The organism is Pelagovum pacificum (assembly GCF_016134045.1).
Lineage (GTDB): Bacteria > Pseudomonadota > Alphaproteobacteria > Rhodobacterales > Rhodobacteraceae > Oceanicola > Oceanicola pacificus_A.
On the sequence record NZ_CP065915.1, the window covers coordinates 1,447,058 to 1,502,982 of the forward strand.

55 protein-coding genes and 1 tRNA gene (2 of these 56 running past the window's edge) are annotated in these 55,925 nt (G+C 66.9%); 24 read left to right on the top strand and 32 right to left on the bottom strand.

What is annotated here, in order from left to right; genetic code table 11:
• A protein-coding gene (locus I8N54_RS07165) for a xanthine dehydrogenase family protein molybdopterin-binding subunit (RefSeq protein WP_140193216.1) crosses the window boundary here: on the top strand, positions 1-329 show its 3' end. The gene continues 1,855 nt to the left of window position 1, outside the view; the window shows 329 of its 2,184 coding nt (coding positions 1,856-2,184); its start codon lies off the left edge, out of view; the stop codon is at positions 327-329.
• A 233-nt stretch (positions 330-562) separates the two neighbouring features.
• Positions 563-1,888: a trigger factor gene (tig, locus tag I8N54_RS07170; protein WP_140193215.1), complete on the top strand. Its 1,326-nt coding sequence runs from the start codon at positions 563-565 to the stop codon at positions 1,886-1,888.
• A gap of 109 nt (positions 1,889-1,997) precedes the next feature.
• On the opposite strand, the gene I8N54_RS07175 is transcribed toward tig, so the two are convergent.
• From I8N54_RS07175 to I8N54_RS07210, 8 genes are all read right to left on the bottom strand, one after another.
• The gene (locus I8N54_RS07175; RefSeq protein WP_140193214.1) at positions 1,998-3,074 is read right to left on the bottom strand and encodes a 2'-deoxycytidine 5'-triphosphate deaminase; all 1,077 of its coding nucleotides are present in this window, start codon (positions 3,072-3,074) and stop codon (positions 1,998-2,000) included.
• Positions 3,075-3,218: 144 nt separating this feature from the next.
• Positions 3,219-3,295: transfer RNA gene (locus I8N54_RS07180), tRNA-Pro, on the bottom strand.
• Positions 3,296-3,410: 115 nt separating this feature from the next.
• On the bottom strand, positions 3,411-4,301 hold the full coding sequence (locus tag I8N54_RS07185) for a MerR family transcriptional regulator (protein WP_140193213.1): 891 nt from the start codon (positions 4,299-4,301) through the stop codon (positions 3,411-3,413).
• 7 nt (positions 4,302-4,308) lie between these two features.
• Positions 4,309-4,611: an integration host factor subunit alpha gene (gene ihfA / locus I8N54_RS07190; RefSeq protein ID WP_140193212.1), complete on the bottom strand. Its 303-nt coding sequence runs from the start codon at positions 4,609-4,611 to the stop codon at positions 4,309-4,311.
• A 93-nt stretch (positions 4,612-4,704) separates the two neighbouring features.
• The gene (locus I8N54_RS07195; protein WP_140193211.1) at positions 4,705-5,673 is read right to left on the bottom strand and encodes a beta-ketoacyl-ACP synthase III; all 969 of its coding nucleotides are present in this window, start codon (positions 5,671-5,673) and stop codon (positions 4,705-4,707) included.
• 1 nt (position 5,674) lies between these two features.
• The gene (gene plsX / locus I8N54_RS07200; RefSeq protein WP_140193210.1) at positions 5,675-6,790 is read right to left on the bottom strand and encodes a phosphate acyltransferase PlsX; all 1,116 of its coding nucleotides are present in this window, start codon (positions 6,788-6,790) and stop codon (positions 5,675-5,677) included.
• 20 nt (positions 6,791-6,810) lie between these two features.
• Positions 6,811-7,017, bottom strand: a complete 207-nt coding sequence (gene rpmF / locus I8N54_RS07205) for a 50S ribosomal protein L32 (protein WP_140193209.1) — start codon at positions 7,015-7,017, stop codon at positions 6,811-6,813.
• Positions 7,018-7,176: 159 nt separating this feature from the next.
• Positions 7,177-7,743, bottom strand: a complete 567-nt coding sequence (locus tag I8N54_RS07210) for a YceD family protein (RefSeq protein ID WP_140193208.1) — start codon at positions 7,741-7,743, stop codon at positions 7,177-7,179.
• A gap of 85 nt (positions 7,744-7,828) precedes the next feature.
• On the opposite strand from I8N54_RS07210, the gene I8N54_RS07215 reads away from it, so the two are divergent.
• Positions 7,829-8,287 (top strand): outer membrane protein assembly factor BamE, encoded by a 459-nt coding sequence (locus tag I8N54_RS07215; protein ID WP_140193207.1) that lies wholly within the window; start codon positions 7,829-7,831, stop codon positions 8,285-8,287.
• On the opposite strand, the gene msrB is transcribed toward I8N54_RS07215, so the two are convergent.
• Positions 8,284-8,676 (bottom strand): peptide-methionine (R)-S-oxide reductase MsrB, encoded by a 393-nt coding sequence (msrB, locus tag I8N54_RS07220; protein ID WP_140193206.1) that lies wholly within the window; start codon positions 8,674-8,676, stop codon positions 8,284-8,286. The two genes, I8N54_RS07215 and msrB, sit on opposite strands and share 4 nt — an antisense overlap.
• A gap of 72 nt (positions 8,677-8,748) precedes the next feature.
• Between msrB and I8N54_RS07225 the strand changes: the two genes are divergently transcribed.
• Complete coding sequence (locus I8N54_RS07225; protein ID WP_140193205.1) at positions 8,749-9,480, top strand: GNAT family N-acetyltransferase; 732 nt, start codon at positions 8,749-8,751, stop codon at positions 9,478-9,480.
• A 7-nt stretch (positions 9,481-9,487) separates the two neighbouring features.
• Here the strand turns inward: I8N54_RS07225 and I8N54_RS07230 are convergent, their stop codons facing one another.
• Positions 9,488-10,042: a 5-formyltetrahydrofolate cyclo-ligase gene (locus I8N54_RS07230; RefSeq protein WP_140193204.1), complete on the bottom strand. Its 555-nt coding sequence runs from the start codon at positions 10,040-10,042 to the stop codon at positions 9,488-9,490.
• Positions 10,039-11,415 carry a magnesium transporter gene (mgtE, locus tag I8N54_RS07235; RefSeq protein ID WP_140193203.1) on the bottom strand — a complete coding sequence of 459 codons (1,377 nt, stop codon included), beginning with the start codon at positions 11,413-11,415 and terminating at the stop codon, positions 10,039-10,041. Before mgtE ends, I8N54_RS07230 begins: the two co-directional genes overlap by 4 nt.
• Positions 11,416-11,529: 114 nt before the next feature.
• On the opposite strand from mgtE, the gene guaD reads away from it, so the two are divergent.
• Entirely contained in the window at positions 11,530-12,822 is a 1,293-nt protein-coding gene (gene guaD / locus I8N54_RS07240) for a guanine deaminase (RefSeq protein WP_140193202.1), read from the top strand.
• 8 nt (positions 12,823-12,830) lie between these two features.
• Positions 12,831-13,274, top strand: a complete 444-nt coding sequence (locus I8N54_RS07245; protein WP_140193201.1) for a hypothetical protein — start codon at positions 12,831-12,833, stop codon at positions 13,272-13,274.
• Here the strand turns inward: I8N54_RS07245 and I8N54_RS07250 are convergent.
• From I8N54_RS07250 to I8N54_RS07285, 8 genes are all read right to left on the bottom strand, one after another.
• The gene (locus I8N54_RS07250; protein WP_140193200.1) at positions 13,271-13,747 is read right to left on the bottom strand and encodes a CAP domain-containing protein; all 477 of its coding nucleotides are present in this window, start codon (positions 13,745-13,747) and stop codon (positions 13,271-13,273) included. The two genes, I8N54_RS07245 and I8N54_RS07250, sit on opposite strands and share 4 nt — an antisense overlap.
• Positions 13,748-13,822: 75 nt before the next feature.
• Positions 13,823-14,224, bottom strand: coding sequence for a CAP domain-containing protein (locus I8N54_RS07255; protein WP_198571758.1), 402 nt, complete (start codon positions 14,222-14,224; stop codon positions 13,823-13,825).
• Positions 14,225-14,415: 191 nt separating this feature from the next.
• Positions 14,416-15,753, bottom strand: a complete 1,338-nt coding sequence (locus I8N54_RS07260; protein ID WP_140193198.1) for an 8-oxoguanine deaminase — start codon at positions 15,751-15,753, stop codon at positions 14,416-14,418.
• Positions 15,754-15,823: 70 nt separating this feature from the next.
• On the bottom strand, positions 15,824-16,645 hold the full coding sequence (gene hisN, locus I8N54_RS07265; protein WP_140193197.1) for a histidinol-phosphatase: 822 nt from the start codon (positions 16,643-16,645) through the stop codon (positions 15,824-15,826).
• An 80-nt stretch (positions 16,646-16,725) separates the two neighbouring features.
• Positions 16,726-17,094: a helix-turn-helix domain-containing protein gene (locus I8N54_RS07270; protein WP_140193196.1), complete on the bottom strand. Its 369-nt coding sequence runs from the start codon at positions 17,092-17,094 to the stop codon at positions 16,726-16,728.
• Positions 17,095-17,399: 305 nt separating this feature from the next.
• Positions 17,400-20,717, bottom strand: a complete 3,318-nt coding sequence (locus I8N54_RS07275) for an error-prone DNA polymerase (protein WP_140193195.1) — start codon at positions 20,715-20,717, stop codon at positions 17,400-17,402.
• Positions 20,718-20,792: 75 nt separating this feature from the next.
• A complete protein-coding gene (locus tag I8N54_RS07280) occupies positions 20,793-22,640 on the bottom strand; it encodes a Y-family DNA polymerase (protein ID WP_140193194.1) in 1,848 nt (615 codons plus the stop codon).
• Positions 22,641-22,787: 147 nt separating this feature from the next.
• A complete protein-coding gene (locus I8N54_RS07285; protein ID WP_231592427.1) occupies positions 22,788-23,471 on the bottom strand; it encodes an ImuA family protein in 684 nt (227 codons plus the stop codon).
• A 102-nt stretch (positions 23,472-23,573) separates the two neighbouring features.
• Between I8N54_RS07285 and I8N54_RS07290 the strand changes: the two genes are divergently transcribed.
• Positions 23,574-24,890, top strand: coding sequence for a cytochrome-c peroxidase (locus I8N54_RS07290; RefSeq protein WP_140193193.1), 1,317 nt, complete (start codon positions 23,574-23,576; stop codon positions 24,888-24,890).
• Positions 24,891-25,245: 355 nt separating this feature from the next.
• Here the strand turns inward: I8N54_RS07290 and I8N54_RS07295 are convergent, their stop codons facing one another.
• Together I8N54_RS07295 and I8N54_RS07300 are read right to left on the bottom strand one after the other, a co-directional pair.
• Complete coding sequence (locus tag I8N54_RS07295) at positions 25,246-26,706, bottom strand: CRTAC1 family protein (protein ID WP_140193192.1); 1,461 nt, start codon at positions 26,704-26,706, stop codon at positions 25,246-25,248.
• The gene (locus I8N54_RS07300; protein WP_231592423.1) at positions 26,703-28,007 is read right to left on the bottom strand and encodes an ROK family protein; all 1,305 of its coding nucleotides are present in this window, start codon (positions 28,005-28,007) and stop codon (positions 26,703-26,705) included. Before I8N54_RS07300 ends, I8N54_RS07295 begins: the two co-directional genes overlap by 4 nt.
• Before the next feature lie 154 nt (positions 28,008-28,161).
• Between I8N54_RS07300 and xylF the strand changes: the two genes are divergently transcribed.
• The 6 genes from xylF to I8N54_RS07330 all read left to right on the top strand — a co-directional run bounded on the left by xylF (position 28,162) and on the right by I8N54_RS07330 (position 35,282).
• Positions 28,162-29,187, top strand: a complete 1,026-nt coding sequence (gene xylF, locus I8N54_RS07305) for a D-xylose ABC transporter substrate-binding protein (RefSeq protein ID WP_140193191.1) — start codon at positions 28,162-28,164, stop codon at positions 29,185-29,187.
• A 90-nt stretch (positions 29,188-29,277) separates the two neighbouring features.
• On the top strand, positions 29,278-30,570 hold the full coding sequence (locus I8N54_RS07310; RefSeq protein ID WP_140193190.1) for a sugar ABC transporter permease: 1,293 nt from the start codon (positions 29,278-29,280) through the stop codon (positions 30,568-30,570).
• Between the two features lie 3 nt (positions 30,571-30,573).
• Positions 30,574-31,326, top strand: coding sequence for an ATP-binding cassette domain-containing protein (locus I8N54_RS07315; RefSeq protein WP_140193189.1), 753 nt, complete (start codon positions 30,574-30,576; stop codon positions 31,324-31,326).
• Positions 31,326-32,762, top strand: coding sequence for a xylulokinase (xylB, locus tag I8N54_RS07320; RefSeq protein ID WP_140193188.1), 1,437 nt, complete (start codon positions 31,326-31,328; stop codon positions 32,760-32,762). Before I8N54_RS07315 ends, xylB begins: the two co-directional genes overlap by 1 nt.
• Before the next feature lie 5 nt (positions 32,763-32,767).
• The gene (xylA, locus tag I8N54_RS07325) at positions 32,768-34,072 is read left to right on the top strand and encodes a xylose isomerase (protein WP_140193187.1); all 1,305 of its coding nucleotides are present in this window, start codon (positions 32,768-32,770) and stop codon (positions 34,070-34,072) included.
• A 28-nt stretch (positions 34,073-34,100) separates the two neighbouring features.
• Positions 34,101-35,282, top strand: a complete 1,182-nt coding sequence (locus tag I8N54_RS07330) for a glycerate kinase type-2 family protein (protein WP_232790446.1) — start codon at positions 34,101-34,103, stop codon at positions 35,280-35,282.
• On the opposite strand, the gene I8N54_RS07335 is transcribed toward I8N54_RS07330, so the two are convergent.
• Both I8N54_RS07335 and I8N54_RS07340 read right to left on the bottom strand, forming a co-directional pair.
• Entirely contained in the window at positions 35,279-35,614 is a 336-nt protein-coding gene (locus I8N54_RS07335; protein WP_140193185.1) for a peptidoglycan-binding domain-containing protein, read from the bottom strand. The genes I8N54_RS07330 and I8N54_RS07335 overlap by 4 nt on opposite strands.
• 106 nt (positions 35,615-35,720) lie before the next feature.
• Positions 35,721-36,206, bottom strand: a complete 486-nt coding sequence (locus I8N54_RS07340) for a flavin reductase family protein (RefSeq protein ID WP_140195559.1) — start codon at positions 36,204-36,206, stop codon at positions 35,721-35,723.
• Between the two features lie 366 nt (positions 36,207-36,572).
• Here I8N54_RS07340 and I8N54_RS07345 point away from each other — a divergent pair, with 366 nt between their 5' ends.
• The 3 genes from I8N54_RS07345 (at position 36,573) to I8N54_RS07355 (ending at position 38,975) form a co-directional block, all read left to right on the top strand.
• Positions 36,573-37,307 (top strand): GntR family transcriptional regulator, encoded by a 735-nt coding sequence (locus tag I8N54_RS07345; RefSeq protein ID WP_140193184.1) that lies wholly within the window; start codon positions 36,573-36,575, stop codon positions 37,305-37,307.
• Positions 37,308-37,419: 112 nt separating this feature from the next.
• Positions 37,420-38,118 carry a fumarylacetoacetate hydrolase family protein gene (locus I8N54_RS07350; protein ID WP_140193183.1) on the top strand — a complete coding sequence of 233 codons (699 nt, stop codon included), beginning with the start codon at positions 37,420-37,422 and terminating at the stop codon, positions 38,116-38,118.
• On the top strand, positions 38,115-38,975 hold the full coding sequence (locus tag I8N54_RS07355; RefSeq protein ID WP_140193182.1) for an inositol monophosphatase family protein: 861 nt from the start codon (positions 38,115-38,117) through the stop codon (positions 38,973-38,975). Before I8N54_RS07350 ends, I8N54_RS07355 begins: the two co-directional genes overlap by 4 nt.
• Here I8N54_RS07355 and I8N54_RS07360 read toward each other — a convergent pair.
• From I8N54_RS07360 to parE, 3 genes are all read right to left on the bottom strand, one after another.
• Complete coding sequence (locus I8N54_RS07360) at positions 38,939-39,610, bottom strand: hypothetical protein (protein ID WP_140193181.1); 672 nt, start codon at positions 39,608-39,610, stop codon at positions 38,939-38,941. The two genes, I8N54_RS07355 and I8N54_RS07360, sit on opposite strands and share 37 nt — an antisense overlap.
• A 110-nt stretch (positions 39,611-39,720) precedes the next feature.
• A complete protein-coding gene (locus I8N54_RS07365) occupies positions 39,721-40,158 on the bottom strand; it encodes a nuclear transport factor 2 family protein (RefSeq protein ID WP_140193180.1) in 438 nt (145 codons plus the stop codon).
• Positions 40,159-40,440: 282 nt separating this feature from the next.
• Positions 40,441-42,399, bottom strand: coding sequence for a DNA topoisomerase IV subunit B (gene parE / locus I8N54_RS07370; protein ID WP_140193179.1), 1,959 nt, complete (start codon positions 42,397-42,399; stop codon positions 40,441-40,443).
• 279 nt (positions 42,400-42,678) lie between these two features.
• On the opposite strand from parE, the gene I8N54_RS07375 reads away from it, so the two are divergent.
• Positions 42,679-43,632 carry an isopenicillin N synthase family dioxygenase gene (locus tag I8N54_RS07375; RefSeq protein ID WP_140193178.1) on the top strand — a complete coding sequence of 318 codons (954 nt, stop codon included), beginning with the start codon at positions 42,679-42,681 and terminating at the stop codon, positions 43,630-43,632.
• Positions 43,633-43,723: 91 nt separating this feature from the next.
• Positions 43,724-44,623 (top strand): NAD-dependent epimerase/dehydratase family protein, encoded by a 900-nt coding sequence (locus tag I8N54_RS07380; protein WP_140193177.1) that lies wholly within the window; start codon positions 43,724-43,726, stop codon positions 44,621-44,623.
• A gap of 56 nt (positions 44,624-44,679) precedes the next feature.
• Here the strand turns inward: I8N54_RS07380 and I8N54_RS07385 are convergent, their stop codons facing one another.
• Positions 44,680-45,933 carry a lytic murein transglycosylase gene (locus I8N54_RS07385; RefSeq protein WP_140193176.1) on the bottom strand — a complete coding sequence of 418 codons (1,254 nt, stop codon included), beginning with the start codon at positions 45,931-45,933 and terminating at the stop codon, positions 44,680-44,682.
• A gap of 158 nt (positions 45,934-46,091) precedes the next feature.
• On the opposite strand from I8N54_RS07385, the gene I8N54_RS07390 reads away from it, so the two are divergent.
• Positions 46,092-47,489 (top strand): MATE family efflux transporter, encoded by a 1,398-nt coding sequence (locus I8N54_RS07390; protein ID WP_232790447.1) that lies wholly within the window; start codon positions 46,092-46,094, stop codon positions 47,487-47,489.
• Here I8N54_RS07390 and I8N54_RS07395 read toward each other — a convergent pair.
• Entirely contained in the window at positions 47,486-48,184 is a 699-nt protein-coding gene (locus I8N54_RS07395; protein ID WP_197097467.1) for a fused DSP-PTPase phosphatase/NAD kinase-like protein, read from the bottom strand. The two genes, I8N54_RS07390 and I8N54_RS07395, sit on opposite strands and share 4 nt — an antisense overlap.
• Positions 48,185-48,246: 62 nt before the next feature.
• Positions 48,247-48,666: a hypothetical protein gene (locus I8N54_RS07400; protein WP_140193173.1), complete on the bottom strand. Its 420-nt coding sequence runs from the start codon at positions 48,664-48,666 to the stop codon at positions 48,247-48,249.
• 174 nt (positions 48,667-48,840) lie between these two features.
• On the opposite strand from I8N54_RS07400, the gene I8N54_RS07405 reads away from it, so the two are divergent.
• The gene (locus I8N54_RS07405; protein WP_140193172.1) at positions 48,841-49,146 is read left to right on the top strand and encodes a hypothetical protein; all 306 of its coding nucleotides are present in this window, start codon (positions 48,841-48,843) and stop codon (positions 49,144-49,146) included.
• A 4-nt stretch (positions 49,147-49,150) separates the two neighbouring features.
• Here I8N54_RS07405 and I8N54_RS07410 read toward each other — a convergent pair whose 3' ends face one another.
• Entirely contained in the window at positions 49,151-49,750 is a 600-nt protein-coding gene (locus I8N54_RS07410; protein WP_140193171.1) for a LysE family translocator, read from the bottom strand.
• A 73-nt stretch (positions 49,751-49,823) separates the two neighbouring features.
• On the opposite strand from I8N54_RS07410, the gene I8N54_RS07415 reads away from it, so the two are divergent.
• Positions 49,824-50,276 carry an Lrp/AsnC family transcriptional regulator gene (locus I8N54_RS07415; protein WP_140193170.1) on the top strand — a complete coding sequence of 151 codons (453 nt, stop codon included), beginning with the start codon at positions 49,824-49,826 and terminating at the stop codon, positions 50,274-50,276.
• Between the two features lie 33 nt (positions 50,277-50,309).
• On the opposite strand, the gene phaZ is transcribed toward I8N54_RS07415, so the two are convergent.
• Positions 50,310-51,587, bottom strand: coding sequence for a polyhydroxyalkanoate depolymerase (phaZ, locus tag I8N54_RS07420; protein ID WP_140193169.1), 1,278 nt, complete (start codon positions 51,585-51,587; stop codon positions 50,310-50,312).
• Between the two features lie 117 nt (positions 51,588-51,704).
• On the opposite strand from phaZ, the gene I8N54_RS07425 reads away from it, so the two are divergent.
• From I8N54_RS07425 to phaR, 3 genes are all read left to right on the top strand, one after another.
• The gene (locus tag I8N54_RS07425; protein WP_140193168.1) at positions 51,705-53,510 is read left to right on the top strand and encodes a PHA/PHB synthase family protein; all 1,806 of its coding nucleotides are present in this window, start codon (positions 51,705-51,707) and stop codon (positions 53,508-53,510) included.
• Positions 53,511-53,661: 151 nt separating this feature from the next.
• The gene (locus tag I8N54_RS07430; protein ID WP_140193167.1) at positions 53,662-54,117 is read left to right on the top strand and encodes a phasin family protein; all 456 of its coding nucleotides are present in this window, start codon (positions 53,662-53,664) and stop codon (positions 54,115-54,117) included.
• A 325-nt stretch (positions 54,118-54,442) separates the two neighbouring features.
• Positions 54,443-55,018 (top strand): polyhydroxyalkanoate synthesis repressor PhaR, encoded by a 576-nt coding sequence (phaR, locus tag I8N54_RS07435; protein WP_140193166.1) that lies wholly within the window; start codon positions 54,443-54,445, stop codon positions 55,016-55,018.
• Between the two features lie 8 nt (positions 55,019-55,026).
• Here the strand turns inward: phaR and pyrC are convergent, their stop codons facing one another.
• On the bottom strand, positions 55,027-55,925 hold the 3' portion of the coding sequence (gene pyrC, locus I8N54_RS07440) for a dihydroorotase (RefSeq protein WP_140193165.1). The gene runs 145 nt beyond the window's last position; only the last 899 of its 1,044 coding nucleotides appear in the window; its start codon lies beyond the right edge, outside the window — the gene reads right to left on this strand; the stop codon is at positions 55,027-55,029.

The window sequence follows — 55,925 nt, forward strand, 5'->3', positions numbered from 1 at the left end:
GTAGTCAGGCCCTCGGCGGTATGATCTGGGGCATTGGCGCGGCGCTCACCGAGGAGATGGAGAGCGACCGGCGGGACGGCCACATCGTCACCCGCGACCTGGCCAACTACCACGTTCCGGTCCACGCCGACGTCCCCGGAGACATGCAGGTCGTGTTCCTCGAGGAGCGCGACGACTGGGCCAACCCGATCCAGAGCAAGGGGGTCGGCGAACTCGGCATCTCGGGCGCCGGTGCGGCGGTGATCAACGCGATCGCCCACGCAACTGGCCACCGGGTCTATGACTACCCCTGCCACCCGGACCGCGTCCTCGCGGCCATGGGTGTGTAACCTATTGGCAGGCGGCCTTGTCCGGGAGCCGGGCAGGGCCGCCCTTGCAGGAGATCGAAGCCACCCCTCTCGCAGGTCCGGCATCCGCGCGGAGCTTCGGCGGAGCGCCTCCGGGGCCATTGGGCCTGACGAAATAGGGGTTGAAGGCCCCTCCTGCCGCAACTAGAACACGCCGAATTCGACAGGGTCCCCTGACCGGCGGGGCCTTTTGTGCGCCCAGATCGAGGAAGACCATGCAAGTCACCGAAACCCAGAACGAAGGCCTGAAACGCGGCTACCAGATCACGCTGACCGCGGACGAGCTGGAACAGAAGGTGCAGGCCAAGCTCAAGGAAGCTCAGCCCGACATCGAGATGAAGGGCTTCCGGAAGGGCAAGGTCCCGATGGCGCTGCTCAAGAAGCAGTTCGGCCCGCGCATCATGGGCGAAGCGATGCAGGAAAGCATCGACGGCGCCGTGACCTCGCACCTCGAGGAAACGGGCCACCGCCCGGCGATGCAGCCGCAGATGGCGATGTCGAACGAAGACTGGAAAGAGGGCGACGACGTCGTCGTCGACGTCAGCTACGAGACGCTCCCCGAGATCGAAGAGATCGACTTCTCCGACATCGAGATCGAGCGTCTGGTCGTGAAGGCGGACGAGGCTTCGGTGAACGAGGCGCTCGAGAGCCTCGCCAAGAACGCTCAGTCCTTCGAGACGAAAAAGGGCAAGGCCGCCGACGGCGACCAGGTCGTGATCGATTTCGTCGGCAAGAAGGACGGTGAAGCGTTCGAAGGGGGCTCCGCCGAGGATTACCCGCTGACGCTCGGCTCCAACTCCTTCATCCCCGGCTTCGAAGAGCAGCTGGTTGGTGTGAAGGCCGGTGACGAGAAGTCGCTCGACATCACCTTCCCCGAGCAATACCAGGCCGAGCACCTCGCCGGTCAGGCCGTCGTCTTCGACGTGACCGTCAAGGAAGTGAAGAAACCCGTCGACGCCGAGATCGACGACGAACTCGCCAAGAAGTTCGGTGCCGACGACCTCGACGCGCTGAAGGCCCAGATCACCGAGCGTCTTGAGGCCGAGTACAAGGGCGCTTCGCGCTCCGTCGCCAAGCGGTCGCTGCTCGACGCGCTCGACCAGCGGGTCAACTTCGACCTGCCGCAGAGCCTCGTCGATGCCGAAGCCAACCAGATCGCGCACCAGCTGTGGCACGAGGACAACCCCGATCACCACGGCCACGACCACGGTGAGATCGAGACCACCGAAGAGCACGTGAAGCTTGCCGAGCGTCGCGTGAAGCTTGGCCTGTTCCTCGCCGAGATCGGCCAGAAGAACGAGATCCAGGTCTCCGACGCAGAAATGACGCAGGCCGTCATGACGCAGGCTCGCCAGTACCCGGGCCAGGAGCGCCAGTTCTTCGAGTACGTCCAGCAGAACCCGCAGATGCGCCAGCAGATCCAGGCGCCGATCTTCGAGGACAAGGTCGTCGACATGATCTTCGACAAGTCCAAGGTCACGGAGAAGGAAGTCTCCAAGGAAGAGCTGCAGGAAGCGGTCGAAAAGCTCGACGACGAGTGATCGCGGGGCCTCCGAGGCCGTAGAAATGACGAACGCCCCTGCAGGAGACTGCGGGGGCGTTTTCATTTGATGGCGATGGATTGTCCGGCAACTGCGCCGGCGGTCGGCCTCAGACCGCGCGGAAGTGCTTGGACAGCTTCAGCCCCTGTCCCTGGTAGTTCGAGGCGATACCGCGCCCATAGAGCTGCTCGGGCTCTTCCGACATCTTCTCGTACAGCAGACGTCCGACGACCTGCCCGTGCTCCAGCACGAAGGGCGCCTCGTGGCACCGGACCTCGAGCACGCCGCGTGAGCCGCCGCCGCCCGCCGAGGCATGGCCGAAGCCGGGGTCGAAGAAACCGGCGTAGTGCACCCGGAACTCGCCCACCATGGCAAGGTAGGGCGCCATTTCGGCGGCGTAGCCGGGTGGGATCGTCACCGCCTCGCGGCTGACGAGGATATAGAATGCGCCGGGGTCGAGGATCAGGCTCCGCCGGTCGGTGTGCAGCGGCTCCCAGAACTCCGACGGCTCGTAATGGCCGATCCGGTCGAGGTCGATGACCCCCGTGTGCGGTTTGGCGCGGTAGCCGACGAGTGTGCCCTCGGACGGGGCGAGGTCGACGGAGAAGCCGAGCCCGTCGTCGATCACCGGATCGCCGTCCACGAGCGGCTCTGACGCATGGAGCGCCATCAACGCGGCGTCGTCCAGCCGGGCCTCGCCCCGCCGCAGGCGTAGCTGGTTCAGCCGCTGGCCGGCCCGCACGAGCACAGAGAAGGAGCGAGGGCAAATCTCGGCATAGAGTGGCCCCTTGTAGCCGGGTTCGATCCGGTCGAACTCGGTCCCGCCATCGGTGATCGTTCGCGTCAGAAGATCGAGCCGCCCGGTCGAACTCTTGGCGTTGGCAATGGCCTGAAGGTCGTTGGGCAGCGACAGCCGCTCCATCAGCGGCACGACGTAGACGCAGCCCTTCTCCAGCACCGCGCCGTCGGTGAGGTCGACCCGGTGCATCTCGAACTCATCCAGCCGTTCGGCGACCTTCCGCCCCCGTCCGGCGAGGAAGGAGGCGCGTACCCGGTAGGCGGTCGTGCCGAGACGGAGGTCGAGGCTCGCGGGCTGAATCTGGCCGTCGACGAGCGGTTGATCGAGGCCGATCGCATCGTCCCCGATCAGCGCGGCGATCTGCCGGTCGGATAGGACCCCTGTCATGCGCGCACCCCGTGGCTGGCCTGCTGTCACGCCCGCGCCGGGCGCGGGATTTCCGTGTGGTTACGGGGCGGCGTTTCGCGATGCAAGCACACCGGCGGCCCCGGCGGGGTGCCGGATGCGGAAAAGGTAGCGATGTGATTGAAATGGTCGGGCTAGCAGGACTTGAACCTGCGACCTTCCGTCCCCCAGACGGACGCGCTACCAGGCTGCGCCATAGCCCGACGTGAGGGGCGTTCTAGCGGTTTTGCGGCGCGGTGCAACCCCGGAAAACACTCCGTCGCGGCACTATTCTTCCGGGTAGCGGATCCTGTCGTGCTCGGTGCCGCGCGGGGCGGATCAGGCGCGCGCGAGCTGCAGCTGTTCCAGCCGGACGAGCGCGGCTGCGGCGTCCTTCGGGCGACTGACGGTGGCGACAAGCGACAGCAGGCCGGGGCCGGTTGCCGCAACCTCGTCCGGGTCGTCCGCGATGGTCGACAGGGCAATGGCGAGCGGACCTTGGACCGGTTCAGGCTCAGGCTCCGCTTCGGGGGGCTGGGCCGGCTCGTCCGGAACGACGGGCTCCTCGACCGGGGCTTCGGCGGCCTCGACAAGAGGATCTTCCGGGGTGTCCTCCGCAGCGACCGGAGGCGCCAGTGCGGGTGGGTCTTCGGCGGGTGGATCCTCGACAGGCAGCTCGTCGGCTTGAGACTGGTCCTCGGCCATGGGCGCGTCCGCGTCGGGGGTGTCGGGTTTGGCGTCCGTATCCGCATCCGGCGTATCTTCGCTCTGTCCAATGCCGCCCGTGCGGCGCAGGAACGCGGGAAGCTCGTTGCGGGGCAGGGGAACGACGTTGGACGGCGTCTCTTCCGCGACCTGCTCGGCCGCAGCCTCCGTCTCGGTTTCCGGCTCCGGTGCGGACGTCGCGTCGACCGCGTCCGTCGCTTCACCGTCGAACAGGCCCTCCTGCGGCCCGGATGCCGGGTCGGCCATGCCGGCCACGTGGCGAATACCCTTCTCGCGCAGTAACTTCTGCACGCCCTTGATGGTCATCCCATCGTCGTGCAGCAGCGCCTTGATGCCGCCGAGCAGGGCGACATCGTCGGGGCGGTAATAGCGCCGCCCACCGGCCCGCTTGACGGGCTTCACCTGTGGAAACTTGCTCTCCCAGAAGCGGAGAACGTGGGCCGGGGTGTCCAGCTTCTCTGCGACTTCTGAGATTGTGCGGAACGCGTCGGGGGACTTGTTCATCGCGGGATCAGGCCTTGTTGCCGGCCGCCACCTTGTCCTTCATCAGGTGCGAGGGGCGGAAGGTGAGGACCCGGCGAGGGTGGATCGGAACCTCTTCCCCGGTTTTCGGATTGCGTCCGACGCGGGCGGCCTTGTCGCGGACGGCGAAGGTGCCGAACGAGCTGATCTTGACCGTCTCGCCCGCGGCCAGCGCGTCGGAGACATGGGTGAGGATGCTCTCGACAAGGTCGGCACTGTCATTGCGGGACAGGCCCACTTCGGCATGGACTGCCTCGGCGAGATCCATACGTGTCAGCGTCTTGTTGGACATTGCGGCCCCCCGTGATTTGACCGGAGCTTGGCGTGACAGAATTTGGGAGTCAATATCAAGCCCTTGGGCCGGCGTCTTAATGTAGGTTTCCGCCTACCAGCGCAGGACGACCGAACCCCAGGCCAGACCGCCGCCGATCGCCTCCGTGACGACGAGGTCGCCGGGCTTGATCTGGCCACGCTCCACGCCGACCGACAGGGCCAGCGGGATCGACGCGGCGGAGGTGTTCCCGTGGTCCTGAACGGTTACCACGACCTTGTCCATCTCCAGCCCGAGCTTCTTGGCCGTCGACTGGATGATGCGGATGTTGGCCTGATGCGGGACGACCCAGTCGACGTCCTCATGTCCCAGACTGGCCTTTGCAAGCGCGGCATGTGCCGTCTCGGCCAGCTTCTCGACCGCGTGGCGGAAGACCTCGCGGCCCTGCATCCGCAGGACGCCGGAGGTGCCGGTGGAGATGCCGCCATCGACATAGAGCAGGTCGCGGTAGCGCCCGTCGGAGTTCAGGTCGGTGGACAGAATGCCGGGATCGTCGCTGGTGCCGGCGTGGTCTTCCGCCTCCAGCAGCAGCGCACCGGCGCCATCGCCGAACAGCACGCAGGTGGAGCGGTCGGTCCAGTCCATGATCCGGCTGAAGGTCTCCGCCCCGATCACCAGCACGCGGCGCGCCTGGCCCGAGACGATGAGCGCGTTGGCGTTGGCGAGCGCGTAGACGAAGCCGGCGCAGACCGCCTGGACGTCGTAGGCGAAGCCCTTCGTCATGCCGAGCGCGTTCTGAACCATAGTTGCGGCGGAGGGGAAGGTGAAGTCGGCTGTGGAGGTCGCGAGGATGATCGCGTCGACATCGGCGCCGGTCATACCGGCATTCGCAAGCGCCGCCTGTGCCGCCTTCGTGGCCAGCATCGACGTCGTTTCGCCCTCGGCAGCGAAATGGCGGCGTTCGATCCCCGAGCGGGAGCGGATCCATTCGTCGGACGTATCGAGTGACTTTTCGAACTCGGCGTTCGGGACGATTCTTTCGGGCAGGTAATGCCCGACCCCTTTGACCACCGCTCTCAGCATTTCAACGTGTGCCAGTGCCTTCAGTTCTTGTCCGCTCTCCATCGGGACCGGTCAGCGCCGCAGCGGATGCGACGCGGGCGGCCAGCCTGTCGGAGAAACCGGAGCTGGCAAGGCGATAGGCCAGTTTGACCGCCGCCGCAACTCCAAGCGCGTCGGCAGAGCCGTGGCTCTTGACCACGGTGCCGTTCAGACCAAGGAAAACCCCGCCGTTCGCGCGGCGCGGGTCGATCCGTTTCTTGAAGCGGTTGAGCGACGTCATCGCGAGCAGGGCGGCGATCTTCGACAGCGGCGTCTTGTTGAACGCCTCGCGCAGCAGGCCGGAGATCATGGAGGCGGTGCCTTCGCCGGTCTTCAGCGCGATATTGCCGGTGAAGCCATCCGTGACGATCACGTCAACCCGGTCGGAGGGGATGTCGCCGCCTTCGACGAAACCGACATAGTCGAAATCGGCGAGCGGCGCGGCGCGGCCGATCAGGTCGTTGGCGACCTTCAACTCGGCGCGGCCCTTGTGCTCTTCAACGCCGACGTTGAGCAGGCCGATGCGTGGCCGCTCGATGCCCAGACCGTTGCGGGCATAGGAAGCGCCCATCATCGCATAGGTGAGCAGATCGTCCTGATCGGCGCGCACGTCGGCGCCGACGTCGAGCATCAGGTTGAAGCCACCGGGATTGCGAGAGGGCCAGAGGCAGGCGATGGCAGGACGGTTCACGCCTTCCGCCTTGCGCAAGCGCACCATCGAGACTGCCATCAGCGCGCCGGTGTTGCCGCAAGAGACGCAGGACTGGGCCTCCTTGTCGCGCACCGCGTCGATGGCGGACCACATGGACGTGCCCTTGCCATGCCGCATGACGTGGCTCGGCTTGTCGGTCATGTCGACCACGCCCTCGGCATGGCGGATCGTGACGCGATCGCCGATCTTGCGCTTGGCGACCAGCGGCGCGAGCGTGTCTTGCGGTCCGTGCAGGAGGATGCGGGCTTCCGGTTCCTTCTCGAGAAACCGCGCAAGGCCGGCGACCACGACCGCAGGGCCCTGGTCCCCGCCCATCGCGTCCACAGAAATGACGATACCCCCTGCCGCGGGCAGGGGGTTGTTCGTCTCTGGATCGGTGTTGGTCATAGAACTACGACCCCGCAGACTTACGCCGCGTCGTCGTCCAGCTCGACCTCGTCGGCAGCCGCGACAATTTCACGATCATTATAGTGCCCGCAGGAGGGGCAGACGTGGTGCGGGCGCTTCAGCTCACCGCAATTGTCGCATTCGTTCGGGTTCGCGCCGGACAGCGCGTGATGGGACCGGCGCCAGTTGCGGCGGGCCTTCGATACCTTATTCTGAGGTACAGCCATGTCTCAACCTCGGGCTTGTTAGGGGCCTGTCATGGCCACGTGTTCGGAGAAGCTCGTCAGAGCGATACCGGCGGGCCATAGAGGATTCCCTGTGCCGTGTCGAGCCGGGTTCGCACAAGGATCACGAAAAATACGCAAAATTCCGTATCGCACCGGCGGTCACTCGCCTTTGCCGTCGTCGCCACCACCGTTCGACAGCTTGTCGCGCAGCGCGGCCAGACCGGCGAAGGGTTTGACATCCTCATCCGAAAGCGGCTCGACCCCGGGTTCGGCGAAATTCGCTTCCTCGAGCGCCGCACCTTCGGACCGGGGGTAGGCGGGCAGGGACAGCGCGAGCGCTTCGAGCGCGACCGTGTAGAGGTCGAGCGTCGCCGGAAGCGGCTCGCTCGTGTCGTCATCGGGCATCTCGACTTCTGTGCCGCCCTCGGGCTCGGACATCCGGGAGAGGTAGCTGCGCGAGGCGCTCTCCTCGATTCGCGTGGTCACGGGGTCCAGCGTCACGACACAGGCCTGCACGACCGTCGCCCCGAGCTTGCCGGTCAGCTGCCAGTCGGTTTTGCCGAGCGGAGAAAGCTCCGCCTCGAAGCGAAACTTCTTCACACCTTCGATACCGAGCGTGTCCGCAATCGCCGCGCGACCGGCCGCATCGGGCTCAAGCCTGTATCTGGACGTCTTCCGGCCAGGCAGATCGGCCAGCCGCACCGCCTCGGTCGGGAGGTCGCTCATGGCGGATGCTCCTTGTAATGTTTACACATCCTGATGTAATCGGCCTAATTGCCGGGCAAAGCCAGCACAAGGGGGCGACACCAGCATGGCCAACGGACGAAACCTGCGACGCGCCGCACTTGTTGCCGGTCTCTTCCTCGCGACGGCCTGCTCGCCGATTTATCGCACACATGGCTTCGTGCCGACGGAATCGGACCTCTCGGTCCTCGAGCCCGGCGTCGACACCCGGGAGTCCGTCGCCGACCGCATCGGCCAGCCGACCGCCGGCGGCGTTCTGAACAACAGCGGCTTCTACTACGTCCAGAGCCGGTTCCGCCATTTCGGCCCGCTCGAGCCGGAAGAGATCGACCGCGAGATCGTCGCGATGAACTTCGATGGCGGCGGTGTGCTGCGTAATGTCGAGCGGTTCGGGCTGGAGGACGGCCGCGTCGTGGCGCTGTCCCGGCGCGTGACCGATGACGGCATCCGCGACACGACCTTCCTCCGTCAGCTCATCGGCAACATCGGGCAGATCGACGCCTCGACGCTGCTCGGCGAGAACTAGTCCTTCGCCTCGAAGTCGAGCGCGACCCCGTTGATGCAGTAGCGCAGGCCCGTGGGCTGCGGCCCGTCCGGGAACACGTGCCCGAGGTGCGCCTCGCAGCGGTTGCAGTGCACTTCGGTGCGCCGCATGAAGAGCGAGCGGTCTTCCTTTTCACCCACCATGTCGCCGTCGAGCGGCTGCCAGAACGAGGGCCAGCCGGTGCCGCTTTCGAACTTGTGGGCCTGGTCGAACAACGGCGCGCCGCAACAGACGCAGCGGAATACGCCGTCTTCCTTCGGGAAATCGTCGTGGGTGCCGGCACGCTCGGTGCCATGCTTGCGCGTCACCTTGTAGGCCAACGGTGAGAGCTGTTCGCGCCACTCGCCGTCGGATTTCATGACCTTGTCCATTCTGGCGTCTATCCTTTCGTCACGTTCCGTCCTTATCTAGGTAGTGAAGCGGCGCACGCAAAGGAGGCGCGGATGTTGACGAGGGGGCGCTACCGGGCACGGTTCGCCGAGACCGCCGAAGACCTTCGTGCGGCGCAGACCCTGCGTCACCTCTGCTTCCGTGGCGGCGAGGGACTGGACGCGGACCGGTTCGACGCGCTCTGCCATCATGTTCTTGTCGAGGATACGCTCAGCGGGCGTCTCTCCTGCTGTTTCCGCCTTATGCCGCTCGCCGGCGGCGCGGAGATCGGCGACAGCTACAGCGCGCAGTTCTACGGCCTCGACGCGCTGCGCAGCTTCGAGGGGCCGATGGTCGAGATGGGCCGGTTCTGCATCCACCCCGAGGCCCGCGATGCCGACGTGCTCCGCGTCGCCTGGGGCGCGATGACGCGGTTCGTCGACGACAACGGGGTTGAGCTGCTGTTCGGCTGCTCGTCGTTCCGGGGGACGGAGGCGTCGAGCTACCTCGAAGTGTTCGACATGCTTGCGGCCCGGCATCTCGCGCCGAAGCGGTGGTTGCCGCGCGTGAAGGCGAAAGACGTCTTTCGCTTCGCCGAGCGGCTGCGCCGCAACCCGAAGCCAGACCGAAAGGCGGCACTCGACCGGATGCCGCCGCTGCTGAAGACCTACCTCTTGATGGGGGGGTGGGTGTCGGACCACGCCGTCGTGGATCGCGACATGAACACGCTGCACGTCTTCACCGGGCTCGAGATCGCGTCGGTGCCTCCCGCCCGGGCGCGCGCGCTGCGTGCGATCGCGGGGTGAGCGGCCTTCAGGGCTCGATCACCTCGGTTTCGGTAACGATCATGTCGAGCGGCTGATCGGTCGGCTCTGTCGGGACTTCGTCGACTTCCTGCGCGGCATAGGCGAACCCCATGGCCAGCACCGCGCCATTGGCCCGAAGCAGGGCGATCGTGCGATCGTAGAAGCCGCCGCCGTAGCCGAGCCGTCGCCCGGCGCGGTCGAAGGCAACAAGCGGGACGATCAGGATTTCAGGCGTCATCAGCTCGGGCTGAATCGGGATCTCCGCGCCGTACTGGCCGGCCTGCATCTCCGCATCCGGTTCCCACCTGTGGAAGTCGAGCGGCTGCCCATTGCCGAGGATGACAGGCACGCCCACCGGTCCGTGCGCGGCGGCCTCCTCCATCGCGGGGCGGGGGTCGATCTCCGTGCGGATCGCCATGTAGCCCGCGAGCGGTACCCCCCGGTGTCCGGCGAGGACCGAGGACAGGACACCGGCGGCGCCGTCGCTCATCTCGTGCGCGGCGCGGCGGTGCTTCAGCGCGTTGTGGCGGAGTTCCGCCTTGCGAAGGGCGAGATCGCTCACAGCAGCACCACGGCGGCGAGGCCGAGGAAGGCGAAGAAGCCGACGACGTCCGTCACGGTGGTAACGAAAGCGCCCGAGGCGAGCGCGGGGTCGATGCCGAGCTTCTCCAGCACGACGGGAATGACCGTGCCGGCGAGCCCGGCGATCACGAGGTTGATGACCATCGCGGCGGCGATAACCACGCCGAGCAACGGTTCCCCGAACCAGAGTATCCCGATGATCCCCATCACCACGGCGAAGATCAGCCCGTTGATGAGCCCGACGAGAACCTCCCGCCGGATGACCCGCAAGACGTTCGACCCGGTAAGGTCCTTCGTCGCGATGGCGCGCACCGCGACGGTCAGCGACTGCGTGCCCGCGTTGCCGCCCATCGAGGCCACGATCGGCATCAGCACAGCAAGGGCGACCAGCCCGGCGATCACGTCCTCGAACAGCGAGATGACGAGCGAGGCGAGGATCGCGGTCACCAGGTTCACCGCGAGCCAAGGAAAGCGCTGCCGCGTCGTGGTGACGACCCGGTCGTTGACCGTGTTCTCGCCGACGCCGGCGAGGCGCAGCAGATCCTCGGCGTTCTCCTCGGCAAGGACGATCATGGCGTCGTCGATCGTGATCACGCCGACGAGCCGGCCGTCCTCGTCCACGACAGGGGCGGAGATCAGGTGGTACTGGTTGAACGCATAGGCGACCTCTCCCTCGTCCTGCTCGGCGGGGATGGTCGTGAACATCTCTTCCTTGATGTCGAACAGCTTCACGTCGCGCCGGGACGACATGAGCCGGCCGAGCGTGACGTTGCCGACCGGCTTCATCCGCGGATCGACGAGGATCACGTGGTAGAACTGGTCGGGCAGTTCGTCGGGATGGGCGCGCAGGAAGTCGATCATCTCGCCCACGGTCCAGTGCTGGGGCGCGCGGACCGTCTCCACCTGCATCAGGCGGCCGGCGGATTCCTCGGGGTAGGCGAGGGCCTTTTCTACCGCCACCCGGTCCATCGGGCCCAGCAGTTCGAGGACCGCTTCCTGCTGGTCCTCGTCGAGATATTCGACGAGGTCGACGACATCGTCCGATTCGAGCTCGCGGACCGCTTCTGTCAGCTCCTGCGGGGTAAGGTAGCCGAGGATCTCCTCGCGGACGTTATCCTCGATCTCCGACAGGATCTCGCCGTCGAGGCCACCCTTCCAGATTTCCAGCAGGTCGCGGCGTTCGTGCGGCTCGATCTGTTCGAGAAAGTCGGCGATGTCGGCCGCGTGCAGCGGCTCCATCAGCATGTCGATATCTTCGCCGTTACCGGCTTCGATCGCGTCCCTGACTTTCTGGAAGAGCTCCGATTTCAAGGCGTAGGCGTCTTCTCCGATCTCGATGACGTCTTCGGCCATTTCGCCCCCTTGGATACCGCTTCGGGAGCATAGAGCCGATCACGGTGGCTACAACCTCGACCGGGCAACAATCGCAGATTTACGCCGGGCGGAGCCGCGCCTAACTTGCCCGCCATGAGTTCACATCTCCTTCTGGGTCAGACCCTCTCCTTCATCGCCGATCCATTCACGTTGCCCTGGCAGGATTGTGTCCGCCACGAACGTCGCGGCGGCGTCCTGATCCGTGACGGGCTGATCGCGGACGTGGGGCCGGGCGATGCGCTGCGCGCCGCGAATCCGGAGGTTGCCGTCACCGACTACGGCGATGCGCTGATCACGGCCGGGTTCGTCGATGCACACATGCATTATCCCCAGACCGGCATGATCGCGAGCTGGGGCAAGCGGCTGATCGACTGGCTCAACAGCTACACGTTTCCGGAGGAAATGCGCCTCGGCGATCCGGCCTATGCGGCCGAGACGGCGGCGACGACTCTCGACCTCGCGCTGGCGCACGGCACGACGAGCCTCTGCAGCTTCTGCACGATCCATTCCCACTCGGTCGACGCCTTCTTCGGCGCGGCGGAGGCGCGGGGCATGCGCACCATCGCCGGACGCACGGCGATGGACCGCAACGCGCCCGACGGCCTGCGCGACGATGCGCAGAGCGCCTATGACGAGAGCGCGGCGCTGCTGGCAAAGTGGCATGGTCGCGGTCGCGCAGTCTACGCGATCACGCCGCGCTTCTCGCCGACTTCGACACGCGAACAGCTTGAGGCACTTGGCGCGCTCTGGGCGGAGCATCCCGACGCTCTGATGCAGACCCACCTGTCGGAGCAGGTCGACGAAGTCGCCTGGGTGCGCGAACTCTATCCCGAGGCTCGCGATTACCTCGACACCTATGAGCAGACCGGCCTTCTGGGGGAACGTGGCCTCTATGGTCATGCCATCCACCTCGAGCCGCGCGAGATCGACCGGCTGGCCGACGTCGGCGCGGCCGTTGTGCATTGCCCGACGTCGAACACCTTCATCGGCTCGGGCCTGTTCGACATGGCGGGGCTCAAGGCGCGGGGTATCTCGGTCGGCCTCGCCACCGATACCGGCGGCGGGTCGTCGTTCTCGATGCTGCGCACGATGGCGGCAGCCTACGAGATCGGCCAGCTGCGCGGCGCCGCGCTGCACCCGGCGCAGCTCATGTGGCTGGCCACCGAGGGGTCGGCGAAGGCGCTGCATCTCGAGGGCGTCATCGGTCACCTGGGCGCCGGTGCGGAGGCCGACCTTGCGGTGATCGACCTTGCCTCGACACCCGCCATCGCGCAGCGAGCCGCGAGGGCCGAGGCGTTCTGGGAGCTTCTGTTCCCGACGATCATGATGGGCGACGACAGGGCGATCCGCGCGGTCTGGGTCAACGGCGCCGAGGTTCCGCGATGAGGTCCCTGATGCTCGGGTTCATTGCCGCGATCCTGTCCGGCGCGATCATCGGCAGCGGCTTCCTGCCGTGGCTCGCGCTCGGCCCGCTCTACGAGGCGACGCTGTTCGACGTCGTTCGCCAGGATCCCGGACAGGTGGTCGACAGCCTGACATCCGGCAACGTCTCACCGCTGGCGTGGCTGTTCGTGCTGAGCTTCCCGCTTGCCCTGGCATCGGTGATGTTCAACGTCACGCGCTATCGACGCCTGCTGTCGCTGGTCACCGGTCTGTTTCCGGTCATCTGTGCGATCGGCGCCGTGTTCGGCCTGCGCGACCGGGTGCGCGACCTTCTCGGACAGGTGCCCGATGTGCCGGGCCGTCTGGTCGAGGTGATCGGGCAGGGCGTCTGGGTCTATGTCGGCGCAGGGGCGCTGTTGCTTATCCTGTCGCTCGTCGCCTCCGGCCGGCGCTAACAGGGCGCCGCCACGTCGAGAACCCAGTAGCCGTCCACGCCAGCGATGCCGTAGTGCGTGACGTCGGGGTGGAGCATGTTCCGCCGGTGCCCGGCCGAATTCATCCAGCCGTCCAAAACCGTACTGTCGTCCGGTATCCCCCAGGCGATGTTCTCGGCGAGCACCGAGTAGCAATAGCCTGCGGCGGAGGCGCGCTGCGCGAACGACCCGCCGCGGGGGCCGATGTGCGTGCGCGTGTCGCTCCTCGCCATGTAGGCGGCATGTCTCGCGGCCGCACGGCTCAGCCGTCGGTCTTCCGTCATCGGCGGCAGCCCAGCCGACGCCCGAATGGAGTTCAGCGTCCGCCGCACGTCGGAGGTCGACATCCGTGCCTGCGTCGCATTTCCCTCGTTCGAGGGGGGTGTTGGTGCTGCCGTGGTGCAGGCACACAAGGTGCCCAGCATCGCGGCAGCGAGAGTCTTCCGGCCTTTCATGGCGCTCTCCTCTTCAGTCCGAGTGCCCCACCCAGAGAAGAGGATAGCGTCATGGTTGTGCGGGCCAACGGTGACCTAGCGTTCGGTCCCCAGGATCAGCACCCACGTGTCATCGGTCCGGCCGATGCCGAAATCCTCGGCCTGCGGGGCAAGAATGACTTCCCGATGCGTGGTGCTGTTCATCCAGGCGCGCACGACTCCGGCACTGGTCTGGTAGCCTTCGGCGATGTTCTCACCGACCCAGGAATAGTCGTATCCGGCTTCCAGCACCCGGTCACCGACCCGACGACCATCGACATCGACATGCAGGTTGTCGCCGTTGTCGATGTGGAGACCACTGGCGACGATCGCGCCGCTGTAATCCTGGGCTACGTTGTTGAGGGTTCTGTGAGAGATGACGGGCGTCAGTTCTCCACGGGCATCGTTCAGGACAAGTCCGAACTCGGTTCGGTCGACTTCCGGCATCGAGACGGACAAGGTGGACTGGACCCCGGCAACAGCCGGGAGGGACGGCTGTATGGGGCTCCCGTCACTGCTTCCAGTGCTGCAGGCAGCGAGGAAGGTGAGGGCGCTCAGCGGTTTTAGTCGCATTTACGGTTAGTTCCCTGACTTCGTTCAAGTCAGTTACACCACCGCAATTGGATCAATTCGGGACGCGATAGGGATAGTTAACGGGCAACATTAAGTGCGAGGCGCCGCGCATTGGACACGATCTCACCAAGATCGGCGCTCAGCAGACGGCCGTCTCCGACGATCTGGCGGCCTTCGACAAAAAGGTCGCGAACCCGCTGGGGACCAGCCAGCAAGAGCGCTGCGGCGTCCCAGCTGCCCGCGCTTTCGATTGTCGAGACGTCCCAGATCGCGAGGTCCGCCCGGTAGCCCGGCACGATCCTGCCGCATTCACCACCCCGACCAAGGACCTCCGCCCCACCGCGTGTAGCAATATCAAGGGACAAGCGCGAAGACATGGAATCGGCGCCGTTGGCGACACGTTGCAACAGCATGGCCTGCCGGGCCTCGTTGACGAGGTTTCCCCGGTCGTTGGAGGCCGAGCCGTCCACGCCGAGCCCGATCCGCACCCCGGCGTCGAGCATCGCCCGCACCGGGGCAATGCCCGAACCAAGTCGGCAGTTCGAGCAGGGACAATGGGCGACGCCGGTCTTCGTGCGCGCGAAGAGCCCGATCTCGTCCGGGTCGAGCTTCACGCAGTGAGCGTGCCACACATCGGGCCCGGTCCAGCCGACCTGCTCGGCATAGTCGCCGGGCCGGCAACCGAATGTGGCGAGTGAATAGGCGACATCCTCGTCATTCTCGGCGAGGTGAGTATGCAGCATCACGCCCTTGTCGCGGGCGAGCGCGGCGGTGTCCCGCATCAGCTCCCGGCTGACCGAAAACGGCGAGCAGGGCGCGAGGCCGACGCGCAGCATCGAACCGGGCGAGGCATCGTGAAACCGGTCCACGACGCGGATGCAGTCGTTCAGGATGTCGGCCTCCGCCTCGACGAGGCTGTCGGGAGGCAAGCCGCCCGCGCTCTCGCCGATGCTCATCGAGCCACGGGTCGGGTGAAACCTCAGTCCGATCTCCCCGGCGGCGGCGATCGTGTCGTCGAGCGTCGCGCCGTTGGGATAGAGATACAGGTGGTCCGACGTCATCGTGCAACCCGACAGCGCGAGTTCGGCAAGCCCCAGCTGGGCCGAGACGAACATCTCTTCGGGGCCGAACCTCTCCCAGATCGGATAGAGGGTTCTCAGCCAGCCGAAGAGCAGCGCATCCTGACCGCCGGCAACCGCCCGCGTCAGCGACTGGTAGAGGTGATGGTGCGTGTTCACGAGGCCCGGAGTCACGACGCAGTCAGTCGCGTCGAGCACGGTTGCGTCGCCGGGTTCGGTGACGGTGCCGACCTCGACGATCACGCCATCGCGTATCAGGATGTCGCCCGGGTACTCGCTGCGATCGTCGTCCATCGTCAGGATGGCGGTCGCGCCGCGGATCAGGGTCGCGGTCACCGGAGCGTGCCGCCGCTGCAGACTCGTGTTCTCATCCGGCGATCATGCGCCAAGGCCGGAGCGACGGCAATCAGCTCCCGATCTCGCGTTGCAGGATGGCGAGCGCCTCTGCGTGGACCTCGGGGTTGGCGGCGGCGATCACGCGCCCGCCATCCTTGGCGCTGCCGCCGGTCCAGTCGGTGACGATGCCGCCGGCTGCCGTGACGACCGCGAGCGGGGCTTGGATGTCGTAGACCTGAAGCCCCGCCTCGATCACGAGGTCGACCTGACCAGTGGCGACGAGGGCATAGCCGTAGCAATCCATCCCGTACCGGGTCAGCCGTGCGGCGCCCGCGACCGCGTGAAAGGCGCGGCCATCCTCGGGAGAGCCGACTTCGGGAAAAGTGGTGAGCACCGTCGCCTCCGACAGCGGTCGGGCGGCGCGCGTGCGCAGCGGGTGCGTGCCGGACGGGCCGGTCACCGTGGCGCGGCCCAAGCCGCCCTCGAACCGCTCGCCGATGAAGGGCTGATCGACGATGCCGTAGATCGGGCCGTCGGCGTTCGCGATGGAAATCAGGACGCCCCATGTCGGCGTGCCGGAGATGAACCCCCGCGTGCCGTCGATCGGATCGAGCACCCAGGTCAGACCGGACGTCCCAGGTTCGGTGCCGTATTCCTCACCAAGGATGCCGTCGTCGGGTCGCTGCGCCTTGATGATCGCGCGCATGGCGCGTTCGGCGGCCTTGTCGGCTTCCGTCACCGGATCGAAGCCGGCGTCGAGCTTGTTGTCGGCTTCGAGGCTGGTGGAGCGGAAGTGGCGCAATGTCTCGACGCGCGCGGCATCGGCGCAGGCGTGCGCGGTCGCAACGATGCTGTCGGCCTCGGCGGGCGACGTTATCGGGGTGTCGGGCATAGGAAGTCTCCGCCGTCTGATCCGGGTGGGAGTGACCAGACGGCGGGTATCGCAGGGTCTCGCACCGCGTCAAGCGATGGTCAGGCGGCCTCGCTCAGGACGCGGGCCAGTTCGAACAGGCGTTTACGCTGGTTCTCGGGGATCGCGTAGAAAGAGCGCAGAAGCTCCAGCGCTTCGCGGTCGTTCAGGATGTCGCCGGGCAGGTCGTTGGCGCCGGCGGCCTTGTCCGACTGTTCGAGCCCGTCGAAGAAGAAGTCGATCCCGACGCCGAGCGCATGTGCGATGTCCCACAGACGAGAGGCGCTGACGCGGTTGGTGCCGGTCTCGTACTTCTGAATCTGTTGAAACTTGATACCCACGCTCTCCGCCAGCTGCTGCTGAGTCGTGCCGTTCATCCAGCGGCGGTGCCGGATGCGCTTGCCGACATGAACATCTACGGGATGCTTCATCTTCCAAATTTCCTTTTTTCTTTTTGCCGCGCCGGGGGAGGGAGCCAGTCGCGAGGTTATCCTAGTTGTGTTTGCAACACGTAGACGAGGGACACGCAACGGTTGCATGGGGCAGCCTGCACTTAAGAACAGGCTTTTCTGCACTGCGGAAACAATTTCAGGTTGTTTTTGGTTCCGCAAGTTCGTGGAGAGCTATTCTTGTGGCACTTTCGAGACGCGCTTGATTCGCCTTGTGATGCGGTGGACGCGGTGAAGGCCGGCACTCGCACCGTGCCCGCATGGGTTGCGGCACGGGCGGGCCGTCGTCAGTGGAAATCCCGGCTTTTCGGGATGATGCGCACATCTCTCGGGTGGGTCTGGTTCGGCGATCGGGCCGATCCCTGCACGGGACGGTCGACCTCGTCGGCATGCGACCGGGCGGGCAGAAGCCCGGAGGGGGCGAGGCGGTAGAGCGCATCGGAACGGTCCTCCAGCCTCTGTGCGACGACGTGGATGATCTCGACGTCTCTTTGCACGTAGCCGTGGACGACCAAAAGACGGGACTGCATCACAACTTTGCGAAATTGCTCAAGCACTTTGGGCCAGACGACGAGGTTGGCGCTGCCGAACTCGTCCTCGAGCGTGATGAAGCAGACCCCCTTGGCGCTGCCGGGCCGCTGGCGGATCAGCACGAGCCCGGCGAGCTTCAGTTTCTGCCAGGGGCGGGTGCCGTCGAGTTGCGCCGTCGAGGCGTAGCCCTGTTTCGACAGGCTCGTGCGCAGGAAGGCCATCGGGTGCTTCTTCAGTGACAACCGCAGTGTCTGGTAGTCGGCCACGACCTGCTCGCAGACCGGCATCGGCGGCAGGCCGAAGGGCCGTTCCTCGCCCTCGTCGCGGGAGTCGCGGAACAGCGGCAGGTCGGGCGCGTCGCGCAGCCCCTTCGCGTCCCACAGCGCCTGGCGGCGGTCGATGAACATCGAACGCATGGCATCCGCTTCCGCCAGACGGCGGATCACGGGGACGGTCAGCCCGCCGCGTTCCTGCAGGGATTTCATGTCGCGGAACGGCACATCCCGGCCATCGACCAGCTTGCGGGCCATGTCCTCCCTCATGCCGCCGACCTGCCGCAGGCCGAGCCGGACGGCGAAGAACCCCTCGTAGGTCGGCTCGAGGCTGTTGTCCCAGTCCGAGAAGTTGACGTCCGGAGGGCGGACCTCGACCCCGTGCTCCTTGGCGTCGCGGACAAGCTGGGCCGGGGCGTAGAAGCCCATCGGCTGGCTGTTGAGGATCGCGGCGCAGAACGCGTCGGGGAAATGACACTTCAGCCAGGAGGAGACGTAGACCAGCTGTGCGAAGCTCGCCGCGTGGCTTTCGGGGAAGCCGTATTCGCCGAAACCCTTGATCTGGTCGAAGCAGCGGCGGGCGAAGTCCTCCTCGTAGCCGCGCTTGACCATGCGGCCGACCATCTTGTCCTGCAGAAGCTCGATCGTGCCCCGGCTGCGGAAGGTGGCCATCGCCTTCCTCAGCTCGTTCGCCTCGGCGGGGGAGAACTCCGCCGCTTCGATGGCGATCTTCATCGCCTGTTCCTGGAAGATCGGCACGCCGAGGGTGCGGCCGAGGATGTTCTTCAGCTCCGACGGGTCGTGCGGCGCGCCGGGGGAGGGATATTGCACCGGCTCCTCGCCCGAGCGGCGGCGCAGGTAGGGATGGACCATGTCGCCCTGGATCGGGCCGGGGCGGACGATCGCCACCTCGATGACGAGGTCGTAGAACTGCCGCGGCCGCAGGCGGGGCAGCATGTTCATCTGGGCCCGGCTCTCGACCTGGAAGACGCCGATGCTGTCGCCCTTGCAGAGCATGTCGTAGACGCGGTTGTCCTCCTTCGGGACGGTGGCGAGCGTCCATGTCTGCCCGTAATGCGCTTCGATCAGGTCGAAGCACTTGCGGATGCAGGTCAGCATCCCGAGGGCGAGGATGTCGACCTTCAGGATGCCGAGCGCGTCGATGTCGTCCTTGTCCCACTCGATGAAGGAGCGGTCGGGCATGGCGCCGTTGCCGATCGGCACCGTCTCGGTCAGTGGCCGTTCGGTCAGGATGAAGCCGCCGACATGCTGGGACAGGTGGCGCGGCATGCCGATCAGCTGGCGGGCGATGATGATCGTCCGCCGCAGCACCGGGTCGGTGAGGTCGAGCCCGGCTTCGCCGACGTGCTTCTCGCCGACGTCGGTGCCCCAGCTGCCCCAGACGGTCTTGGCGAGCGCCCCGGTGACGTCCTCGGACAGGCCCATCACCTTGCCCACCTCGCGGATCGCCGAGCGCGGCCGGTAGTGGATCACCGTCGCGCAGAGCCCGGCGCGGTCGCGGCCGTACTTCTTGTAGATGTGCTGGATCACCTCCTCGCGGCGCTCATGCTCGAAGTCTACGTCGATGTCGGGCGGTTCCTTGCGTTCTTCCGAGATGAAGCGCTCGAACAGGAGCTGGTGTTGGGCGGGGTCGACCGCGGTGATGCCGAGCACGTAGCAGACGGCCGAGTTCGCCGCCGAGCCGCGTCCCTGGCAGAGGATCGGCGGTTCGCTCTCGTCCCGCGCGAAGCGGACGATGTCGTGGATCGTCAGGAAGTAGCGGGCGATGTCGAGCTTCTCGATCATCGCGAGCTCCTTCGTCAGCGTGGCCTGGGTCGCGAGGGGGATGCCCTCCGGGTAGCGCGTCGCCGCGCCCTCCCAGGTCAGCTGCTCGAGGTAGGCCTGGGGCGGCATGTCCTGCGGGATCACCTCGCGCGGGTACTCGTAGGCGAGCTCCTCGAGGTCGAAGTTGCAGGCGTCGGCCACCGCGCGGGCGGCGGCGATGGCGTGGGGCCATTCGTTGAACAGGCGAACCATCTCGGACGGCGCTTTCAGGTGGCGCTCCGCGTTCTGCTCGAGTCGCCATCCGGCTTCGGTGAGCGTGCACTTGTGGCGGATGCAGGTCATCACGTCCTGCAGCGGCCGGCGCGATGGCGCGTGGTAGAGCACGTCGTTCGTGGCGAGGATCTGCAGCCCCGTCGCCGTCGCGATCGCGTCGAGCCGGTTGATCCGCGCCCGGTCGTCGGCCCGGTAGAGATAGGCCGCCGCGACGTGGCCGAGCGTCGGGAGGTGGCGGCAGAGGTGCGGCAGGGCGCGGCTGAAGGCCTCGAGGTCGGTCGGGGGAATGACGATCAGCTTCGTGCCCTCGGCATGGGCGGCAAGATCGTCGAGCGTCAGGTCGCAGATGCCCTTGGCCTGCCAGTTGCCGTCCGGGTCGTGGCGACGGCCCTTCGAGATCAGGCGCGACAGACGGCCGTAAGCCTCCCGGTCGGTCGGGTAGGCGAGGAAGGTCTCGCCCGTGACCAGCCGGATGCGGCAGCCGATCACCGGGCGGAGTTTCGCGGTTTTCGCCTCGGTATGGAGCCGCACGACCCCGGCGAAGGAATTGAGGTCGGCGATGCCGATCGCGTCGTAGCCCTGTGTCCAGGCCTCGAGCGCGAAATCGGTGGCATCCGACGCACCGCGCAGGAAGGAGAAGCAGGAGACGAGGCCGAGCTCGACGAAGGGCGCGCGGGCGTTCTTCGTGAACCCCTCGCCGTCGGGCAGGCTGTGTTTCGGGTGGCGTTCTTCCGTCTCAGGCATCGCGCGCGCCCGATTTTTCGGAGAAAAATCGATATCGGATTTTCGCCGAAAATCCTTCTTCGAAGACAACACGCATCAGGTGAAGATCCCGTGAACGAACCAGCGCGGCTCATCGCCTCGCCCGTCCCCCAGCACCCCGTCCCGGTAGAGCCAGTAGCGCCGCCCGTGCTGGTCTTCGATCCGGTAGTAATCACGCAGCCGCACGCCGGGCCGGTCCGCCCACCATTCCGGCGCGATCCGCTCCGGTCCCGCGAAACGCACCACCCGGTGCGTCAGTCGCCGCCAGGCGAACTGCGCCGGTGGCCCCTCGGGCACGGCATAGAGCACGGCGATCTGCTCGGGCGGCTCCAGCAGCCGGGCCGGGCGCGGTCGGGGCTCCGGCTCGGGCCGGCGCCGGCCGGGGGCGAGCGCAGGCAGCCAGTGCTCGCGCCGCTCGGGCACGTGGCTCTCGCGCAGCAGCGGGCGGCGGACGGCGGGTGCGCCGAAACGGGCGGTCAGCCGGTCGGTCAGCCGCGCGACCTCCGCCCCGTCGTCGGCGCCGCCGTCGAGCCGGGTCTGCACCTGGTCCATCTCCTCGGCGACCGAGGCGTCGAGCGTGACGAGGTCGAAACCGAAGCCGGGATCGAGCCGGTCGAGCCGCCCCTCGAACAGTTTCGCCACGTGGGGCGCGTCCCGCGTCGCGCGGGATGTCGCAACCTCCACGCGCGAGACCTCGCCGTCGGTGCGGTAGACCGTCAGCGTCACACGCCGCGCGCCGAACCCCTCGGCGGCGAGGCCCTCGCACAGCTCCTCCGCCAGCGCGGGAATGTGCGGCGCGGGATCCTCGACCGGTTCGGGAAGCCGCGCGGTGACGCCGAAGCGCGGCGGGTCCTCGGGCGGCTGGACCGGCTCCGGCAGGCGGCCCATCATCTGGTCGAGCCGCATCAGCGGGTTCTGGGCAAGGTCGGCGCGGGCGAAGCGGCGGGCGAGGGACAGGCGGGGCACCCCGGCCAGCGCCCCGACCGTCTTCAACCCCAGCCGGTCGAGCAGAAGCACCGTGTCCGCGTCGACCCGAAGGGCCCGCGCGGGCAGGTGCGCGACACGGGCGTCGAGCGCCTCGGGCGGGCAGGTCTCGCGCACCCCGCCGAAGCGCGCGAAGGCCCAGGCCGCGCCGTGGGTCGGCGCGGTGGCGAGCCCGGCGGACAGGCCGAGGCGCGAGAGTTTCTCCTCCATGTCGCGCAGCATCAAAGCCTCGCCGCCCCAGAGGTGGTCCGAGCCTGTCGTATCCATCACCAGCCCCGCCGCGCCGTCGAGCGCGGTCCACGGGCACCAGCGCCGCGCCCAGAGCATCAGCTTCTGCAGCGCCATCCGGTCACCCTGCAGGTCGGCATAGTCGAGGTGCATCTCCGGGCAGAGCGCGCGCATGTCGACGACCCGTGCCCCGCGCGAGATGCCGGCCTGCTCGGCGGCACGGTTGGTGGCGTGGATCACCGGCCCGTGAGTCCCCTCGACGGCGAGCGCGGCTGGCAGCTCTTCCGGAGGCGCCTCATGCCGGGCGGCGAGGATGCGCTGCCAGCGCTCGATCGAGAGCCGGGGCAGGTGGATGCAGGTGATGCGTCGCGCCAGCGGATCGCGCTCTGCCGGGGGGGCGACTGCGCCGCCCGGGGCGGCGGCACCCGCCCGCCCGGCCACAGGACGTCCCGGCAGGTCGCCGTCCCGCCCCGCCCGCCAGCGGGGCCGGCCGACGGGCGTGAAGGGATCCTCGCGCCGCTCCGGCTCCGGGCCGGGGGTGCGCTGGCGCTCCGTCGCCATGGCCCGGGCGAGCGCCTCCATCGCCCGGGCGAGGTCGTCCGGGTCGGCCCGTGGCGGGGACGGTTGCGGTGGGGACGGTTCGGCGGGAGGCCGGGGAAAGGCGAGGACCGGCAGCTTGTCCTCGCCCTTCATCGGCCGGGGCGCCTTCGTCGCGGATGTTCGCGGGGGCGGATGTCACCGGGCGGACGCCGATCCCGGCGTTCCGCGCGTGGTGGGGTCATGCCGCCTCCGGCGGGAATATTTGACGCCCGAAGAAGACCCGCGTGGCGCGAGAGGCCGTCAGCCGGTGGCACGAATGCCGGCGGGCGCGTCCTGCAGGGCCATCGGGTGGTCGAGGGCGAGGCCGGTGTCGTCATGGCGCGCCACCCAGGTCGTCGGCGGGCGAAACCGGGAGCGGAACAGCTCCGCCCGCCAGAAGGCGGTTCCCGGCGCGCGGGAATCGTAAGGGTCGGTGGCCGAGGGCAGCGATGCGAGGCGCCAGCGTTCCCGAGCCGCGCTGAGTGCGGGCTGCGCCGCGCGACGCATCAGCCAGCAGGCCACGCCATGCGCCTCCGACCGCAGGGCGAGCCGCTTCGTCGCCGTGAAATCGAGCACCGGCGGATCGCCCCAGACCTCTCCCACCACCGCGCCGAGCGACGGGCAGCCGAGCGCCTGTTCCATCGCCCAGAGCACATCCACCGGCCGGGAGACGTCGAGGCGCAGCATCTCCGTGCTGCGCGGAAAGCCGGCGAGATAGGGGATGCCGCATTCCCGACGCGAGAGCCGGTCCTGTATCCAGAGCACCGGCCGGTCCGCGGGAAGCTGTGCGATGACGAAGCCCGTCGCCGCCCCGTCCGAGGCGGCCTCGGCAAAAACCTCGGCCAGCGTGGCGGGCGGCGGCTCCGCCGGCGTCGCGCGGGCACGCAGGAGGTCCGTCGGGGATATCGGGGAGGGCGGGGCGCACTGCACCGGGACTCCTTTCACTGAATGTTCTTCTTTTGTTCTTATTCCGGGCGGAGGGATTCGTCAAATCCCTGTTGCGCTTTCCGCCGCCCCGGAAGAGCCTGCGACGAGGGAGGATAAGACATGCACCGGATACTTGTTTTCCTGCTTCTGCTGGCCCCCGCGGCCTTCGCGGAGGCCATCGACCGGCCCGCGCCGGTGACGGACGACGCCTACTCGCCGGTCCGGCTGGAGGAGGCGGAGCTGGGGCAGTTTCTGTTCTACGACCCGATCCTGTCGGGCAACCGGGAGGTCGCCTGCGCCACCTGCCACCATCCGGATCTCGGCACGTCCGACGGTCTGTCGCTGGGCATCGGGGACGGGGGCAGGGGGCTCGGCCCCGACCGGACGTTCGATCCGGAGAACCTCCCGGAGGAGCGGATCCCGCGCAACGCCACCGCGCTCTTCAACCTCGGCGCCACGGAGTTCACCGTCCTGTTCCACGACGGCCGGATCGAGGCCGACCCGACGCGCGAGACCGGCCTTCGCACGCCGATGGGCCCCGACATGGAGGCCGGCTTCGCCTCCGTCCTGTCGGCGCAGACGATGTTCCCGGTCCTCAGCGCGGACGAAATGGCAGGCCATTATTCCGAGAACGAGGTCGCCCAGGCCACGCGGCAAGGTTTCATCACCGGCCCCGGCGGGGCGTGGGACCTGTTGAGCCGGCGCATCGCCGCCATCCCCGACTATGCCTCCCGGTTCGAGCGGGTCTATGGCCTCGCGCCCGATGAAATCCATTTCACGGACATCTCCAACGCCATCGCGGCCTTCGTCGCGTTCGAGTGGCGCTCCGATCAGGCGCCGTTCGATGCGTGGCTCCGGGACGAGGCGGACCTGCCCGCCGAGGCGTTGCAGGGGGCCGCGCTGTTCTACGGGGACGCGGGCTGCGGCGGCTGCCATACCGGGCCGTTCCTGACGGACCACGACTTCCATGCGATGGGCGAGATGCAGATCGGCCCCGGCAAGAAGGCGCGGTTCGAAAGCCACTTCCGCGACGTCGGGCGGATGGGCGTCACCGGGGCCGCGGCGGATGCCTACGCCTTCCGCACGCCGTCACTGCGCAACGTGGCGACGACCGGGCCTTACGGTCACGCGGGCGCTTACCGCGACCTCGCCGCCTACATTCGCCACCACGCGAACCCGGTCGCGGCGATCGCGACCTACGACCGGACGCAGGCGCGTCTTGTCGAGCCGGGGGAGGAGGATTGGCACATTCTTCAGGACGAGGCAGAACTCGCCGCGATCGCCGACGCGGTCGGGGTCGCGCCCGTGACCCTGAGCGATGCCGATGTCGCGGCTCTGGTCGCCTTCCTCGACACGCTGACCGACCCGACGATGGCGGACGGGCGGCTCGGCGTGCCCGACAGCGTGCCGAGCGGACTGGCGGTGCCGACTCCCTGAGCCGTCAGAGGCGGCGCGGATCGGGTGTTCGGACGCGCATCGCTTGCAATGACTACGGGTCCGCAGGCGCATCGAGACAGGTCCAAGCCGTCGCGCTGTCCGACGCGGGCGACCGCGACCGGGCGCAGGACCTGCCGGGGGCAGACCTGCCGCCGATCCGCTACCAGACGCAGGCCGGCCTCTGCCTTGCCTTGCGCTGTCGCGTGCTCGCCAGCCGCGGCGCGATCGCCTCGCCCGTGCTGCGCATGCCGGGCGGCTGGACGGTGCGGCAATCGAGGATGTCGACCTGCTGATGCGCGACCGGAGCAGAGGTTGACGCATGTGGCCTGCCCGAAGTGGGCCCGCCTCATGAGCTCTAGCGGCTGGGCGTGACCACCCGGTCGGCGTCCGCCTCCAGCCGGGTGACGGATCCGTCGGGCCAGGTGACCTCCACCTCGGCCCGCGTTTCCGCCCCCATGCCGAAGTGCAGCGGCACCGCGCTGCCACCGGCGTGACCGCCGCCGACTGTGACTTCCTGAACCTGCGCGCCGGAGGCCGTCGTCACGGTCGCCAACGCGCCCGGCGGCAAGCCGGCGAGGGCCAGCCAGTGCCCGGTGTTCTCGGTGACGTTCCGGTAGAGCTCCATCGGCGCCCGGCGGTTCACCACGACGAGGTCGAGCCGCCCGTCGCCGTCGAAATCCGCCAGCCCCGCGCCGCGCGACCGGTCGGTCGTCGCGATGCCCGCGACGTCGGCCCGTTCCACGAAGGTGCCGTCGGGCTGCTGCATCAACAGATTGTTGGGATCGTAGACCGCGAGCCCCGGCATCTGGTCGACGTTGCCCTTGGCGATGAAGAGGTCGGCCAGCCCGTCGTTGTCGATGTCGGCGAACTCCGAATGCCAGCCGGTCGAGGGGCGCCCGTCATCGCCGGTGAAGGGCCGGTGCGCCGTCGTGCCCTTCTCGTACGGTGCGGCCTCGTAAGTGCCGTCCTCGGTGGCGAGCTGCATCAACTGGTCGCCCATCGAGGTCAGCATCACTTCGGGCCGCCCGTCGCCGGTCAGGTCGCGACTCGCGATCCCCATGCCCCAAAGCATCGGCCCGTCCCAGCCGTCGTCCTCCGTCAGGAAGCGACGCTCCCCGATATCCCACATCTGCTCATGCCCGCCGCGCACGTAGTAGTGGCGGTCGTTCGACAGGCGCAGCGTCGGCCGCCCCCGCGCGTCGCGGGCGGCGAGCATCGACAGCGGACAGAAACCGGGGGTGAGCGGTTCCTCCGTCCAGCCGGTCCCGGTGGGGCGCAGGATCGCGTTGTCGTCGCACGCCTCGAACGGGCCGTCCGGGTCATCGCGATTGACGTAGTGCCCGACGGCGAGCGTGGGCCGGGTTGCGCCGTCCTCCCACCACGCGGTGAAGGCGGTGGTCCAGCGGTCGGTGGTCGGCGGGCCGAGCGCCTCGGTCGCGTCCTCGAACCGGCAGTCGCCGAGCCCGCGCAACGCCACGTCGGGGCCCGCTCGCATCACGTAGAGGTCGAGCGTGCCGTCCCCGTCGAGGTCGAGCGGGTAGGCGCCCGTGACGCCTGTGAGCTCTGGCATGTCGCCGGGCAGGAAGTCGAACCCGCCTTCATTGAGAAACAACGCGGCGGGGGTCTCGCCACCGGCGGCGAAGATCTCGGGCAGCGCGTCGCCGTTGCAGTCGAAGATCGCGACGCCGCCGCCGACGAAATGCTCCCAGCCCCCGGTGTATTGATGGCCGCCAAGCTGATCGGAATGGTCCTCGAACGCCGGATCGGCCGCAAGGGCGGCCGGCAGGAGGCCGAGCAGGGCGGTCAGGCGGATCATGGCGCTTCCAGCAGGTTGGCCGTCGCGGCGGCGAGCGCGAGGGCGGAGGCGCCCCGTGCCCAGGCATCGTCGCCCCAGGCGTGGATCTCGACGGGCGCGCCGAGGCGGCCCGATGGCAGGACAAGGCGGTTCATCTCGACCAGCACCTCGTCGGCATAGAGGTAGTCGTAGCGCATCCGCTGGCCCGACAGGATGATGAGCGACGGGTCGAACAGCTGCACGACGTTGGCGAGACCGAGCGCGAGGTAGCGCCCGGCCCGCCGAAAGATCGTCGCCGCACCCTGGTCGCCCGACTTTGCGTGGGCATAGAGCGACTCGAGCAATGTCTCGGCGCTCGCCATGTTGCGGGTCGGACGCTCCAGTGCCGTCGCCGCCTCGCGGGCGAGCGCATAGTCGGCGATGTAGGCCTCGAGGCAGCCGCGTTGGCCGCAGCGGCACAGCGCGCCGTCGAGCTGGACCTTCGCGTGGCCGAGTTCCATGCCCATGCCCCGGCTGCCGCGGAACAGGCGCGAGCCGAGCACCAGCCCCATGCCGACGCCCTGTTCGATCGTGACGACGGCGAAGTCGGTCGTCTGGCGACCCGCCCCGAACCAGAGCTCCGCGAGGGTCAGCATGTTGGTATCGTTGTCGACCTCCACCGTCACGCCGAGCCGCGCCTCGACCGGGCCCTTTATGGCGGCGTCCCGCTCGGTGAAAAGCGGCGACCACACCGCAACGCCGCTGTCGTGGTCGATGATGCCGGGCGCCCCGATGCCGAGCGCACTGATCTCCGACAGCGCCACGCCGGCGCGGTCGAGCAGCGCGGTCACCAGCGCCTCGATCTCGTCCACCATCTCGTCCACCTCGCGCCGGTGCGGGGCGGAAGGCTGCGCGGCCTCGGCGAGGTGACGGCCGGAGAAGTCCGTCAGCACGGCGGAGAAGCGGTCCTCGGCGAGCTTCATGCCGATCACCAGAGCCCGTTCCGGCACGACTTCGAGCGCGACGGGCGGGCGGCCGCGGCCGGGCTCGCGGGGGTGATCCTCGACCTCGCGCAGGAAGCCGCCGGCGATCAGGTCCGCCGTCGCGGCGGACGCGGAGCCGGGCGAGATGCCGAGCGCACGGGTCACGTCGGCGCGTGCCGCGCGCCCCGAGGCGCGGACATGTTCGAACACCTGCACGCGCAAAGGCTTCGTTTCCGCCCCGCTCGCGGGGAGGATCGGGCCGCATCCGACCGGGCCGGTCTCCCCCGACCGGTCGAGTAGCACCGGGTCCGTCACTTTAGTTTGCTCCCTGAACATATTGCTGCGACGCAGCGGCGTCATCAGCTGTTCTCCGCGGGATATGCTGCATTTCGCGGCGGCATTCTGTCAAATTTATTTTGACATCTGAACAAACATTGCCATTCTCCGCAACGTTGGGTCGCTCACGTCGACTCGACGGTCCCGAAGGGGGCCATGAACGGATTGGGAGGTCCACATGAACAAGACAATTATCGCTGCCGTCGTCGCGACGGTCGGTTTCAGCTCGGCAGCGCTCGCGCAGGATCTTACGGTCGGCGTGAGCTGGTCGAACTTCCAGGAAGAGCGCTGGAAAACGGACGAGGCCGCCATCGTGGCCGCGCTCGACGAAGCTGGCGCCGAATACCTGTCCGCCGACGCGCAATCCTCGTCCTCCAAGCAGATCTCCGACGTCGAGTCGCTGATCGCGCAGGGCGTGGACGCGCTCATCATCCTCGCGCAGGACAGCCAGGCGATCGGCCCGGCGGTCGAGGCCGCGGCCCGCGAGGGGATTCCGGTCGTCGGCTATGACCGCCTGATCGAGGACGACCGCGCCTTCTACCTGACCTTCGACAACGTCGAAGTCGGCCGGATGCAGGCCCGCGCTGTGCTCGAAGCGCAGCCCGAAGGCAACTACGTCATGATCAAGGGCTCGCCGACCGACCCGAACGCGGACTTCCTCCGCGGCGGTCAGCAGGAAGTGCTGCAGGACGCCATCGACAGCGGTGCGATCACCATCGTGGGCGAGGCCTACACCGACGGCTGGCTGCCGGCGAACGCGCAGCGCAACATGGAACAGATCCTGACCCAGGCCGACAACGAGGTCGACGCGGTCGTCGCCTCCAACGACGGCACCGCCGGCGGCGCTGTCGCGGCGCTTACGGCACAGGGCATGGACGGCATCCCGGTCTCCGGGCAGGACGGCGACCACGCGGCGCTCAACCGCATCGCGCAGGGCACGCAGACCGTTTCGGTCTGGAAGGACGCCCGTGAACTCGGCGGCCGTGCGGCCGAGATCGCCGTTGCGATGGCCGAAGGCACCGCCATGAGCGACATCGAAGGCGCCGAGGAGTGGACCTCCCCCGCCGGCACGACGCTCTGGGCCGAGTTCCTCGAGCCGGTTCCGGTGACCGCCGACAACCTCGACGTCGTCGTCGACGCCGGCTGGATCACCCAGGAAGCGCTCTGCCAGGGTGTTTCCGGCGGCCCGTCGCCCTGCGAGTGACCGGCAGGGGAGGCAGCTCCCCGGCCTGACCCAAACCAGTAGGATGGGGATGATCCCCATCCTACATCTGCTTTCAGCGGATCGCCCCACATGACCGATACCACCGGCACTTCTTCCGCGCCCCCGAAGCGCAGCTTCCTGAAATCGCTCGAAATCGACACGCGGCTGCTCGGCATGATCGGCGCCTTCGTGATCGTCGCGATCGTCTTCAACGTCCTCACCGACGGCCGCTTCCTGACCGCGCGCAACGTCTTCAACCTGACGATCCAGACCGTCAGCGTCGCCATCATGGCGACCGGCATGGTCTTCATCATCGTCACCCGCCATATCGACCTCTCCGTTGGCTCGCTGCTGGCGACCTGCTCCGCCGTCATGGCGATGCTGCAGACCCGCTGGCTGCTCGACTGGTTCGGCCTTGACCTCGGCGCCGATGCGCTGCCCTGGCTTGCCATCGTCGGCGGGCTGATCGTCGGCACCGCGATCGGCGCGTTCAACGGCTGGCTGGTGGGCTATCTCACCATCCCGGCCTTCATCGTCACGCTCGGCGGGCTGCTGGTCTGGCGCAACGTGGCCTGGCACCTCACCAACGGGCAGACCATCGGCCCGCTGGACGAGACCTTCCAGGCCTTCGGGGGCATCACCGGGACGCTCGGATCGACATGGTCGTGGATTGTCGGCCTCGTCGCGACGGCGCTGGCGCTCGCCGCGCTGTGGAACGCCCGGCGTACCAAGATCGCCCACGGCTTCCACGTCAAACCGATGTGGGCCGAGTACGTCGTCGCCGGCGTCATTGCCGTGGGTATCCTCGGCCTCGTCGCAGTCCTGACCTCCTACGAGATTCCCGGTCGCGTGCTCGAGCGTCAATTCGAGGCACGGGGCGAGACCATGCCGGAGGGCTACAGCGAGAGCTACGGCCTGCCGATCTCGGTCCTGCTGCTGATCGGCGTCGCCATCGTGATGACCATCGTCGCGCAGCGCACCCGGCTGGGCCGCTACATCTTCGCCACCGGCGGCAACCCGGACGCGGCGGAGCTGTCGGGCATCAACACCCGCCTGCTGACCGTGAAGGTCTTCGCCATCATGGGCTTCCTCTGCGGGCTCTCCGCCGTGGTCGCCTCCGCCCGCCTGTCGTTCCACTCCAACGACATCGGCACGCTGGACGAGCTGCGCGTGATCGCCGCCGCCGTCATCGGGGGCACTGCGCTCTCGGGCGGGATCGGCACGATCTACGGCGCCATCCTCGGCGCGCTGATCATGCAGTCGCTGCAGTCGGGCATGGCGATGGTCGGGGTCGATGCGCCCTACCAGAACATCGTCGTCGGCGCGGTGCTCGTGCTCGCCGTCTTCGTCGACATCCTCTACCGCCGCCGCACGGGAGACTGAGCCATGGCCACGCCACTCGTCGAAATGGACGACATCTGCGTCTCCTTCGGAGGCATCCACGCGGTCGATCACGTCTCGGTCGACCTCTACCCCGGTGAAGTGGTCGGCCTGCTCGGCCACAACGGCGCGGGGAAGTCGACGCTCATCAAGGTGCTGTCGGGCGCCTACGGGATGGACACGGGCGAAGTCCGGATCAACGGCAAGAAAGTCACGATCAACAACCCGCGGGACGCCCGGAAGTACAATATCGAGACGATCTACCAGACCCTCGCGCTGGCCGATAACCTCGACGCTTCCGCCAACCTGTTCCTCGGCCGCGAGCTGGTCACGCCCTTCGGCATGGTCGACGACGCGAAGATGGAATCCGAGACGCGCAAGATCATGAACCGGCTGAACCCGAACTTCCAGAAGTTCGCCGCGCCGGTCAGCGCCCTCTCGGGCGGTCAGCGACAGTCGGTCGCCATTGCCCGGGCGGTCTACTTCAACGCCCGGATCCTCGTGATGGACGAGCCGACCGCCGCGCTCGGCCCGCAGGAGACCCAGATGGTCGCCGAACTGATCCAGGAGCTGAAGAAGGACGGCCTCGGCATCTTCCTGATCGACCACGACGTTCGCGCGGTGAAGGAGCTTTGCGACCGCGCGGCGGTGATGAAGAACGGCAAGCTCGTCGGCGTCGTAAAGGTCGACGAGGTGACGGAGGACGATCTGCTCGCCATGATCATCCTCGGCAAAAAACCGGAGCACGTAGCAGCCTGATGTTTATCGGACTTGATCTCGGGACGAGCGGCCTGAAGGCGCTCGTCATGGACGACGACCAGAAGATCCTGGGCGAGGCGACGGCGGAAATGACCGTCTCCCGCCCGAAGGATGGCTGGTCGGAACAGGACCCCGCGCAATGGATCGCCGCCTGCGAGGCAGTGTTCGAGGCGCTGAAGGGCAAGGTGGACCTCTCCGGCGTGAAGGGCATCGGGCTTTCGGGCCAGATGCACGGCGCGACGCTGATCGACGCCGCGGATCAGGTGCTGCGGCCCTGCATCCTCTGGAACGACACGCGCAGCCACGAAGAGGCCGCCGCGCTCGATTCCGAGCCGCTGTTCCGCGACCTCACCGGCAACATCGTTTTCCCCGGTTTCACCGCGCCCAAGCTTGCCTGGGTGCGCAACAACGAGCCGGAGATCTTCGCCAAGGTCGCCAAGGTGCTGCTGCCGAAGGATTACCTCCGGCTCTGGCTGTCGGGCGACTACGTCGCGGAGATGTCGGACGCTGCGGGAACCTCGTGGCTCGACACCGGCAAGCGTGACTGGTCGGACGAGTTGCTGGCCAGGACGGACCTGTCGCGCGATCACATGCCGCGGCTCGTGGAAGGCTCGGAAGTGTCCGCCACCCTGCGGGACGAGCTCGCCGACAAGTGGGGCCTGCCCAAGGGCGTGGTCATCGCGGGCGGGGGCGGCGACAACGCGGCCTCCGGCGTCGGGGTCGGCGTCGCGAAGGCGGGCGAGGCGTTCGTCTCGCTCGGCACCTCGGGTGTGCTGTTCGCCGCCTCGGACGCCTACCAACCGGACGCCGCGACCGCCGTTCACACCTTCTGCCATGCCCTGCCGGGCACCTGGCACCAGATGGGCGTGATCCTTGCCGCGGCGGATGCGCTGAACTGGTACAGCAAGCTCGCCGGAGAACCCGCCGCCGACCTGACCGGGCGGCTCGGCACGCTGCAGGCGCCGGGGCGGACGCTGTTCCTGCCGTATCTCGGCGGCGAGCGGACGCCGCACAACGACGCGCGGGTGCGCGCGCAGTTCCTCAACCTCGACCACGCCAGCGACCGGGACAGCCTGACGCGCGCCGTGCTCGAGGGGGTGACGTTCGCGATCCGCGACAGCTTCGTCGCGCTCACCGCGACGGGCACCAAGATGGAGCGCCTGATCGCCGTCGGTGGCGGTACGCGCTCCGACTACTGGCTGAAGGCCATTGCGACGGCGCTGAACATGCCCGTCGAGCTTCCGGTCTCGGGCGATTTCGGTGGGGCCTTCGGCGCCGCGCGGCTCGCCCTGATGGCCGCGACCGGGGCAGGGGCCGAAGTGGCCTCCGCTCCGCCGATCGACCGCACGGTCGAACCGGACTCCACCCTGACCGATGACTTTGCCGAGGCACACGAAAGGTATCGTGCCGCCTACCAGGCCGTGAAAGGACTCTGAAAACCATGACCGATTTCTTCAAGGGCATCCCCGAGATCAAGTACGAGGGCCCCGACAGCACCAACGAATTCGCCTTCCGGCACTACAACCCGGACGAAGTCGTCATGGGCAAACCCATGAAGGAGCATCTGCGCTTCGCGATCGCGTGGTGGCACTCCTTCGCGTGGGAAGGCGGCGACCCGTTCGGCGGCCGCACCTTTGATCGTCCGTGGTATCCGCAGGATTCGATGGAGCTGGCCAAGCTCAAGGCCGACGTCGCCTTCGAGATGTTCTCGCTCCTCGGGGCGCCCTACTTCTGCTGGCACGACGCCGACGTGCGCCCCGAGGGCGCGACCTTCGCCGAAAGCCGCGACAACCTCTATGAATGGGCCGACTACGTGCTGCCCAAGATGGAGGAGACGGGCATCGGTTGCCTCTGGGGCACGGCGAACATGTTCACCAACCGCCGCTTTATGTCCGGCGCGTCGACCAACCCCGATCCGGACGTCTTCGCCTATGCCGCGGCGACCGTGAAGGCCTGTATCGACACGACCAAGCGCCTCGGCGGCCAGAACTACGTCCTCTGGGGCGGCCGCGAAGGCTACGAGACGCTGCTCAACACCGACATGGGCCGCGAGCGCGAGCAATACGGCCGGTTCCTGACGATGGTCGTGGAATACGCCAAGAAGGTCGGCTTCGACGGCACGATCCTGATCGAACCCAAGCCGCAGGAGCCCTCGAAGCACCAGTACGACTACGACGTCGGCACGATCTACGGCTTCCTCAAGGATTACGGCCTCGAGAACGAGGTGAAGCTCAACATCGAGCAGGGTCACGCGATCCTCGCCGGTCACAGCTTCGAGCACGAACTGCACCTCGCACGCAGCCTCGGCGTGCTCGGCTCGATCGACATGAACCGGAACGACTACCAGTCCGGCTGGGACACCGACCAGTTCCCGAACAATGTCCCCGAAGTCGCGCTCGCCTATTACGAGATCCTCAAGATGGGCGGCTTCACCACCGGCGGCACCAACTTCGACGCCAAGCTGCGCCGCCAGTCGCTCGACGCCGAGGACCTGATCCTTGGTCACGTCGGCGGCATGGACACCTGCGCGGCCGGCCTGAAAGCTGCCGCGAAGATGCTCGAGGACGGACTGCTGGAGCAGGCGCTGACCGACCGTTACGCCGGTTGGGACAGTGATGCGGCGAAGTCGATGCTGGCCGGCGACCTCGAGTCCGCCGCTGCCCGCGTCGAGGCCGAGGGCCTCGAACCCGAGCCGAAGTCCGGACGCCAGGAGCGGCTCGAGAACATCGTCAACCGCTATGTCTGACGCTATGGCACCGGCCGGTCCCCGGCAGGTGCTATCCGATCTCTTCCGGGCGGGCGTGGCCGCCGCCGACCCCTACGAGGGGACGAAGGCCGCGCTGCCCGACACTGCGCCGACCGCCATCATCGCGGTCGGCAAGGCCTCCCGCCGGATGGCGGAGGCCGCCCTCGAACGGTTTCCGGGGACGCCGGCCCTGGTCGTGACCGTTGCCGGGGCGGATGCCCCGGTCGAGGGCGCGACGGTCATGGTCGCGGGCCACCCCGTCCCCGATGACGGTGGAGCCGCCGCCGCGCAGGAGGTCTGGGACCGCGCCGGCGCGTTGGGGCAGGGGGACCGCCTGCTGGTCCTCGTCTCTGGCGGGGCGTCGGCAATGCTGCCGCTGCCTGCCGACGGCCTGACCCTTTCCGACAAGATCGAGGTCAGCCGCCTGTTGCTCGGCTCCGGCGCCGATATCGAGCAGATGAACCTCGTCCGCCAGCAGCTCTCCGGCCTGAAGGGCGGTGGCCTTGCCCGACGAGCCGCGCCCGCGACGGTCGAAGCGCTGATCCTGTCCGACGTCATCGGCGATACGCTCTCCGTCATCGGCTCCGGCCCCACGGTTGCGCCGCTTGGGACCCCGACAGAGGCCCGCGCCATGCTGGCGCAATTCGATCTCTGGTCCCGCGTTCCCGAGGCGGTGCGATCCCACCTTGAGACCGCCCGCGCCCCCGATCCCATGCCGGCGGTGACCAATCGCCTTATCGGATCCAACGGCAAGAGCCTCGCCGCCATGGCCCGCGCGGCGGAAGAGGCCGCCGTCCTGTCGCGCCCCCTCGAAGGGGATGTCGCCGACGCTGCCCGCATTGTCGTGTCGCAGTCCACGCCCGGCCTGACCCTCTGGGGCGGGGAGACGACGGTGCGTCTTGGTGGCAGCGGCCTTGGCGGTCGCAACCAGGAGCTCGCTTTGCGCATCGCCTTTCTGGCGGAAGTGGAAGGCTGGACCGATTGGGCGTGCCTCTGTGGTGGAACCGACGGGCGCGACGGCCCGACCGACGCCGCCGGCGGTCTTGTCGATGCCGGCACGCTCGACCGCATCCGCGCGGCCGGCCTCGACCCCGAGGCTCTGCTCGCCGACAATGATTCCTACCGCGCGCTCGACGCGGCGGGGGATCTCCTCAAGATCGGGGCGACGGGGACGAACGTCGCCGACCTCGGCATTCTCTGGCGGGGCTAGCTTCGCGGCCGCAGTGACGCGGAGCTCGCCTCCATCAATGCCGACTCGAGATAGATGCGAATGATTTCGATTTCGTTGACGATCCCGGCCTCGCGCGCATTCTCGGCAAAGCCCGGATAAGCCAGCGTGGCGCGCGCCTGATCGACCGCCGCGGCGGTGCCCGGCCCCCAGAGCCCGTCCACCGTCGACGCGTAGAGCCCCCGCGTCACGAGCTGTTCCTGAAGCGCCTGACGATCCTGCCGGGACAGGGCGTAGAACTCCGTTCGCAGCTCCTGGGCGGCGGCCGGGGCGGCCCACGCAAGAAGCGTCACCACGATAAGATATCTGCGCATCGAATGTCCCCGGTTGAGCAATCGAGACGCAGTCGTCGCAGGCAGAGGCGGCGTGAAGCGGGACTCATCATGGCGATTTGGGGGCGGCTCGACAGATGGTTAATGGTCAGCCCTTGAAGCTGACGAACCGCCCGCCCTGGAACAGGAGCGGAAGACCATCGCGCCGCGCCGCACGCTCCACCTGTCCGACAATGATCAGGTGATCGCCGGCATCGTGCGCCGCGACCCGCCGGCACTCGAACACGGCGAGGCAGCCGTGGATCAGCGGCACGCCGTCCGCGCTTTCTTCCCAGTCGACATCGTCGAATGCGTCTGCCGACTGGGTGAAGGCGTCACAGACCTTTTGCTGATGGCCGCCAAGGACGTGGATCGCGTAGGTCTCGGCGGTCGAGAACAGCTCGTACCGGCGGGAGTCCTTTGCCGGTGACCAGAGGACCAGCGGCGGATCGAGCGATACGGAGGCAAAGCTGTTGGCTGTGATGCCGAACGGCCCGTCCGGCCCCGCGGCGGTCACCACCGTCACCCCGGTCGCGAAGGACCCGAGCGCGGCGCGAAAAGCGCGGCTGTCGGACTTCGGATCGATAAGCTCCATCCGTTCGGCAGGGGCGTCGGTCAAGGGTGTCTCCATGGCTTTTCGGTCGCCCTCTAAATGCCACAGACCGTTGTCGGAGCACAGGGGCGCCTGCGTGCGCGACCGGCGACACCGCTGTGCACGGGCCGCCGAACCGGCACCGGAACGATAAACATATATTCTACTTTGATGTTTATGTGCCTCCTTAACGTTCGCACCGGAGAGAGGCTGCCAGTTGTCTCTAAACAAAAGGTTTCTTTAAGATTATGATTTTAAAGAACTTTGCGCGCCCACCTTTCTGGGTATAGGGCGGGTTTCGTGACTTGCATCGACAAAGCGAGTCCGTGCAGAAAAGATGTTAACGATTGAGACAAGGAATATTGGACCATGCCCGATGCTGGCCTCCGCCGGCTTATTCCCCGGTATCTTCAGATATCGGAGTACCTGATCCGCGAGATCCTGGCGGGCCGGCTCGGCGACGGCGCTCGGCTTCCGCCCGAGCGCGCGATGGCGGCGGACCTCGATGTTTCGGTCGGCACGCTGCGCAAGGCGCTCGAGGTGATGGAGCGGCAGGGTATGCTGGTGCGGGTTCAAGGGTCGGGCAACTACATCCGAAATATTGCCGAGGTTCAGTCGATCTACGCGCTTTTCAGGCTCGAGCGGCTCGATGGCGGCGGCCTTCCCGGGGCAGAGGTGCTGGATGTCGAACGCATGAAGAAACCCGGGCATCTGCCAGACTTCGGCCTGTCGGACGAAGCGCACCGGATCCGGCGGCTGAGGTATCTGGACGACGTTCCGGTCTCGATCGAGGAGACGTGGGTCTGCGCGGCGCAGGCCTGGCAGTTGAAGCGCGAGACTATTTTCGAAAGCCTGCATTACCACTACCTGACGGCCTTCAACCTGCAGCTGGTTTCCGCTGTGGACAGGATCGGCCAGGCTGTTGTCCCTGACTGGGCACCGGACGCCTTCGCGCCCGAGATCGGATCGACCTGTTCTTTCTACAACCGGCTCGCACGCAGCGCTGATGGCGTGGACACGGAGTATTCCGAAGTCTGGTTCGATTCCGACAAGTGCAGATACGTAGCACGCCAGAATTCTGCCGTCCGAATGTTGGAAAAGTGAAAGTCCGGCGGTTCGACGTCGTTCTGTAGGCTTCGCTTATGATGACGGGCGATGTTGACGCGCCCCGCGGCGGCACTCAGGGTGTAACTCCCGTCCACATGACCCGGTTTCCATGCCCGACTACCTCTTCCCGCCCGCCGAAATCCCCACGCTCGAAATCGCCGGCGACAGCCGCCGCATACCTGTCGGTCGTATCTTCTGCGTCGGTCGCAACTACGCCGCCCACGCCGCCGAGATGGGATCCGACGTCTCGCGCGAGGCGCCCTGGTTCTTCACCAAGTCCCACAGCGCGATCTCTACCGGGGGCGAGGCGGCCTATCCGCCCGGCACCTCCGACTGGCAGCACGAGGTCGAGCTCGTCGCCGTTATCGGCAAGCCGCTCTGGAACGCCAAAGCGAGCGACGTCGCCGACGCGATCTGTGGCTGGGCGGTCGGGCTCGACATGACGCGGCGCGACCTTCAGGCGGCCGCGAAGGCGGCGCGGCTGCCGTGGGATGTCGCCAAGGACGTGGAGGGGAGTGCTGTGATCGGCACGGTCACGGCGTCTGACAGCTGGCCCGGACCCGGACAGCAGTCGATTACCCTTCATGTGAACGATACCGAACGGCAGTCCGGCACGCTCGACCAGATGGTCTGGTCCGTCCCGGAAGTGCTCGAACATCTGTCCGCGCTCTACCACCTCGTTCCCGGTGACATCGTGATGACCGGCACCCCCGCTGGCGTCGGACCGGTCTACCCGGGCGACCTCCTGCGGGCCTCGGTGGACGGGCTCACGCCGCTGTCCCACCTCATCGGACCGCCTGCGCCATGATCGACCGCTCCGCCGAGACGGCGTTGATCGAGCTCGTCCGCGAGGTTGCCAAGGCCGAGATCCTGCCCCGCTTCCGGCGGCTCGACGCGACGGAGATCGACACCAAGAGCGGCCCGGAGGACCTCGTCACCGCCGCCGATCTCGCCGCCGAGGCGAAGTTGGTCGAGGGGATCGCCCGCATAATGCCTGACGCCGAAGTGGTCGGCGAAGAGGGCGTGGCCGCCGATCCGTCGCGGCTCGACCTGCTGTCGGGCAGCGGCTGTGTCGTGGTGGTGGACCCCGTCGACGGCACCTGGAATTTCGCACGCGGGCTGGCGGTCTTCGGCGTGATCCTCGCCGTGGTGGAGGACGGGCGGACAGTGTTCGGCCTGCTCTACGACCCGGTGTTCGACGACTGGTTCGCGGCCCGCAGGGGCGGCGGCGCATGGACCGGCGGGGCAGGGCGCGTGGACCGGCCCCTGACGATCGACGGCACCATGCCGGTGTCGGAGGCGTCGGGCTACGTGCCCGTAAATCTCTACCCCGAAGAGCTGCGCATGGCCGTCTCGCAGGCGACGTTCCGAACCGGCGGCGCGCGGTCGCTGCGCTGCTCTTGCCACGAATACCGGCTGCTCGCCTCCGGCGCGGTGGACTACCTCATCAGTGGACTGCTCAAGCCGTGGGATCACCTAGCCGGCGCGCTCATCACGCGCGAGGCGGGCGGTTTCGCGGCGATGATGGGCGGTCAGCCCTATCGGCCCTTCACGACGGAGGGTCAGCTCGTCGCGGCCAGCTCCTACCCGCTTTGGTCAGGGGTTTCGGAACTGTTCGAGACGGCGCTTCAGTCGCAGATGCCGGCGAGCTCGACCTCGTCGTAGGGCAGCAGCACCGATTGCGGCGCACGCCACTCGCCGATCGGCATCTCCTGCGACAGCAGCGCCCGCAGCCGCTGTGTCCGCGAGGCTTCGGGGGCGAGGGCCTGACAGCAGACATATTCCTCGACCAGTGCGCCCTGCTGTTCGTAGCCGTAGTCGGCGAAGCGGGGCAGGGCGTCGCTGTCGAAGAGATACGGGTCATCGACCATCGCATGCTCGGACGCGACGCCGTACAGGGTGTAGCCCGTCTGCTCGCGGTTCTGCCATTGCCAGACATGGGTCAGCTCATGCGCGAAGAACATCGCCGCGACGAGGTTCATCCGCTCCGGCCAGTCCTGGAGGTAGTCGGCGAGATACCAGTCGGGATTGGTGATGACGTGGTCGAACAGGGTGATCCCCGCCGTTCGCGCCTCGTAGGTCGGGCCGTCGTTCGGCGGCAGGATGCGTTCGCGACAGGTCGTGCGCGGCCGGGTAGGGTAGGTGAAGGCGAAGGCGCCGACCGGCCCGGCCTCGGTCAGGCGGACCCGGCCATAAGCGGTCTCCTCCCCGACGATCTGGGCGGCAAAGGCCTGCTCCGCCGGTGTCAGGGGCCGGGTGCAGGCGGACAGGAAAAGGAGGCAGAGGATCAGCAGTCGCATGTCGGCAGCATAACGGGCCGCACGGCGGAGGGAAGATCCCGCGCGCCGGCTGGCGTGACGGCAAGCCGCTGGAATGGCGGCATAAATCGGGGCGCTATCGGAATGGTGATCTAGAGCTCCGTCGCGTCCTCGACGCTGATGACCTGCAGCATCTCGCGCTGGATGAGCGGCTGTCCGTCCTGCACCTTCCAGACCTGCAACAGCCGCGCCCCGACCAGTGCGCCGTCCTGGCGCAAGGTCATGTCGACGACGGCCACGACTCCGGTGTCGCCCACGTCGCGCACGTCGAACGGGTCGAGCCGCAGGTCCTCGAACCCGTCGGACATCGCGTCTGCGTAATATTCGGCGATGATATCGGAGCCGATCAGGATCCGCTCTCCGGGCGGGATCAAGAAGGCCATGTCGTCGTAATAGCTCATCATCGTGTCGAGATCGCCTTGGTTGTAGGCGTAGCGCGCCACGTCGATGGCCTGCAGGACGGCGGAGCTGTTGTCCTGCGCCGCGACCGGCGTCGCGAGCAGGGCGATCAGGGGAAGAAGGCGGCGCATCGGGCCACTCCATGTCGGTTGACGAATGGAGCCAGCGTGGCCGGATGGGTGGCGCCCCGGCAAGTCAGGGTATCCGTAGGGACGTGCTAGATGCGCAGTCGGCTGCGACCCGTAGGGTGCGCCCTTGGTGCGCACCCTACGGAGTCAGTAGGACAGGTCGGCAATCCGTTCGAGATAGCGCAGTTCGAGGCACCGGTCGTTCGACCCGCAATTAACTTGGTCAGTTAATTGAGGCCCGAAAGAGTTGCAGAGGTGAAATTCCCGGCTCGTCAGCTGCGCGTCCTACACATCCAACTCCTCGACGAACCGCGCGTTCTCCGAGATGTACTGGAACCGCAGTTCGGGCTTCTTGCCCATCAGGCGCTCGACGAGGTCGGCGGTCTCTCCCGGCTCCTCGTCGTGCAGCGAGACCCGGATCAGCTTGCGCGTCGCGGGGTCCATCGTCGTCTCGCGCAGGTCCTTGGCGTCCATCTCGCCGAGGCCCTTGAACCGCTGGGTGTCGATCTTGCCCTTGCCGCCAAGGCCCTTCGCCATCCAGATGTCCTTTTCCCGGTCGTCGGCGACATAGAGCCGCTTGGCCCCCTGGGTCAGCCGGTAGAGCGGCGGGCAGGCGAGGTAGAGGTGGCCGGCGTCGATCAGCGGGCGCATCTGGGTGTAGAAGAATGTCATCAAAAGCGAGGCAATATGGGCCCCGTCGACGTCCGCGTCGGTCATGATGATAACCTTCTCGTAACGCAGGTCGTCTATGTTGAACCGCGTGCCGAGGCCGCAGCCAAGGGCCTGGGACAGGTCGTTGATCTCGGCATTCGATGACAATTTGGAGGAGGCAGCCCCCAGAACGTTCAGAATTTTCCCCCGAAGCGGCAGCAGCGCCTGTGTCTTGCGGTCTCGCGCCATCTTGGCAGAGCCGCCCGCCGAGTCGCCCTCGACGAGGAAGATCTCGGTGCCGTCCCGCGCCCCGTTGGAGCAGTCGACCAGCTTGCCGGGAAGCCGCAGCTTCTTGGTGGCGGACTTGCGGGCCGTCTCCTTCTCCTGCCGGCGGCGGAGACGCTCTTCGGCGCGCAGCACGAGGAAGTCGAGGATCGCGCCAGCGGACTTCGTGTCGGCGGCCAGCCAATTGTCGAAATGGTCGCGCACGGCGGATTCGACCAGCTTCGCGGCCTCCGTCGTGGCGAGGCGGTCCTTGGTCTGACCGACGAACTCCGGCTCGCGGATGAAGCAGGAGACGAGCGCGCAGCCCCCCGTCAAAAGGTCTTCGCGCGAGATCTGCGCGGCCTTCTTGTTGTTGACGAGCTCGCCATACGCCCGGATGCCCTTGAGGATCGCGGCCCAGAAGCCGGCCTCGTGGGTGCCGCCCTCCGGCGTCGGGACGGTGTTACAGTAGCTCTGCAGGAACCCGTCGCGCGCCGGGGTCCAGTTGATCGCCCATTCGACCTTGCCGGGGACGGAGAAGCGGGACTGGAAATCGACCGTGCCCGCGAACGGCTTGTCGGCGTAGGTCGAGGCGGAGCCGAGCGTCTCCTGCAGGTAGTCCGAAAGACCGCCGGGGAAGTGGAACGTCGCCTCCTGCGGTGTCTCGCCGTCGTCGATCGCGGACTTCCAGCGGATCTCGACCCCCGAGAACAGGTAGGCCTTGGAACGCACCATCTTGAACAGCCGCGCGGGCTTGAACCGGTGGTGGCCGAAGATTTCCTCGTCTGCGTGGAAGGTGGTCGTCGTGCCGCGCCGGTTGGGGGCGTTGCCGATCTCCTCCACCGGGCCGAGCGGGATGCCCCGGGAAAAGCGCTGTTCCACCAGCTTCCGGTCGCGCGCGACCTGAACGACCATGCTGTCCGACAGCGCGTTCACGACCGAGGCGCCGACGCCGTGCAGGCCACCCGACGTCTGGTAGGCCTTGCCGGAGAACTTGCCGCCCGCGTGCAGCGTGCAGAGGATCACCTCGAGCGCAGACTTCCCGGGAAATTTCGGGTGCGGATCGAACGGCATACCCCGGCCATTGTCCGAGACGGCAACGGAATAGTCGGCCTGAAGCTCGATCTCGATCCGGTTGGCGTGGCCGGCGACGGCCTCGTCCATCGAGTTGTCGAGGATCTCCGCCACGAGGTGATGGAGCGCACGCTCGTCCGTGCCGCCGATATACATCCCCGGTCGCTTGCGCACAGGTTCCAGCCCCTCGAGGACCTCGATGGAGGAGGCGTCGTAGCTGTCGGGACCGCTCCCGGTCAGGAGATCGTCAGGCATGCTCGCTGCTCTTTCTGGCGTTTTGATTGCCAGATATTGTGGCAGGCCAGACAGGGCAGGGCAATGGCTGCGTCGCGCTTGTCCACAGCCAACTCCGGGCCGAGAGCCGCGGGCGAGCCTGCGGGATTCCGGCTCCGCCCATTCGGCGGGCAGTCCGGTGCAGTCGCGTTGCGCCTGCTGCGGCATCTCGGCCTGATCGGCAGGTCCGCTCGCCCCTCGCGATTGACGGTGTGCCGGATTCGGGAAAAAGGTCGGGCAAGCGTTCGAGGGGTCAGGACCATGTCGCATGTCGTCACGAACGTCCCGGTCATCGACCTGGGCGCATTCGAAGCGGGCACGCCGTCAGAGCGCCGTTCTCTGGCCTCCGCGGTCGACGAGGCCTGCCGCGAAACCGGATTCCTCACGATCTCCGGCCACGGGGTGCCGGACGCGGACATCGCGGCCGTGCGAGCTGCGGTCCGTGCTTTCTTCGACGGTCCGGCCGAGGCGAAAGTCGCGCTCAGACCGGGGCCCGGGCGGCCCTATGGCTACCTTGGCGTCGGCTCGGAAGCGCTGGCCAGATCGCGGGGCGAGGAGACTCCACCCGACCTGAAGGAGAGTTTCAACGGCGGTCCCCTGACCTGCCCGGCAGACGAGACCGATCGCGACGCGCTCGCCTTCTGCTATGCCCCGACGCCCTGGCCCGAGGTGCCGGGGTTCCGCGCCGCCTGGGAGACGTACTACGCCCATATGGAGGACCTCGCCGCGCGGATCATGGCGATGTTCGCGGTCGCGCTCGGCAAGCCGGAGGGCTTCTTCCAGCCCTATATCGACAGCCCGATCTCCGCCTTGAGGGCGCTGAACTACCCGGCGACCGAAGGTCCGGCCGAGGCCGGGCAGCAGCGCGCCGGGGCGCATACGGACTATGGCTCGCTGACGATCCTGCTGCCCGACTCCGGCAGCCGCGGCCTCGAGATCCTGGCGCAGAGCGGAGACTGGGTGCCTGTCGACGCCCCCGAAGGCGTTTTCGTGATCAACATCGGCGACCTGATGGAGCTCTGGACCGGGGGGCGGTGGCGGTCGACCCTGCATCGGGTCGTGGTGCCGCCGGAACTGGCCGGCCAGCGGCGCGGCTCGCTCGCCTTCTTCCATCAACCGAACTGGCATGCCGCGATCCGGCCGTTCGAGGGACGCGCCGACGCTGTGACCTCCGGGCCGTACCTGATGGGGAAATTCGCGGCCGCGACGGGCTGACGCGCGGCGCAGCGGGAAGAACGCGCGTGGCCCGGCTTGTCCTCGCCTGCGGGGGCGCTAGGCTCCGCAGCCTGACAAACGGGAGGACAAGATGCGCATCTTTTTCACAGGCGGCAGCGGCAAGGCGGGACGGCACGTCGTCCCCTACCTGATCGAGCAGGGGCATAAGGTGGTGAACGCGGACCTCGTGCCGCTCGATCACCCCGGCGTGCAGAACCTGAAGGTCGACCTAACCGACGCCGGACAGGTCTATTCCGCCATCAACGGATGGGGCGGTTTCGAAGAGCTCGAGTCAGGCAACGGTGTGCCGAAGTACGACGCGATCGTGCATTTCGCCGCGATCCCCGCGATCCTCTTCCGCTCCGAAGGGGAGACTTACCGCAATAACGTGATGAGCACCTACAACATCATGGAAGCGGCGGCGAATGCCGGGATCAAGAAAGTGATCTTCGCCTCGTCGGAGACGACCTACGGCATCTGTTTCCGGGACGGCGAGATCAAGCCGCAGTACGTGCCGGTCGACGAAGAGCACCCCACGGTGCCGCAGGACAGCTACGCGATGTCCAAGGTGGTGAACGAGGTGACGGGGCGGTCCTTCCACGAGCGCACGGGCGACGACGTTTACGGCCTGCGGATCAACAACGTGATCGAGCCGCATGAATACGCTCAGAATTTTCCGGAATTCCTGAACAATCCGGGCAAGCGCCGTCGCAACATCTTCGCCTATATCGACGCACGCGATCTGGGCCACATGGTGGAGTGCTGCCTGAAGACCGATGGTCTTGGCTACGAGGTCTTCAACGTGGCGAACCCGGACATGTCGACCGCCGCGAAGACGGACGACATCATTCGCGAATTCTACAAGGGTGTCGAGGTAAGACGCGAAATGGGCGCGGACGAGACGTTCTACGCCATCGCCAAGGCGCAGCGGTTGCTGGGCTTCTCGCCCAAGCATTCGTGGCGCGAGGTCCTCGACGACCCGAACGCGTAAACGGATTTTCAAGGAAAATCCGATATCGATTTTTCGGCGAAAAATTGTACGGAAAATTAACCGAGGCGGGCCAGTAGCGCCCGGCTCGGGGTTCCCGTGACGGCCAAGCCGTTTGCGCGCTCGTACGCCTCGATTGCCGACGTCGTGTTGTCGCCGACCACGCCGTCGGGCGTTCCGGCATCGAACCCGGCCCGGTTCAGGCCGGCCTGCAGCGCCTTGCGATCGTTGAGCGTCAGCCCGTTGGCATCAGGCGGGAAGGCGGCCTGCAGCGGACCGCCGCCTGCAATCCGGTCGGACAGGTGTCCGACACCGATCATGTAGTTCACGGCATTGTTGTAGCGGCCGATGACTTCGAAGTTTCGCCATGTGACGAAGGCTGGCCCGCCTGGCTGCGGCACGAGGATCGCCGCCGCACCGTGATCGGGCAGGGGCTGTCCGCCGAGCGTGCGCACGCCCGCCGCGTTCCACTCGCCCGTCGCGCGGCGGTTGCCGCGACCGATCCCGGAAAGTCCGGGGGGAAGCCGCACTTCCATCCCCCAGGGCTGTCCCGCCCGCCAGCCGTTCTCGGCGAAGTGGTTGGCGGTCGAGGCAAGCGAATCCGTCGGATCCGCAGACCAGATGTCGCGCCGCCCGTCGCCGGTGAAGTCCACGGCATAGGCCTGGTAAGTCGTGGGGATGAACTGGGTGTGGCCCATGGCCCCGGCCCAGCTTCCGGTCATGTTCGCCGGCGAGGTGTCGCCATTTTGCAGGATACGCAGCGCGGCAAGGAGCTGGCTTTCGAAGAAATCACCGCGCCGGCCGTCGTAGGCCAGCGTCGATGTGGAGGACACGACCGGGATCAGGCCCTTGCGGTTTCCATAGTTGCTCTCCATCCCCCAGACAGCAGCGACCACATTGGCGGGCACGCCGAACCGCGACTGGATCGCCGACAAGGCGGACTGGTGCTGGGCGAACCGGGCACGGCCGTTGGAGACACGCTCGTCGTTCGCGGCGATGGCGAGGTAATCTTCCAGCGTGCGCGTGAACTCGGCCTGGTTGCGGTCGCGGCTGACGACGCCGGGCAGGAAGCCGGCGCCCCGGAAGGCGGTATCGAGGGTCGAGGACGAGATCCCGCGCGACGCGGCGCGGCCCTTGAAGCTGGCGACCCAAGCGTCCCAGCCCGCATTGGCCTGCGGCATCAGGTCGGGGGTAAGCGGAACTTCGCCTCCGCTGCTCGAGGCGCCGCCGCCGCCGACGCGCGGCGCGCCGCCGCAGGCGGTCAGCAGTCCGGCAGCAAGTCCGAGGGTGGCGTGGCGTCGGGTCAGTTTCATGTCTCTGCTCTCATGGTCTCATCCTCTGGCGGGATGTGGTCCGGTCTGGCGCCGGGGACGGGCGCGGTCGGGACCAAGGATAAGGCGCGGGCCGCTCGGACGATAGCCCCCTCGTACGCACTGGACCTTTCGTCGCCCATTCGACTAAAGCCCGGAGCATGACCGTTCTGCTGCCCAAAGACCCCAAAGGCCCCATGGCGACCGGTGCGCGCGGTCATGCGCGCGCGCTGTTGACGCTCGGCCTGCCGCTGGTCGGCTCGAACGTCGCGCAGATCATGATGGCGATGGCCGACACGCTGATGCTTGGCTGGTACGACGTTACGGCGCTCGCCGCTTCGACGCTCGCGGTGTCCTTGTGGATCCTGCTGTTCCTGCTGGGGGCCGGGTTCTCCAACGCCGTGATGACGCTCGTCGCCGCCGCGCTGGAGGAAGACGACGCCGTCACCGTCCGCCGGGTGACGCGGATGGGGCTCTGGCTGAGCCTGCTCTTCGCCCTGCCGTGCCTGCCGCTATTCTGGTGGTCGGAGCCGCTGTTCCTCGCCATGGGACAGGAGCCCGACGTTGCGGCGCTGGCGCAGGATTATCTTCGAATCCACGGCTTCAGCATGTTTCCGGCGATGGCGATCATGGCGCTCAGGGCGATCCTGACGGCGACGGAGCATACTCGGATTATCCTCTGGGGCACGATTGTCGCGGCGCTGCTCAACGCGGGCCTCAACTGGGTCCTGATCTTCGGCAACCTCGGCTTTCCCGAGCTCGGCATCCGGGGCGCCGCGATCGCGACGCTGATCCTGCAGATCGCCGGAGCACTGCTCTTCGCCGTCTACGCGCTCGTTCGGATGCCGGAATACGATCTCTTCACGCGGCTCTGGAAGCCGGACTGGCCGATCTTCGCCCGGGTGTTCCGGCTGGGTGTGCCGATCGGGCTTACCACGCTGGCCGAGGCGGGACTGTTCAATGTCTCGGCCGTCATGATGGGCTGGATCGGAAAAGTGCCGCTCGCCGCGCATGGCATCGTGATGGAGCTCACCTCGATGGCCTTCATGATCCACCTCGGCTTCAGCCAGGCCGCGACCGTGCGGGCGGGGCGCGCCTATGGCCGACGGGATGAAGCGCAGCTTCGCTCCGGCGCGACAGTCGCGCTGGCGATCACGGGCGGGCTGGTCGCGATTTCGATGTGCCTGTTCCTGCTGCTGCCGGCGCCGCTGGTCGGGTTGTTCGTCGATCCGGACGATCCGCTGCGGGACCAGATCCTCGCCACGGGCGTGACGCTGCTGGCGGTCGCCGCCTTGTTCCAGGCTGCGGACGCGGCGCAGGTGATGACGGTCGGGCTTCTCCGGGGCGTGCAGGACACGAGCGTGCCGATGGTCATCGCGATCGTCACCTACTGGGGCATCGGATTGCCTGCGGGCTACCTGTTCGCCTTCACCTTCGGTATGGGCGCAATCGGAGTCTGGCTCGGCATGGCGCTTGGCCTCATGTCGGCGGCGGTGGCGCTGTCGTGGCGGTTCTGGCGCAACACGAGGCGCTTCGCGACGCGTCCTCTCGTCGCCTAGCCCTTAGGGACGGGCGGACAGGGGATCGGGCAACCGTTCCGGAACCCCGCTGTCAGCGCTTCGGGATCGTAGCCGGTGCGCACCCACTCCAGCAGTCCGATGCCGGTCTGTAGGTGGTGGTACTCGTAGAGGTCGAGGAAGTAGTCGAGGATCCCCGCGCTCGAGCGGCGAATATGAAGGTGGCGGAAGCTCAGGTGCCGCTTCGCCTCGGAAATCGGCACGCCCTCATGGAGGTGCATGTAGATGACCGAGGCCATGCCGGTCCGGTCGGCACCGCTTTTGCAATGCAGCAGCAGCGGACGCTCGGCGACTTCCAGCGCGGCGATCAGCTCTTCGATCTGGCTGACGAGGGGGGCACGGGTGGCCCGCATCTTCACGTCGATCAGATCGAGCCCGAGGCGCTCGCAATTTTCCTTCAGGAACAGGTAATGCGCGAAGACATCCTTGCCGCGCAGGTTCACGACCGTCTTCAGCCCGTGGCGCCGCTGCAGGTTGCGCAGCCGCCGCAGCGTCGGCTGGTTGGAGCGGAAGATCCCCGGGGCGATCTCGGCCTGATTGTGCAGAAAACGCCGCCAGTGGGCGTGGTCGAGCCAGTTGTAATGCCAGAACGACTGCCGCCGCTCGAGGTCGCCGGTGATGTCCTGACCGAAGCCGCGACGCCAGTCGCGTTCCGCCTTCTCGAGATATTTGCGCAAGCCTTTTGCCATCGGCGGTCAGATGGCGCGGGGCGGGCGGGATTGCAAGGCAAAGCGCGGCGTCATTCGTCCGGCGCGCCGCGCTCCTTCAGCATCCGCTCGGCCTTCTTGCGCACCAGCACAGTTCGCAGGTCGTGCATGGCAAGCAGCAACGTGTCCGTTACCGCCTCCAGCTGCTCGTCGGCTGCGGTGGACTGGGCCCACTGTGTGGTCGCGTTCATGTAGTCGACCGCGCGGAAGATGTCGTCGATGTCGCGCTGCGCGAGGATCTCGGCCCGCTCGGCCATCCACGCTTCGATCTCGGCGAGGTCCTCGGGCGAAAGGGCACGGTCGCCGTGCGGCTTGATCTCGCCCTTCTTGAGATTGACGACGGCAATCTGGTCCATCTCGATCCGGCGCTGCCGGTTGGCGGTATCCACCCGGAAGACGAGGGCGCCGTTGTCACGCACCCGGAAATAATAGTCGGGAAGGTCTGCTCCCATGGATCGCCTGGCCCAGTTTTTGTCCTGTCCGAGCTTTCTAGCCGGTCGGGCGCGGTCCAGAAAGCCTGATTTCACCCTTTGTTATCCGATACCAAAGCGCCGAACTTGGATAGCGCGGGCACCTTGGGCCATGTCCCGGTCAGGCCGAAACAGGCAACAGACCGGAGTATTTCCATGACGTCCATTTACCTGACCGCAGGCGCGCTCGCGCTGTGCGGCGCGGTCGGACTCGGCGCCGTCGGCGCCTTCGACCTCGATGAATTCCTCGACCGATCGCCGACGCATTTCGACCGGGGGGCAGTGCCCTCGACTGCCGAGTTCCGGGAACTGCTCGATGGTGGTGCCTTCGACGGGCTGGAGCAGGACGACGGGCGGGCGTGGCTCGACCGCGTCGGCATGCCGTCGGGCGGCAGCTCTGTGACGCTCACCCACCCGACGGGCCAGACCTTCCGCGTGATCGACGGCAAGGTCGTGGACTGAGCGTTCAGTGCGTCAGGATCGGGTAGAGCGTCGCGACGAGCAGCAACGCCATCGTGACGTTGAAGACCCGCTGGCGCCGCGCATTGGTGAGAAACCGGCGCATCTGCTGGCCGAGCGTCGTCCAGATCGCCGTCAGTGGCAGGCACACCAGCCCGAAGATCGCGGCCGCAACCATAAGCGAGGGCAGGGTGCGGTCGGGCAGGTAGGCCGTCGAGACCGTCAGCGCCATCGCCCAGGCCTTCGGGTTTACCCATTGGAACGCCGCTGCCTGCAGCGCGGTGAGCGGGCGTGCCTCGGCGGCGGGACCGTCGGCTGAGGGCGGCTTTGCCGCGCCGATCTTCCATGCGAGGTAGAGCAGGTAGACCAGCGCCGCGATCTTGAGCACGTCGAAGGCGGCCGGGTAGGCGTCGAACAGCTGCGACAGGCCGAGGCCGACAATCAGGATCAGCGACACGACCCCGAAGGCGATCCCCGCGATATGCGGCAGCGTCCGGCGCAGGCCGAAGTTCGCGCCACTGGCCATCAGCATCACGTTGTTCGGGCCGGGCGTGCCGGTCATCACGAAGGCGAAGGCGAAGATGGCGAGGACGATTTCAGGTGTCATGGCGGCAGGATCGCGCGATCGCGGCGAAATGTGCTTGCAAAGTGGGGTGCTGAAGGCGCATTTCTCGCAATGAATGAGCGAAATCGACGATATAAGCCGCAGGATATTGCGTGTTCTGGCCCGCGATGGGCGGATCAGCAACCTCGACCTCGCCGCCGAGGTCGGGCTGTCGCCTTCCGCCTGTCTGCGTCGGGTGCAGGAGCTCGAGCGGCGGGGCGTCATCACCGGCTACCGTGCGCGGCTCGATCCGTTGCAGACGGGGCGGGGGTTTCTTGCCTACATCACGGTCGGGCTGGCTGAACATACCAAGCAGGCGCAGGAAGGGTTCGAGCGTGCGATGCGCGCCGCGCCCGAGGTGGTCGAGTGCCACAATGTCACCGGCGTGTTCGAATATCTTCTGCGCGTGGAAACGGCGGACCTCGCCGCCTACAAGGCGTTTCACACCGACCGGCTGGGGACGGTGCCCCATGTCCGGTCGATCACCAGCTATATCGTGATGGGTTCCCCGAAAGACGACCGGACCTGAGCGGGACGCCCGGACGGCTCTTGGGCGAGCCGTCTACTCCGCCGCCTGCGCCGACGCAGGGCGAGTGGCCTTTTTCGGCGCGGCCGCGTTCTGGTCGATGAAGCCCAGCACCAGCGGCCGGATGTTGTTCCGCCACGACCCGCCGGCGAAGATGCCGTAGTGACCCGCGCCCGGCTCGATGTGCCAGGCTTTCTTCGCATCGGGCAGGCCGGTCAGCAGGTCGAGGGCCGCGCGGCACTGGCCGGGGGCGGAGATGTCGTCCTCCTCGCCCTCGACGGTCTTCACGGCGACCGTGGTTATCTTGGAGAAGTCGACCGGCACGCCGTCGATGGTGAAGGCGTTGCGCGCCACTTCGCGGTTCTTGAAGATCCGCTCGACTGTGGAGAGGTAGAACTCCGCCGGCATGTCCATGACCGCGAGGTATTCGTCGTAAAAGACGTTGTGGCGGTCCTGCTCGGACGCCTCACCGTGGGCGACCCGGAAGATCTGGTCGGTGAAGGCCTTGGAGTGGGTGCCCATGTTCATCGAGATGAACGACGACAGTTGCAGCAGGCCCGGGTAGACCATGCGGCCGACGCCGTCGTACTTGAAGCCGACCCGCTGGATCATCGTCTGTTCGAGCTGACCCATGGTGACCGAATTGCCGAAGTCGGTGACTTCGGTGTGGTTCGCCTCGGGGTCGACGGGGCCACCGATCAGCGTCAGCGAGCGCGGCTGCGCGTCCGGCTCTTCCTGCGCGAGGAATGCCGTGGCGGCCAGAACCAGCGGCGCGGGCTGGCAGATCGCGATCAGATGCAGATCGGGGCCGAGATGACGCATGAACTCGGCGCAATAAAGGGTATAGTCCTCGATATCGAACTTGCCGCAGGAGACGGGAATATCGCGGGCGTTCTTCCAGTCGGTCACGTAGACTTCGCAGTCAGGCAGCAGCGAGACCACGGTCTTGCGACAGAGCGTGGCGTAGTGGCCCGACATCGGCGCGACGAGCAGAACCCGGCGCTTGCGCGGCTTGCGGTCGACGACGTTGAAATGGATCAGGTTGCAGAACGGATGGTCGACGAGCGTCTCGATCTGGACGACGTGGTCCTTGCCGTCGTCACCAGTGATCGAGGGGATGCCCCAGTCGGGCTTCACGACCATACGTTCGAACGTGCGCTCCGTCACCTCGCCCCAGGCCTGCAGCCAGGTCGTCATTGGGGTCGGTACGGCGGCCATGGCAGGGTAGGAGCCGAGCGCCCGCGCCGTCGCGCCGAGCCACTGGTTCGTGTTCCGCGCCGTTTCCATCAGGTCGTAGGTGAACATGCTCTTCATGCGAGGGGCCTCGATCGCGGGGTTGGCGCATCCGGCTCGAGGCACTATTCAATCGCCTGTTGCTCAGCGGGCCGTCGACGGATGCTGCAACTGCAAAGTTAGGGGGGGAGCAGCGATATGACAACCGAAAGTTCCGGAAATGGTGAAGCGGGCACGCCCGCCCTCGCCAATCTTGAAGCGAATATCGCGCGGATCGAGGAGCTCAGCCAACGGCTGGTGACCGCCCTGTCCAGCAAGCGATCGGTTCCGCAAGCCCTGCAGGCGCCGAGCGGCGAACTCTACATGAAGGCGGCGACGGCCTACTGGGCCGACATGATGCACAACCCCGCGAAACTGATCGAACATCAGGTCGGCTACTGGGGCAAGACGCTCAAGCATTACGTCGAGGCACAGCAGGCTCTGGCGACCGGCAACCTCGTCGCGCCGCCGGACGAGACGCCGACCGACCGGCGCTTCTCCTCGCCGCTCTGGCAGACCCATCCCTATTTCAACTTCGTCAAGCAGCAGTACATGCTGAATGTCGAGGCGATCGATTCCGCGGTGCAGCAGATCGAGGGGATGGACCCGCGCGAAAAGCAGCGGCTCGAATATTTCTCGCGCCAGATCATCAACCTGTTCAGCCCGACCAACTTCCTCGGCACCAACCCCGAGGCGCTGTCCCGCGCGGTCGAGACGGAGGGGGAGAGCCTCGTGAAGGGGCTCGAGAACCTCGTCGCCGATCTTGAGGCGAACGAGGGCGAGATGGTCGTCTCGCTCGCCGATCGCGACGCGTTCAAGGTGGGCGAGAACATCGCCGCGACCGAGGGCGAGGTTGTCTGGCGCAACCACATGTTCGAGCTGATCCAGTACAGCCCGACCACGGAAGAGGTGCACGAGACGCCGCTCATCATCTTCCCACCGTGGATCAACAAGTTCTACATCCTCGATTTGTCTGAGCGGAACAGCCTCATCAAGTGGATCGTCGATCAGGGCTACACGCTGTTCGTGGTAAGCTGGGTGAACCCCGACGCGACCTACCGCGACACGTCGATGACCGACTACGTGGAAGAGGGCTACCTGACCGCGATCCGCGAGGTGAAGGCGATCTGCGACGTCAAGAAAGTCAACGTCGTCGGCTACTGCATCGCCGGCACAACGCTCGCCGCCACGCTCGGCGTGATGAAGAAGCGCAAGGATCGGTCGGTGAACTCCGCCACCTTCTTCACCACGCTCACCGACTTCTCCGATCAGGGGGAGGTCGGCGTCTTCCTCGACGACGACTTCGTCGATGGGATCGAGGCCGAGGTCACGCGGTCGGGCTACCTAGACAGCTTCTACATGAGCCGGACCTTCAGCTTCCTGCGCAGCAACGACCTGATCTATGCGCCGGCGATCCGGAACTACATGATGGGCGAGCGGCCGCCGGCCTTCGACCTGCTCTACTGGAATGGCGACGGCACGAACCTGCCCGCGAAGATGGCGGTCGAGTACCTGCGCGGCCTCTGCCAGCAGGACAAGCTCGCCACGGTCGGCTTCGAGGTGGCGGGGGAGACGGTGACGACGCGCGACGTCGACGTGCCGCTCTGCGCCATCGCCTGCCAGACGGACCACATCGCCGCGTGGCGCAGCTCCTACCGTGGCATCGCGGGGATGGGGGCGAAGGACAAGACTTTCATCTTGTCCGAAAGCGGACACGTGGCCGGGATCGTCAATCCGCCGTCCAAGAAGAAATACGGCCACTACACGAACCCGGACCTGACGCTTGGCCCGGACGAGTGGCTGGAGGCGGCGGACAAGCACGAAGGCTCCTGGTGGCCGCGCTGGATCGCCTGGCTGACGGGCCGTTCGGGGAAGATGATTCCCGCGCGAGAGCCGGGAGACGAGGCGCATCCGCCGCTATCGCCCGCACCCGGGACCTACGTGGTTTCCTCTAAGGAAGCTTGAGCCTTTCTCAAGTCGTTGAAAAGGCGGCAGGCTTCTTGCTGCGATGCACTATTTTTCGCCGCAGTGCAGAGAAACCCTTGATTTGCTGCGGTGCAGCATGCATATTCCGTCGTGTCGCAGCAAACTTTTTGCCACTTAAGGGAGACCTCCAATGGCCACGACGACCAAAACGCCCGACCTGACCACCATGTTCAAGGACATGATGGGTTCGTTCCCGGTTGACACGAAAGCCATGGAAGACGCTTTCAAAACGCACACCACGCTCGCCGAGAAGCTTTCCGGCGTGTCGATCGACGCCGCTCAGAAGAGCACCGATCTGTCCGCCAAATGGGCCTCCGACACCTTCACCAAGATGTCGGCCCTGACCAAATCGAAGTCCGAGCCCGCCGACTACGCCAAGGCGATGACCGAGTTCGCGTCCGCCTCCGCCGAGTCCGCTGCCGAGCACATGGCCGCCTTCGCCGAGATCGCGAAGAAGGTTCAGACCGAGACGATGGAACTGATGCTCGCCGCCGGCAAGGACATGTCGGAAGAGATGACCGCCGCCGCCAAGAAGGCGACCGAGGACATGTCCTCCGCCGCGAAGAAGGCCGCGACCTCGAAATAATTCGAGCAGAACGGGCGACGGATCGGGACCCTCCCTGCCGGTCCGCCGCCCGCGTCTTTCCGGATCGTCACACCCATGTGGCCCGGGAAGGTGAAGGAAAGATCTCGGGGAGGGACAATCGCAACGCGGCCCACCGGGCCGCGTTTCGCTTTTCGGCACACCGCCTTCCTGCTGCACGCGCAAGAGCGTGCCAGTTTGACGAAGATGCCCGGAAACCCGTCATAAGCACCCATTTCATGCAACCGATCACCGAGGGTTGTGCGTTAGAACTACGCGGCGTAGCATCGAATTCTGCGATGCCGCAAAGTGTCTGGGAGGACTGGGCTTGGCCGAAAGCACGAACAAACCGCTGCTGATCAAACGATATGCCAGCCGCCGTCTCTACAATACCGAGACTTCGGATTACGTGACGCTCGAGGATATCGCGACGTTCATCCGCGAAGGTCGCGAAGTTCAGATCGTCGACCTGAAATCCGGCGACGACCTCACGCGGCAATACCTCCTTCAGATCATCGCCGAGCATGAGAGCCGGGGGGAAAACATGCTGCCCGTCGAAGTGCTGACCGATCTGGTGCGCAGCTACACGACGCAATCCATGTCCGTCGTGCCGCAGTTTCTCTCGATGAGCTTCGACATGCTCCGGCAGGGGCAGGAGAAAATGATGGAGAACATGGGCACCATCAACCCGATGTCGCAGATGGGGGCGATGAATCCGCTAAGCCAGATGCCGGGCTACGACGCCATGCGCAAGCAGCAGGAAACCTTCCTGAAGGCGATGACCGGCGGAATGATGGGCACGTCCGGCCCGGCGATGGAGCCGGGCGAACGGGGTGACGACCTCGACGCGATCAAGAAGCAGCTCTCCGAACTGCAGGACAAGCTGAACAAGATGGGCAAGTAGCCCGGCGCTCAGCTGTCCTCGACGCGCCAGTGCAGCGGAAAGCCCGGATCGAAGATCGTTACCGGGCCTTCCCCCGTCTCGACCGATTTCGGCAGGTCGAGCGGTTCGCCCTTCACCATCGTGATCGTCTCGTCATTGGCGGGCAGGCCATAGAAGCGCGGCCCGTTGAGCGAGGCGAAACGCTCCAACTCCTGCAATTTTCCGGCCACGTCGAACACTTCCGCAAGGCAGGACATCGTGACCGGGGCCGAATAGACGCCCGCGCAACCGCAGGGCTGCAGCTTCGCAGGATCGGTGTGCGGCGCGCTGTCGGTCCCGAGGAAGAAACGCCCGTCACCTGAGACCGCCGCCTCGACCAGGGCCACGCGGTGCTTCTCGCGCTTGGCGACCGGCAGGCAGTAATAGTGCGGCCGGATCCCCCCGGCGAGGATGTTGTTGCGGTTGATGATGAGGTGGTGAGTCGTGATCGTCGCGGCGAGCCGCTTGGGGTGGTCGCGGACGTACTCGACGGCGTCGGCCGTCGTCACGTGCTCCATCACCACCTTCAGCTCGGGCAGCTGGCGTTTGAGCGGGTGAAGCACCTTCTCGATGAACACGGCCTCGCGGTCGAAAATGTCGACGTCCGCGTTCGTCACCTCGCCATGCATGCAGAGCGGCATGCCGATGTCGGCCATACGTTCGAGGACCGGGCGGACGGCGGTCATGTCCCGAACGCCGGAGGCGGAATTCGTCGTGGCGCCGGCGGGGTAGAGCTTGACCGCCGTGGCGATCCCGTCGCGGAACGCACGCTCCACGTCGTCGGGGTCGGTCTGCTCGGTCAGGTAGAGCGTCATCAGCGGCTCGAAGCGCGCGCCCTCGGGCAGGGCGGCCATGATACGCTCCCGATAGGCGACGGCATCGGCGGCGG

Coding starts and splice junctions, on each gene's coding strand:
- I8N54_RS07430 (WP_140193167.1), top strand. CDS start 53,662: ATGGCCACGACGACCAAAACGCCCGACCTGACCACCATGTTCAAGGAC.
- xylB (WP_140193188.1), top strand. CDS start 31,326: ATGTTTATCGGACTTGATCTCGGGACGAGCGGCCTGAAGGCGCTCGTC.
- I8N54_RS07310 (WP_140193190.1), top strand. CDS start 29,278: ATGACCGATACCACCGGCACTTCTTCCGCGCCCCCGAAGCGCAGCTTC.
- plsX (WP_140193210.1), bottom strand. CDS start 6,790: ATGACCAACACCGATCCAGAGACGAACAACCCCCTGCCCGCGGCAGGG.
- I8N54_RS07405 (WP_140193172.1), top strand. CDS start 48,841: ATGACGTCCATTTACCTGACCGCAGGCGCGCTCGCGCTGTGCGGCGCG.
- I8N54_RS07385 (WP_140193176.1), bottom strand. CDS start 45,933: ATGAAACTGACCCGACGCCACGCCACCCTCGGACTTGCTGCCGGACTG.
- I8N54_RS07365 (WP_140193180.1), bottom strand. CDS start 40,158: ATGCGCCGCCTTCTTCCCCTGATCGCCCTGCTCGCGACGCCGGTCGCG.
- I8N54_RS07400 (WP_140193173.1), bottom strand. CDS start 48,666: ATGGGAGCAGACCTTCCCGACTATTATTTCCGGGTGCGTGACAACGGC.
- guaD (WP_140193202.1), top strand. CDS start 11,530: ATGAGTTCACATCTCCTTCTGGGTCAGACCCTCTCCTTCATCGCCGAT.
- I8N54_RS07280 (WP_140193194.1), bottom strand. CDS start 22,640: ATGAAGGGCGAGGACAAGCTGCCGGTCCTCGCCTTTCCCCGGCCTCCC.
- I8N54_RS07250 (WP_140193200.1), bottom strand. CDS start 13,747: ATGAAAGGCCGGAAGACTCTCGCTGCCGCGATGCTGGGCACCTTGTGT.
- tig (WP_140193215.1), top strand. CDS start 563: ATGCAAGTCACCGAAACCCAGAACGAAGGCCTGAAACGCGGCTACCAG.
- I8N54_RS07380 (WP_140193177.1), top strand. CDS start 43,724: ATGCGCATCTTTTTCACAGGCGGCAGCGGCAAGGCGGGACGGCACGTC.
- phaZ (WP_140193169.1), bottom strand. CDS start 51,587: ATGAAGAGCATGTTCACCTACGACCTGATGGAAACGGCGCGGAACACG.
- I8N54_RS07300 (WP_231592423.1), bottom strand. CDS start 28,007: ATGACGCCGCTGCGTCGCAGCAATATGTTCAGGGAGCAAACTAAAGTG.
- I8N54_RS07275 (WP_140193195.1), bottom strand. CDS start 20,717: ATGCCTGAGACGGAAGAACGCCACCCGAAACACAGCCTGCCCGACGGC.
- ihfA (WP_140193212.1), bottom strand. CDS start 4,611: ATGTCCAACAAGACGCTGACACGTATGGATCTCGCCGAGGCAGTCCAT.
- parE (WP_140193179.1), bottom strand. CDS start 42,399: ATGCCTGACGATCTCCTGACCGGGAGCGGTCCCGACAGCTACGACGCC.
- I8N54_RS07315 (WP_140193189.1), top strand. CDS start 30,574: ATGGCCACGCCACTCGTCGAAATGGACGACATCTGCGTCTCCTTCGGA.
- I8N54_RS07360 (WP_140193181.1), bottom strand. CDS start 39,610: ATGCGACTGCTGATCCTCTGCCTCCTTTTCCTGTCCGCCTGCACCCGG.
- I8N54_RS07245 (WP_140193201.1), top strand. CDS start 12,831: ATGCTCGGGTTCATTGCCGCGATCCTGTCCGGCGCGATCATCGGCAGC.
- I8N54_RS07195 (WP_140193211.1), bottom strand. CDS start 5,673: ATGCTGAGAGCGGTGGTCAAAGGGGTCGGGCATTACCTGCCCGAAAGA.
- I8N54_RS07175 (WP_140193214.1), bottom strand. CDS start 3,074: ATGACAGGGGTCCTATCCGACCGGCAGATCGCCGCGCTGATCGGGGAC.
- rpmF (WP_140193209.1), bottom strand. CDS start 7,017: ATGGCTGTACCTCAGAATAAGGTATCGAAGGCCCGCCGCAACTGGCGC.
- I8N54_RS07410 (WP_140193171.1), bottom strand. CDS start 49,750: ATGACACCTGAAATCGTCCTCGCCATCTTCGCCTTCGCCTTCGTGATG.
- I8N54_RS07375 (WP_140193178.1), top strand. CDS start 42,679: ATGTCGCATGTCGTCACGAACGTCCCGGTCATCGACCTGGGCGCATTC.
- I8N54_RS07290 (WP_140193193.1), top strand. CDS start 23,574: ATGCACCGGATACTTGTTTTCCTGCTTCTGCTGGCCCCCGCGGCCTTC.
- xylF (WP_140193191.1), top strand. CDS start 28,162: ATGAACAAGACAATTATCGCTGCCGTCGTCGCGACGGTCGGTTTCAGC.
- I8N54_RS07270 (WP_140193196.1), bottom strand. CDS start 17,094: ATGAAGCATCCCGTAGATGTTCATGTCGGCAAGCGCATCCGGCACCGC.
- I8N54_RS07225 (WP_140193205.1), top strand. CDS start 8,749: ATGTTGACGAGGGGGCGCTACCGGGCACGGTTCGCCGAGACCGCCGAA.
- I8N54_RS07425 (WP_140193168.1), top strand. CDS start 51,705: ATGACAACCGAAAGTTCCGGAAATGGTGAAGCGGGCACGCCCGCCCTC.
- I8N54_RS07350 (WP_140193183.1), top strand. CDS start 37,420: ATGCCCGACTACCTCTTCCCGCCCGCCGAAATCCCCACGCTCGAAATC.
- I8N54_RS07390 (WP_232790447.1), top strand. CDS start 46,092: ATGACCGTTCTGCTGCCCAAAGACCCCAAAGGCCCCATGGCGACCGGT.
- I8N54_RS07340 (WP_140195559.1), bottom strand. CDS start 36,206: ATGGAGCTTATCGATCCGAAGTCCGACAGCCGCGCTTTTCGCGCCGCG.
- I8N54_RS07185 (WP_140193213.1), bottom strand. CDS start 4,301: ATGAACAAGTCCCCCGACGCGTTCCGCACAATCTCAGAAGTCGCAGAG.
- msrB (WP_140193206.1), bottom strand. CDS start 8,676: ATGGACAAGGTCATGAAATCCGACGGCGAGTGGCGCGAACAGCTCTCA.
- I8N54_RS07345 (WP_140193184.1), top strand. CDS start 36,573: ATGCCCGATGCTGGCCTCCGCCGGCTTATTCCCCGGTATCTTCAGATA.
- I8N54_RS07355 (WP_140193182.1), top strand. CDS start 38,115: ATGATCGACCGCTCCGCCGAGACGGCGTTGATCGAGCTCGTCCGCGAG.
- I8N54_RS07335 (WP_140193185.1), bottom strand. CDS start 35,614: ATGCGCAGATATCTTATCGTGGTGACGCTTCTTGCGTGGGCCGCCCCG.
- xylA (WP_140193187.1), top strand. CDS start 32,768: ATGACCGATTTCTTCAAGGGCATCCCCGAGATCAAGTACGAGGGCCCC.
- hisN (WP_140193197.1), bottom strand. CDS start 16,645: ATGCCCGACACCCCGATAACGTCGCCCGCCGAGGCCGACAGCATCGTT.
- I8N54_RS07295 (WP_140193192.1), bottom strand. CDS start 26,706: ATGATCCGCCTGACCGCCCTGCTCGGCCTCCTGCCGGCCGCCCTTGCG.
- I8N54_RS07210 (WP_140193208.1), bottom strand. CDS start 7,743: ATGAGCGACCTCCCGACCGAGGCGGTGCGGCTGGCCGATCTGCCTGGC.
- I8N54_RS07415 (WP_140193170.1), top strand. CDS start 49,824: ATGAGCGAAATCGACGATATAAGCCGCAGGATATTGCGTGTTCTGGCC.
- I8N54_RS07215 (WP_140193207.1), top strand. CDS start 7,829: ATGGCCAACGGACGAAACCTGCGACGCGCCGCACTTGTTGCCGGTCTC.
- mgtE (WP_140193203.1), bottom strand. CDS start 11,415: ATGGCCGAAGACGTCATCGAGATCGGAGAAGACGCCTACGCCTTGAAA.